The 55094-nt window shown below is 69.5% G+C and carries 60 protein-coding genes, 2 tRNA genes and 3 pseudogenes (2 of these 65 cut by a window edge); 43 read left to right on the top strand and 22 right to left on the bottom strand.

The window, feature by feature from the left end; genetic code table 11:
- The 7 genes and pseudogenes from BCF44_RS28220 to BCF44_RS28195 form a co-directional block, all read left to right on the top strand.
- A protein-coding gene (locus BCF44_RS28220; protein ID WP_116177434.1) for a TetR/AcrR family transcriptional regulator crosses the window boundary here: on the top strand, positions 1-534 show its 3' portion. It extends 75 nt beyond the left edge of the window; only the last 534 of its 609 coding nucleotides appear in the window; its start codon lies beyond the left edge, outside the window; it ends in the stop codon at positions 532-534.
- The gene (locus BCF44_RS28215) at positions 531-881 is read left to right on the top strand and encodes an HIT domain-containing protein (RefSeq protein WP_116177433.1); all 351 of its coding nucleotides are present in this window, start codon (positions 531-533) and stop codon (positions 879-881) included. The genes BCF44_RS28220 and BCF44_RS28215 overlap by 4 nt, the downstream gene beginning before the upstream one ends.
- 106 nt (positions 882-987) lie before the next feature.
- Positions 988-1746: pseudogene (locus BCF44_RS57825) on the top strand (PhoH family protein); the annotation flags it as partial.
- A 1080-nt stretch (positions 1747-2826) separates the two neighbouring features.
- A pseudogene (locus tag BCF44_RS57815) lies at positions 2827-3159 on the top strand (PhoH family protein); the annotation flags it as partial.
- A gap of 5 nt (positions 3160-3164) precedes the next feature.
- Positions 3165-3731, top strand: coding sequence for an rRNA maturation RNase YbeY (gene ybeY / locus BCF44_RS28205; protein ID WP_116177432.1), 567 nt, complete (start codon positions 3165-3167; stop codon positions 3729-3731).
- A complete protein-coding gene (locus BCF44_RS28200) occupies positions 3731-5017 on the top strand; it encodes a hemolysin family protein (RefSeq protein WP_116177431.1) in 1287 nt (428 codons plus the stop codon). The genes ybeY and BCF44_RS28200 overlap by 1 nt, the downstream gene beginning before the upstream one ends.
- Complete coding sequence (locus tag BCF44_RS28195; protein WP_116177430.1) at positions 5010-5336, top strand: cytidine deaminase; 327 nt, start codon at positions 5010-5012, stop codon at positions 5334-5336. The genes BCF44_RS28200 and BCF44_RS28195 overlap by 8 nt, the downstream gene beginning before the upstream one ends.
- Here the strand turns inward: BCF44_RS28195 and BCF44_RS28190 are convergent.
- On the bottom strand, positions 5333-5941 hold the full coding sequence (locus BCF44_RS28190) for a LysE family transporter (RefSeq protein ID WP_116177429.1): 609 nt from the start codon (positions 5939-5941) through the stop codon (positions 5333-5335). The two genes, BCF44_RS28195 and BCF44_RS28190, sit on opposite strands and share 4 nt — an antisense overlap.
- A 57-nt stretch (positions 5942-5998) precedes the next feature.
- On the opposite strand from BCF44_RS28190, the gene era reads away from it, so the two are divergent.
- The 11 genes and pseudogenes from era to BCF44_RS28135 all read left to right on the top strand — a co-directional run bounded on the left by era (position 5999) and on the right by BCF44_RS28135 (position 14606).
- Entirely contained in the window at positions 5999-6913 is a 915-nt protein-coding gene (gene era, locus BCF44_RS28185) for a GTPase Era (protein ID WP_116177428.1), read from the top strand.
- Between the two features lie 134 nt (positions 6914-7047).
- Complete coding sequence (locus tag BCF44_RS28180) at positions 7048-7881, top strand: RDD family protein (protein WP_116177427.1); 834 nt, start codon at positions 7048-7050, stop codon at positions 7879-7881.
- A 66-nt stretch (positions 7882-7947) separates the two neighbouring features.
- Complete coding sequence (gene recO / locus BCF44_RS28175) at positions 7948-8784, top strand: DNA repair protein RecO (RefSeq protein ID WP_116177426.1); 837 nt, start codon at positions 7948-7950, stop codon at positions 8782-8784.
- Complete coding sequence (locus tag BCF44_RS28170) at positions 8759-9373, top strand: GNAT family N-acetyltransferase (RefSeq protein ID WP_170217801.1); 615 nt, start codon at positions 8759-8761, stop codon at positions 9371-9373. The genes recO and BCF44_RS28170 overlap by 26 nt, the downstream gene beginning before the upstream one ends.
- A 12-nt stretch (positions 9374-9385) precedes the next feature.
- On the top strand, positions 9386-10213 hold the full coding sequence (locus BCF44_RS28165) for an isoprenyl transferase (RefSeq protein ID WP_116177424.1): 828 nt from the start codon (positions 9386-9388) through the stop codon (positions 10211-10213).
- Positions 10210-10632, top strand: coding sequence for a hypothetical protein (locus tag BCF44_RS56840; RefSeq protein ID WP_116177423.1), 423 nt, complete (start codon positions 10210-10212; stop codon positions 10630-10632). Before BCF44_RS28165 ends, BCF44_RS56840 begins: the two co-directional genes overlap by 4 nt.
- The gene (locus BCF44_RS28155) at positions 10629-11639 is read left to right on the top strand and encodes a permease (protein ID WP_116177422.1); all 1011 of its coding nucleotides are present in this window, start codon (positions 10629-10631) and stop codon (positions 11637-11639) included. The genes BCF44_RS56840 and BCF44_RS28155 overlap by 4 nt, the downstream gene beginning before the upstream one ends.
- Positions 11636-11848: pseudogene (locus BCF44_RS28150) on the top strand (TIGR03943 family putative permease subunit); the annotation flags it as partial. The gene BCF44_RS28155 and the pseudogene BCF44_RS28150, both read left to right, overlap by 4 nt.
- A gap of 18 nt (positions 11849-11866) precedes the next feature.
- A complete protein-coding gene (locus BCF44_RS58630; RefSeq protein WP_281283154.1) occupies positions 11867-12736 on the top strand; it encodes a TIGR03943 family putative permease subunit in 870 nt (289 codons plus the stop codon).
- Between the two features lie 86 nt (positions 12737-12822).
- Positions 12823-13947 carry an epoxide hydrolase family protein gene (locus BCF44_RS28140; RefSeq protein WP_116177421.1) on the top strand — a complete coding sequence of 375 codons (1125 nt, stop codon included), beginning with the start codon at positions 12823-12825 and terminating at the stop codon, positions 13945-13947.
- 266 nt (positions 13948-14213) lie between these two features.
- Positions 14214-14606, top strand: coding sequence for a YciI family protein (locus tag BCF44_RS28135; protein ID WP_211353264.1), 393 nt, complete (start codon positions 14214-14216; stop codon positions 14604-14606).
- An 8-nt stretch (positions 14607-14614) separates the two neighbouring features.
- On the opposite strand, the gene BCF44_RS28130 is transcribed toward BCF44_RS28135, so the two are convergent.
- From BCF44_RS28130 to BCF44_RS28120, 3 genes are all read right to left on the bottom strand, one after another.
- Complete coding sequence (locus tag BCF44_RS28130) at positions 14615-15031, bottom strand: Fur family transcriptional regulator (RefSeq protein WP_116177420.1); 417 nt, start codon at positions 15029-15031, stop codon at positions 14615-14617.
- Positions 15028-15372, bottom strand: a complete 345-nt coding sequence (locus tag BCF44_RS28125; RefSeq protein ID WP_246015713.1) for an ArsR/SmtB family transcription factor — start codon at positions 15370-15372, stop codon at positions 15028-15030. Before BCF44_RS28125 ends, BCF44_RS28130 begins: the two co-directional genes overlap by 4 nt.
- Before the next feature lie 235 nt (positions 15373-15607).
- Entirely contained in the window at positions 15608-15910 is a 303-nt protein-coding gene (locus BCF44_RS28120; protein ID WP_116177418.1) for a hypothetical protein, read from the bottom strand.
- 120 nt (positions 15911-16030) lie between these two features.
- Here BCF44_RS28120 and BCF44_RS28115 point away from each other — a divergent pair, with 120 nt between their 5' ends.
- From BCF44_RS28115 to BCF44_RS28105, 3 genes are all read left to right on the top strand, one after another.
- Positions 16031-16411: an antibiotic biosynthesis monooxygenase gene (locus BCF44_RS28115; RefSeq protein WP_116177417.1), complete on the top strand. Its 381-nt coding sequence runs from the start codon at positions 16031-16033 to the stop codon at positions 16409-16411.
- 70 nt (positions 16412-16481) lie between these two features.
- Positions 16482-17111, top strand: coding sequence for a class F sortase (locus BCF44_RS28110; RefSeq protein WP_116177416.1), 630 nt, complete (start codon positions 16482-16484; stop codon positions 17109-17111).
- A 161-nt stretch (positions 17112-17272) separates the two neighbouring features.
- On the top strand, positions 17273-18658 hold the full coding sequence (locus BCF44_RS28105; RefSeq protein ID WP_116177415.1) for a glycine--tRNA ligase: 1386 nt from the start codon (positions 17273-17275) through the stop codon (positions 18656-18658).
- On the opposite strand, the gene BCF44_RS28100 is transcribed toward BCF44_RS28105, so the two are convergent.
- Positions 18628-19608 (bottom strand): hypothetical protein, encoded by a 981-nt coding sequence (locus tag BCF44_RS28100; protein WP_116177414.1) that lies wholly within the window; start codon positions 19606-19608, stop codon positions 18628-18630. The genes BCF44_RS28105 and BCF44_RS28100 overlap by 31 nt on opposite strands.
- Positions 19609-19840: 232 nt before the next feature.
- Between BCF44_RS28100 and BCF44_RS28095 the strand changes: the two genes are divergently transcribed.
- Positions 19841-21073: an MFS transporter gene (locus tag BCF44_RS28095; RefSeq protein WP_116177413.1), complete on the top strand. Its 1233-nt coding sequence runs from the start codon at positions 19841-19843 to the stop codon at positions 21071-21073.
- A gap of 1 nt (position 21074) precedes the next feature.
- On the opposite strand, the gene BCF44_RS28090 is transcribed toward BCF44_RS28095, so the two are convergent.
- Positions 21075-21803, bottom strand: a complete 729-nt coding sequence (locus BCF44_RS28090) for a Type 1 glutamine amidotransferase-like domain-containing protein (protein WP_116177412.1) — start codon at positions 21801-21803, stop codon at positions 21075-21077.
- Positions 21804-21883: 80 nt separating this feature from the next.
- Here BCF44_RS28090 and BCF44_RS28085 point away from each other — a divergent pair, with 80 nt between their 5' ends.
- From BCF44_RS28085 to BCF44_RS28050, 8 genes are all read left to right on the top strand, one after another.
- Positions 21884-23023: a histidine kinase gene (locus BCF44_RS28085; protein WP_170217799.1), complete on the top strand. Its 1140-nt coding sequence runs from the start codon at positions 21884-21886 to the stop codon at positions 23021-23023.
- Positions 23020-24105, top strand: coding sequence for a sensor histidine kinase (locus BCF44_RS28080; protein ID WP_116177410.1), 1086 nt, complete (start codon positions 23020-23022; stop codon positions 24103-24105). Before BCF44_RS28085 ends, BCF44_RS28080 begins: the two co-directional genes overlap by 4 nt.
- Positions 24105-25175 (top strand): histidine kinase, encoded by a 1071-nt coding sequence (locus BCF44_RS28075; RefSeq protein WP_116177409.1) that lies wholly within the window; start codon positions 24105-24107, stop codon positions 25173-25175. Before BCF44_RS28080 ends, BCF44_RS28075 begins: the two co-directional genes overlap by 1 nt.
- Positions 25175-25780 (top strand): response regulator transcription factor, encoded by a 606-nt coding sequence (locus tag BCF44_RS28070; RefSeq protein ID WP_116177408.1) that lies wholly within the window; start codon positions 25175-25177, stop codon positions 25778-25780. Before BCF44_RS28075 ends, BCF44_RS28070 begins: the two co-directional genes overlap by 1 nt.
- Positions 25781-25784: 4 nt before the next feature.
- Positions 25785-26429, top strand: a complete 645-nt coding sequence (locus BCF44_RS28065) for a YdcF family protein (RefSeq protein ID WP_116177407.1) — start codon at positions 25785-25787, stop codon at positions 26427-26429.
- Complete coding sequence (locus BCF44_RS28060) at positions 26426-27682, top strand: deoxyguanosinetriphosphate triphosphohydrolase (protein WP_116177406.1); 1257 nt, start codon at positions 26426-26428, stop codon at positions 27680-27682. Before BCF44_RS28065 ends, BCF44_RS28060 begins: the two co-directional genes overlap by 4 nt.
- 314 nt (positions 27683-27996) lie before the next feature.
- Positions 27997-29100, top strand: coding sequence for a serpin family protein (locus tag BCF44_RS28055; RefSeq protein WP_116177405.1), 1104 nt, complete (start codon positions 27997-27999; stop codon positions 29098-29100).
- A gap of 36 nt (positions 29101-29136) precedes the next feature.
- Positions 29137-29703, top strand: a complete 567-nt coding sequence (locus BCF44_RS28050; RefSeq protein WP_116177404.1) for a carboxymuconolactone decarboxylase family protein — start codon at positions 29137-29139, stop codon at positions 29701-29703.
- Here BCF44_RS28050 and BCF44_RS28045 read toward each other — a convergent pair.
- Positions 29666-30571 carry a sigma-70 family RNA polymerase sigma factor gene (locus tag BCF44_RS28045; protein ID WP_246015643.1) on the bottom strand — a complete coding sequence of 302 codons (906 nt, stop codon included), beginning with the start codon at positions 30569-30571 and terminating at the stop codon, positions 29666-29668. The genes BCF44_RS28050 and BCF44_RS28045 overlap by 38 nt on opposite strands.
- 43 nt (positions 30572-30614) lie before the next feature.
- Between BCF44_RS28045 and dnaG the strand changes: the two genes are divergently transcribed.
- From dnaG to BCF44_RS28030, 3 genes are all read left to right on the top strand, one after another.
- Positions 30615-32516, top strand: a complete 1902-nt coding sequence (gene dnaG, locus BCF44_RS28040) for a DNA primase (RefSeq protein WP_116177402.1) — start codon at positions 30615-30617, stop codon at positions 32514-32516.
- Complete coding sequence (locus tag BCF44_RS28035; protein ID WP_116177401.1) at positions 32513-33007, top strand: hypothetical protein; 495 nt, start codon at positions 32513-32515, stop codon at positions 33005-33007. Before dnaG ends, BCF44_RS28035 begins: the two co-directional genes overlap by 4 nt.
- 74 nt (positions 33008-33081) lie before the next feature.
- Complete coding sequence (locus BCF44_RS28030) at positions 33082-33849, top strand: trans-aconitate 2-methyltransferase (RefSeq protein ID WP_116177400.1); 768 nt, start codon at positions 33082-33084, stop codon at positions 33847-33849.
- Here the strand turns inward: BCF44_RS28030 and BCF44_RS55720 are convergent, their stop codons facing one another.
- Positions 33850-34017, bottom strand: coding sequence for a hypothetical protein (locus tag BCF44_RS55720; RefSeq protein WP_170217791.1), 168 nt, complete (start codon positions 34015-34017; stop codon positions 33850-33852).
- A gap of 144 nt (positions 34018-34161) precedes the next feature.
- On the opposite strand from BCF44_RS55720, the gene BCF44_RS28025 reads away from it, so the two are divergent.
- Positions 34162-34237, top strand: a tRNA-Asn gene (locus tag BCF44_RS28025).
- Positions 34238-34278: 41 nt separating this feature from the next.
- Here BCF44_RS28025 and BCF44_RS28020 read toward each other — a convergent pair.
- The 9 genes from BCF44_RS28020 to BCF44_RS27985 all read right to left on the bottom strand — a co-directional run bounded on the left by BCF44_RS28020 (position 34279) and on the right by BCF44_RS27985 (position 43841).
- Entirely contained in the window at positions 34279-35055 is a 777-nt protein-coding gene (locus BCF44_RS28020) for a glycoside hydrolase family 16 protein (protein WP_116177399.1), read from the bottom strand.
- A complete protein-coding gene (locus BCF44_RS58625; RefSeq protein ID WP_116177398.1) occupies positions 35052-35564 on the bottom strand; it encodes an acyltransferase in 513 nt (170 codons plus the stop codon). Before BCF44_RS58625 ends, BCF44_RS28020 begins: the two co-directional genes overlap by 4 nt.
- Entirely contained in the window at positions 35561-36619 is a 1059-nt protein-coding gene (locus tag BCF44_RS28010) for a polysaccharide pyruvyl transferase family protein (protein WP_170217798.1), read from the bottom strand. Before BCF44_RS28010 ends, BCF44_RS58625 begins: the two co-directional genes overlap by 4 nt.
- A complete protein-coding gene (locus tag BCF44_RS55715; RefSeq protein ID WP_170217797.1) occupies positions 36616-38295 on the bottom strand; it encodes a hypothetical protein in 1680 nt (559 codons plus the stop codon). The genes BCF44_RS28010 and BCF44_RS55715 overlap by 4 nt, the downstream gene beginning before the upstream one ends.
- On the bottom strand, positions 38292-39533 hold the full coding sequence (locus BCF44_RS28005) for a hypothetical protein (RefSeq protein WP_147328661.1): 1242 nt from the start codon (positions 39531-39533) through the stop codon (positions 38292-38294). Before BCF44_RS28005 ends, BCF44_RS55715 begins: the two co-directional genes overlap by 4 nt.
- On the bottom strand, positions 39530-39850 hold the full coding sequence (locus BCF44_RS28000) for a hypothetical protein (RefSeq protein ID WP_147328660.1): 321 nt from the start codon (positions 39848-39850) through the stop codon (positions 39530-39532). The genes BCF44_RS28005 and BCF44_RS28000 overlap by 4 nt, the downstream gene beginning before the upstream one ends.
- Positions 39847-41751, bottom strand: coding sequence for a glycosyltransferase family 2 protein (locus BCF44_RS55710; protein WP_170217796.1), 1905 nt, complete (start codon positions 41749-41751; stop codon positions 39847-39849). Before BCF44_RS55710 ends, BCF44_RS28000 begins: the two co-directional genes overlap by 4 nt.
- Positions 41748-42509 (bottom strand): glycosyltransferase family 2 protein, encoded by a 762-nt coding sequence (locus BCF44_RS27990; protein WP_116177394.1) that lies wholly within the window; start codon positions 42507-42509, stop codon positions 41748-41750. The genes BCF44_RS55710 and BCF44_RS27990 overlap by 4 nt, the downstream gene beginning before the upstream one ends.
- 555 nt (positions 42510-43064) lie before the next feature.
- Positions 43065-43841, bottom strand: a complete 777-nt coding sequence (locus BCF44_RS27985) for an IclR family transcriptional regulator (protein ID WP_116177393.1) — start codon at positions 43839-43841, stop codon at positions 43065-43067.
- A 216-nt stretch (positions 43842-44057) separates the two neighbouring features.
- Between BCF44_RS27985 and BCF44_RS27980 the strand changes: the two genes are divergently transcribed.
- The 4 genes from BCF44_RS27980 to BCF44_RS27965 all read left to right on the top strand — a co-directional run bounded on the left by BCF44_RS27980 (position 44058) and on the right by BCF44_RS27965 (position 47037).
- A tRNA-Ile gene (locus tag BCF44_RS27980) sits at positions 44058-44132 on the top strand.
- Positions 44133-44224: 92 nt separating this feature from the next.
- Positions 44225-45520: a tyrosine-type recombinase/integrase gene (locus BCF44_RS27975; protein WP_116177392.1), complete on the top strand. Its 1296-nt coding sequence runs from the start codon at positions 44225-44227 to the stop codon at positions 45518-45520.
- Positions 45521-45567: 47 nt separating this feature from the next.
- On the top strand, positions 45568-46392 hold the full coding sequence (locus BCF44_RS27970; protein ID WP_116177391.1) for a DUF4365 domain-containing protein: 825 nt from the start codon (positions 45568-45570) through the stop codon (positions 46390-46392).
- Positions 46393-46449: 57 nt separating this feature from the next.
- Positions 46450-47037 carry an NUDIX hydrolase gene (locus tag BCF44_RS27965; RefSeq protein ID WP_116177390.1) on the top strand — a complete coding sequence of 196 codons (588 nt, stop codon included), beginning with the start codon at positions 46450-46452 and terminating at the stop codon, positions 47035-47037.
- On the opposite strand, the gene BCF44_RS27960 is transcribed toward BCF44_RS27965, so the two are convergent.
- Both BCF44_RS27960 and BCF44_RS27955 read right to left on the bottom strand, forming a co-directional pair.
- Entirely contained in the window at positions 46984-48117 is a 1134-nt protein-coding gene (locus BCF44_RS27960; protein ID WP_116177389.1) for an NsdA family TPR-like regulatory protein, read from the bottom strand. The two genes, BCF44_RS27965 and BCF44_RS27960, sit on opposite strands and share 54 nt — an antisense overlap.
- 180 nt (positions 48118-48297) lie before the next feature.
- Entirely contained in the window at positions 48298-48684 is a 387-nt protein-coding gene (locus BCF44_RS27955; RefSeq protein ID WP_116177710.1) for a helix-turn-helix domain-containing protein, read from the bottom strand.
- A 171-nt stretch (positions 48685-48855) separates the two neighbouring features.
- On the opposite strand from BCF44_RS27955, the gene BCF44_RS27950 reads away from it, so the two are divergent.
- From BCF44_RS27950 to BCF44_RS27930, 5 genes are read left to right on the top strand one after another with little or no spacing between them, the layout of a single operon-like run.
- Positions 48856-49134, top strand: coding sequence for a helix-turn-helix domain-containing protein (locus BCF44_RS27950; protein WP_116177388.1), 279 nt, complete (start codon positions 48856-48858; stop codon positions 49132-49134).
- Positions 49131-49484, top strand: a complete 354-nt coding sequence (locus tag BCF44_RS27945) for a WhiB family transcriptional regulator (RefSeq protein ID WP_246015639.1) — start codon at positions 49131-49133, stop codon at positions 49482-49484. Before BCF44_RS27950 ends, BCF44_RS27945 begins: the two co-directional genes overlap by 4 nt.
- Positions 49481-49813, top strand: a complete 333-nt coding sequence (locus tag BCF44_RS27940; RefSeq protein WP_116177387.1) for a hypothetical protein — start codon at positions 49481-49483, stop codon at positions 49811-49813. Before BCF44_RS27945 ends, BCF44_RS27940 begins: the two co-directional genes overlap by 4 nt.
- Positions 49810-50679 carry a hypothetical protein gene (locus BCF44_RS27935; protein ID WP_246015637.1) on the top strand — a complete coding sequence of 290 codons (870 nt, stop codon included), beginning with the start codon at positions 49810-49812 and terminating at the stop codon, positions 50677-50679. The genes BCF44_RS27940 and BCF44_RS27935 overlap by 4 nt, the downstream gene beginning before the upstream one ends.
- Positions 50676-52808, top strand: a complete 2133-nt coding sequence (locus tag BCF44_RS27930) for a cell division protein FtsK (protein WP_116177386.1) — start codon at positions 50676-50678, stop codon at positions 52806-52808. Before BCF44_RS27935 ends, BCF44_RS27930 begins: the two co-directional genes overlap by 4 nt.
- Before the next feature lie 155 nt (positions 52809-52963).
- On the opposite strand, the gene BCF44_RS54835 is transcribed toward BCF44_RS27930, so the two are convergent.
- The 3 genes in view from BCF44_RS54835 to BCF44_RS59310 are tightly spaced (at most 47 nt apart) and all read right to left on the bottom strand, a layout consistent with a single transcriptional unit that may run on beyond the window.
- Positions 52964-54034, bottom strand: coding sequence for a hypothetical protein (locus tag BCF44_RS54835; protein WP_147328659.1), 1071 nt, complete (start codon positions 54032-54034; stop codon positions 52964-52966).
- A 27-nt stretch (positions 54035-54061) separates the two neighbouring features.
- Positions 54062-54907, bottom strand: a complete 846-nt coding sequence (locus BCF44_RS27925; RefSeq protein WP_246015635.1) for an SAM-dependent methyltransferase — start codon at positions 54905-54907, stop codon at positions 54062-54064.
- Positions 54908-54954: 47 nt separating this feature from the next.
- Positions 54955-55094: the end of an HC3 family zinc finger protein gene (locus tag BCF44_RS59310; RefSeq protein ID WP_116177385.1), read on the bottom strand. Its footprint extends 157 nt past the window's final position; only the last 140 of its 297 coding nucleotides appear in the window; the start codon falls outside the window, past its right edge; it ends in the stop codon at positions 54955-54957.

Genomic DNA, 55094 nt, shown 5'->3' with positions numbered 1-55094 from the left:
GGCGTGCACCACGCCTCGGTGCGCGCCGTCGCCGCCGAGTCCGGCTGGTCCACCGGCTCGCTGCGGCACTACTTCCCGACCCAGGACTCGCTGCTGGCCTTCGCCATGGAGCTGTTGGCCGACAAGGCCCGGGCGCGGCTCCAGGCCATCGACGACCAGGACACCCGCACCGTGCTGCGGCGGGTCGCCGAGGCGCTGCTGCCGGTCACCTCGGAGCACCGCGTCGAGGTCGAGGTGTGGCTCGCCCTGCTGGCCCGGGCCCAGGTCGACCCCGGCCTGCAACGGGCCGAGCGGGACAACCGCGACGCGCTGCTGGCGGTGCTGTCCGGGATGCTGTGGCGGGCCACCGCGCAGGGCGAGCTGTCCAGGGACCGCAACCCCGACCTGGAGGCCGTCCGCCTGCTGGCGGTGATCGACGGCATGACCCTGGCCTGCGTGTTCTCGCCGGAGCGGATCGGCTCCGACGACGCCGTCAGGGTGATCGACCGGCATCTGGACGACCTGCTGGGGCCGGCGTCTACCCTGCCGGCATGACCGCGGACTGCCTGTTCTGCAAGATCGTCGCCGGCGACATCCCGGCCACCGTCGTCCACGACGGGGCGCGCACCTTCGCGTTCCGCGACATCAACCCGCAGGCCAGGACGCACGTGCTGGTCGTGCCCAAGGAGCACCACGAGGGCGCCGCCGCGCTGGCCGCCGCCGACCCGCAGCTGCTGGCCGACGTGATCACCGCCGGCGCCGAGGTGGCCAAGGCCGAGGGCATCGCCGACAGCGGCTACCGGCTCGTGTTCAACACCGGCGACGACGCCGGCCGCACCGTGTTCCACGCGCACCTGCACGTGCTGGGCGGAGAACAATTGGGTCACTTCGGGAAGCTCTAAGGGGTCAACTCGAATGCGCGCTGTCGGTGCCCGCGACTAGCATCGGAAGGGCCAGCAGCAGTCCACCGACCGCGCACGACCGCGCAGGAAGCAGGCCCGAGGCCAGGTGCCGTCAAGCGCACAGGGCGGAGCTGCCCGTTCCGGGGAGAACGCCACCACACCCAAGAACGGTTCGTCGCCGGCGGGTTCGATCGCCGAGGCGGACGCCCAGTCCCGGTTCACCGTTCCCGACGAGGCGGTGCTGGCCCTGCTGGGCTCCCGCGACGAAAGCCTCCGGGCCGCCGAGGAGCTGCTGGACGCCGACGTGCACGTCCGCGGCAACGAGGTGACGCTGACCGGCCGGCCCGCCGACGTCGCCTTCGCCGAGCGGGTGTTCACCGAGCTGGTCACCCTGGCCCGCGGCGGCCAGCAGGTCGGCCCGGACGCGGTCCGGCGCACCGTCGCGATGCTGGAGGGCGGCGACGCCGAGTCGCCGGCCGAGGTGCTCAGCCTGGACATCCTGTCCCGGCGCGGCAAGGTGATCCGGCCCAAGACGCTCAACCAGAAGCGGTACGTGGACGCGATCGACGCCAACACGATCGTGTTCGGCATCGGCCCCGCCGGCACCGGCAAGACCTACCTGGCGATGGCGAAGGCCGTGCAGGCGTTGCAGGCCAAGCAGGTCAGCCGGATCATCCTGACCCGGCCGGCGGTCGAGGCGGGCGAGCGGCTGGGCTTCCTGCCCGGCACCCTGTTCGACAAGATCGACCCCTACCTGCGGCCGCTCTACGACGCGCTGCACGACATGGTCGAGCCGGAGTCGATCCCGCGGCTGATGCAGGCCGGCACCATCGAAGTGGCGCCGCTGGCTTATATGCGTGGTCGGGCCCAACCGATCTTCACGCCGGTCCTGACGCCGGACGGCTTCCGACCCATCGGCTCCCTGCAGGTCGGCGACCTGGTCATCGGCTCGAACGGCGAACCCACGCCGGTGCTCGGTGTGTACCCGCAGGGCGAGAAGGACATCTATCGGGTGACGGCCGGCGACGGCGCGTCCACCCTGTGCTGCGGCGACCACCTCTGGGCGGTCAAGACGGCCTCGGACAAGCGCCGCGGCAAGCCGTGGCGGGTGCTCGAGACCAAGGAGATGATCGGCAACCTCCGGGCCGCACACGCTCGTCGCTACGAGCTGCCGGTGCTGGCCGCGCCGACCTGCCACCCCGAGCAGGCTGTTCCCATGGACCCGTACGCCCTGGGCCTGCTCCTCGGCGACGGCTGCCTGACCGGTTCGACCACCCCCGCCTTCGCGACCGACGACGTGGAACTCGCGCTTGCCCTGGAGGCGTCGCTGCCGGGCATGCGCGTACGGCATCGGGGCGGGGTCGACTACGCCCTCAACCGGGTGCGGCTGCCCGGCGAAGTGATCACCATCGAGAACCCGGTCACCGGCGCGCTCCGCGAGCTCGGGCTGCTGGGCACGCGGTCCGAGTCGAAGTTCATCCCGGACGTCTACCTGCAGAACTCCGCGGACGTTCGGCTCGCGCTGCTGCAGGGTCTGCTGGACTCCGACGGCGGCCCGGTCACGCAGTTCGGCCGAACCTGCCGCATCCAGTACGTCACGACGTCGTCGAGGCTGAAGGACGACGTGATCGGCCTGGTGCGGTCGTTCGGCGGCGTGGCCTACACGCGCTGCCGGCCCGCCCTCGGCCGGAAGCCCGGCTTCGCCAACGGTCGTCCGGTGCCCTACCGGCACGACGCGCACGTGATCGACATCCGGCTTCCCGCGGGAGTCGAGCCGTTCCGTCTCGCCCGCAAGCAGCGGAAGTACGTCGAAGCCGGCGGTGGCGGCCGTCCGATGCGGTTCATCGACAGCATCGAACCGGCCGGGCGGGCCGAGGCGGTCTGCATCCAGGTGGCGGCGGCCGACTCGCTCTACGTCACCGAGGACTACCTGGTCACGCACAACACGCTGAACGAGGCCTTCATCATTCTGGACGAGGCGCAGAACACCACGCCCGAGCAGATGAAGATGTTCCTCACCCGCCTGGGCTTCGGCTCCAAGATCGTGGTGACCGGCGACATCACCCAGGTCGACCTGCCCGGCGGCCAGCGCAGCGGCCTGCGCGTGGTGCAGGAGATCCTGGCCGGCGTGCCGGACATCCACTTCTCGGTGCTGACCAGCCAGGACGTGGTGCGCCACCGGCTGGTCGGGGACATCGTGGACGCCTACGACAAGTGGCAGAACGCCCAGGACGCCGGACCCGGTGTCAGGGCCGAAAAGGGTGGCCGGGGACGATAGGGCCCGTGAGTATCGAGATCGCCAACGAGGCCGGTGTCGGCGTCGACGAGGCCAGCATCGTCGCCGTCGCCCGCTTCGCGCTGGACCGGATGGGCGTCAGCCCGCTCGCGGAGCTCTCCGTGCTGCTGGTCGACCTGGACGTGATGGCCGACCTGCACGAGCGCTGGATGGACCTGCCCGGTCCGACGGACGTGATGGCGTTCCCGATGGACGAGCTGGACTCGGCCCGCCGCCCGGACGCCGCCGGCGTCGGCCCGGCGCTGCTCGGCGACATCGTGCTGTGCCCGGCGTTCGCCAAGGACCAGGCCCGCAAGGCCGGCCACGGCCTGCTCGACGAGCTGCACCTGCTGACCGTGCACGGCGTGCTGCACCTGCTGGGTTACGACCACGCCGAGCCGGCCGAGGAGCGGGAGATGTTCACGCTCCAGAACCGCATCCTCGCCGACTACCGCGAGGCCAAGGAGTCGGCCACCCGCGCCGCCCAGCAGCGCAGCAACGACGACCGCGTGCTGGGCGCCGTCGGCCTGGCCGAGGAGGACGACAAGCCCGCGCCGGACACCGACGCCGGCTGATGGGCGCGACAGCCGTGCCGATGCTGCTGTGCGCGGTCGTGCTCGTGCTCGCGGCCGGCGCGTTCGCCTGCGCGGACGCCGCGCTCGGCACCGTGTCCCGGGCCCGCGTGGAGGAGCTGCTGCGGCAGCGCCGCACCGGGGCCCGGCAGCTCCAGCTGCTGATCGAGGACCGGCCGCGGCACATCAACCTGCTCCTGCTGCTCCGGCTGGGCTGCGAGCTGGCCGCGACCGTGCTGATCACCGCGTTCTGCCTGCAAGCGGTGTCCACGGTCTGGCTGGCGCTGTTGATCGCCGGCGTGGCCATGGTCATCGTCTCGTACGTGTTGATCGGCGTCGGGCCGCGCACGGTCGGCCGCCAGCATCCGTACGGCGTGATGCTGCTGGCGGCGGGGCCGGTGCGGGTGCTGGGCCGGGTGCTGGGGCCGCTGAGCCGGCTGCTGATCCTGGTCGGCAACGCGATCACCCCGGGCCGGGGCTTCCGCGAGGGTCCGTTCTCCACCGAAGTCGAGCTGCGCGAGCTGGTGGACCTGGCCGGCGAGCGCGGCGTGGTGGACGAGGACGAGCGGGAGATGATCCACTCCGTCTTCGAGCTGGGCGACACCATCGCCCGCGAGGTCATGGTGCCGCGCACCGAGATCATCTGGATCGAGCAGGCCAAGTCCGTGCGGCAGGCGCTGGCGCTGTCGCTGCGCACCGGCTACAGCCGGCTGCCGGTGATCGGCGAGAGCGTCGACGACGTGGTCGGCGTGGTCAACATCAAGGACCTGGCGCGGGTGTCGGTCGAGGGCGGAGCGCAAACCGTCAAGGACGTGATGCGGCCGGCGGTGTTCGTGCCCGACACCAAGCGCCTCGACGACCTGCTGCGGCAGATGCAGGTCACGCACAATCACCTGGCCATCGCCGTCGACGAGTACGGCGGCACGGCCGGGCTGCTGACCATCGAGGACATCCTGGAGGAGATCGTCGGCGAGATCACCGACGAGTACGACCAGGACGAGCGGCCGCCGGTGGAGCAGCTCGACGAGGACAGCTACCGGGTCAGCGCCCGGCTGGCGGTGGAGGACCTGGCCGAGCTGTTCGACGTGGAGCTGGACGACTCCGACGTGGAGACCGTCGGCGGGCTGCTGGCGCAGCGGCTGGGCCGGGTGCCGCTGCCCGGCGCCGAGGCCGAGATCGCCGGCCTGCGGCTGCGCGCCGAGGGCGGCAAGGACAACAGGGGCCGCGTGCGCATCACGACCGTGGTGGTGCGGCGCGACGAGCAGGAGAGGAACGGCGAGCGTGGCTGATCTGGACCCCGAGGACGCCAAGATCGTGACCCTGGCCCGGTCGGCCCGGGCCCGCACCGGCGCGGCCGAGGGCGCCGCGGTCCGTGACACCGACGGCCGCACCTACGCCGCCTGCACGGTGTCGCTGCCGTCGTTGAAGCTGACCGCCTTGCAGGCCGCCGTCGCCGCCGCGGTGGCCAGCGGCGCGCCCGGCCTGGAGGCGGCGGCCGTCGTCACCGAGTCCGGCAAGGTCGACGACGAGTCCCGCGCCGCCGTCCGCGAGCTGACAGAGTCGGCGTACGTGCTGGTCGCCGACCCCAGCGGCGCGGTCGTCGGCTAGGCCCGGACCAGCAGGAATCCGGCCAGGCCGAGGAACAGCCCCGCCGACGCGGCGGACAGCCCGGCCTGGCCGCGGTGCCCGAGGCCGCGGCCCGATCGCGACACCGCGAAGGCGATCACCGCCTCCAGCCCGGACGCCGTCGCGAACCACACGATCGTGAACACCAGCAGCCCGAGCACGCCGCCCGCCTGCTGCGCGGCCAGCATCGTCGGCGTGCCGGTGGCCAGCCAGAACGTCCAGCTCAGCGGGTTGAGCAGGTTCGAGAGCAGGCCCTTCCAGAACGCCCAGCCGCCGGCCAGCTCCGGCACGTGCCCGCGCCACAGCCGCAGCGCGTCGCGCAGGGCGAACGCCGCCAGGCCGGTCATGAACACCGCGCCGGCCACCGCCACCCACGTCGCCGCGCCGGCCACCGTCGCGATCACCTGCGACAACAACAGCGCCGGGATCAGCAGCACCAGGTCGGCGGTCGCGGAGCCCAGGATCACCCGCATCCCGGCGGCGAAGCCGCGCGTGGCCGACTCGTGCAGGATCGTCACGAAGATCGGACCGACCGACACCGCGGCGCCCGCGCCCAGCACCAGGCCGAGCCACAGCACATCGATCACGGCCCGACACTACTGCCCCCACACAGCGCGTTCGGGGCAACCAGCGAGAATGAGACGATGACCAGCGACATCACCCCTGCCGGGCACCGCTCCGGGTTCGCCTGCTTCGTCGGCCGGCCCAACGCGGGCAAGTCGACGCTGACCAACGCGCTGGTCGGCGCCAAGGTGGCCATCACGTCCAGCAAGCCGCAGACCACCCGGCACACCATCCGCGGCGTGGTGCACCGCCCGGACGCGCAGCTGATCATCGTGGACACCCCCGGGCTGCACCGCCCGCGCACGCTGCTCGGCCAGCGGCTCAACGATCTGGTGATGGAGACCTGGTCCGAGGTCGACGTGATCGGCCTGTGCGTGCCGGCCGACCAGAAGGTGGGCCCCGGCGACAAGTTCATCGCGTCCGAGCTGGCCAAGCTGGCCCGGCGCACGCCGGTGATCGGCATCGTCACCAAGACCGACCTGGTGCCCCAGCAGCAGGTCGCCGAGCAGCTGCTGGCGTTGCAGAAGGTGATGGACTTCGCCGACCTGATCCCGGTCTCGGCGCAGGACGGCTTCCAGCTCGACACGCTGGCCGACCTGCTGGTGGGCCGCCTGCCCGAGGGCCCGCGGCTGTACCCGGACGGCGAGCTGACCGACGAGCCGGAGGCCACGCTGGTCGCCGAGCTGATCCGGGAGGCCGCGCTGGAGGGCGTGCGCGACGAGCTGCCGCACTCCATCGCCGTGGTGGTGGAGGAGATGCGCCCGCGCGAGGGCCGCGACGACCTGATCGACGTGCACGCCAACCTGTTCGTGGAGCGCACCAGCCAGAAGGCGATCATCCTCGGGCACAAGGGGGAGCGGCTGAAGCAGGTGGGCACGACCGCGCGCCGGCAGATCGAGCGGCTGCTGGGCTCGCGGATCTTCCTCGACCTGCACGTGAAGATCGCAAAGGACTGGCAGCGGGATCCCAAACAGCTCCGCCGTCTGGGCTTCTAGGCTGCACCAAGGGCCGGATCGACACCGGTCGGTAAAGAACTGGCGGCGAGTTGCGCGAAATGCCGGGGGCGGACCCGTAACGCGCCCTATAGTTCACGCGCTTTGCCAGGTAAACCCCAGTCCAGGAGCACCCAGTGACCACACCGCCCCCCGGCTTCGACCCGCAGGGACAGCAGCCGCCGTACGGACAGCAGCCGCCCTACGGGCAGCAGCCGCAGACGCCGCCGCCGGGCTTCAGCCAGCCGGGGTACGGCGCGCCGCAACAGCCGCAGCAGCCCTACGACCCCAACCAGCAGCAATATGGCCAGGCCTCGCCGCCCTACGGCATGCCGCAGCAGCCCTATGGACAGCAGCAGTACGCCGGTGCTCCCGGTGGCTACACCGCGCCGCAGGGTGCCTACGGGCTGGACACGATCCAGTTGCCCGGTGTCGGCACGATCCGGGTGGCCTCGATGGGCCAGCGGTTCCTCGCTCGCCTGGTGGATTCGCTGATCATCGGCATTCCCGCTGCCATTCTGATCCCCATCCTCACTGGGTTGATCTTCGCTGGTGCGGCGAGCAGCGCCAGTTCGTTGCAGAACTGCGACCCGTCCGTCACCGACTGCTCCGCCCAGGTCGCGGCGGCGGCGAGTGCCGTCGGTGCCGGCTTCCTGGTCACGTTCCTTGTGACGCCGCTGATCTTCCTGCTCGTGTTCGCCGTCTACGAAGTCATCATGATCGCTGTCAGAGGCGCGACACTGGGCAAGCAGATCGCCGGCGTCAAGGTCATCCGGATTCATGACGGCCAACTACCCGGCTTTGGTCCGGCGGCGGGACGTTGGGCCACGATGTTCGCTCCGGGTGTCATTCCGGTGCTCGGCTATCTCTACGTGCTGGTGTGCTACCTGTCGCCGTTCTTCGACAACCTGGGGCGTCGCCAGGGCTGGCATGACAAGACCGCCAAGACGATCGTGATCTCCGTGAAGTGACGACCAGGTGGTGGCTCCGGTAGTCGCCCGCCATCGGAGTCACCATCGGCGTGTCACCATGTACTTGTGAGCCTGTACCGAGACACCTGCGTCGTGCTGCGGGTGCAGAAGCTCGGCGAGGCCGACCGGATCATCACGGTGCTGTCCCAGCGGCACGGCAAGATCCGCGCCGTCGCCAAGGGCGTGCGCCGCACGTCCTCCCGCTTCGGCGCCCGGCTGGAGCCGTTCGGGCACGTCGACGTGCAGTTCTACACCGGGCGCACGCTGGACGTGATCACCCAGGTGGAGACCGTCGACGCCTTCGGCGTCGGCCTGGTCGACGACTACGCCCGGTACACGGCGGCCTGCGCGGTGCTGGAGACCGCCGACCGGCTCACCGCCGAAGAGGGCGAACCGGTGCTGCGGCTGTACATGTTGGTGGTCGGCGCGCTGCGGGCGCTGGCCGACCGGCAGCGCGAAGCCGGCCTCGTGCTCGACGCCTTTCTGTTGCGCGCCATGGGTTTCGCCGGCTGGGCGCCGGCCGTCACCGAGTGCGCGCGGTGCGGCACTCCCGGCCCGCACGCCGCGTTCAGCGTGCCCGCCGGCGGTTCGGTGTGCGGCACCTGCCGGCCGGCCGGCTCGGCCAGCCCGGCCGGCGAGACGCTGAGCCTGCTCGACGCGCTCACCCACGGAGACTGGGCGCTGGTGGACCGGACCCAGCCGTCGAGCAAGCGCGAGGCCAGCGGCCTGGTCGCCGCGCATCTTCAGTGGCACCTCGAACGGCAGCTGCACTCGCTGCCGCTGGTGGAGCGCCGCGCGTCGGCGACCGCCATCGACCGCCTCGCCGCCCAGATCCGCACGGTGGTGGCTGATCGACAGACGACAGTGGGGGAGAACCTTGATCCTGCGGCCCGCCCGAGCTGACGACCTCAAGGCCGTGCACGACATCTGCGTCGACACGGCCACCCAGACCGAGCTCGACGACCTGGACCTGATCGGTTACGTCTTCGTCGACCCGTACCTGACCCTCGTGCCGGAGCTCTGCTTCGTCATCGCCGACGACGAGGGCGTTGCCGGCTACACCGTGGGCGCGGTGGACACAGTGGACTTCTACCGGCGCTGGCGTGCGGAGTGGACACCGCGTTTCGCCGATAGGTACCCGAAGCCGGCGCAGGAGACCAACCGGTACGAGTCGCTCGTGCTGTCGATGCACAACCCGGAGCGCTTCCTGCCGGCCACGCTCGGCGGCTACCCGTCGCACCTGCACATCAACCTGGACGCCCGTGCGCGGCGGCAGGGCTGGGGCACGAAACTGCTGGACGCGCTGTTCGACCAGCTGCGGGCGGGCGGGTCCACCGGCGTGCACCTGACCACGTCCGCCACCAACACCCGGGCCATCGCCTTCTATCACACTTTGGGCTTCGAGGTCCTGGAGCAGCCCGGCACAGCCACCGTGATGGGACTCCGCTTCGACGGTTCGGGCAGGATGGAGGCATCCCCATCCCGATCGTGAGGAGCTGGCCTGATGCTGCGTAGGCAGCTGCGCGGACGCAACGACCCCACCGTGAGGCCGCCCGACCCGCACCCCAGCGGCGCCCGCGCGCCGCAGATCCCGCTGGAGTTCGTGCCGCAGCACGTGGCCCTGGTGATGGACGGCAACGGCCGCTGGGCCAACATGCGCGGCCTGCCCCGCATCGAGGGCCACAAGCGCGGCGAGGCGGTGGTGCTCGACGTGGCCAAGGGCGCCATCGAGCTCGGCGTGAAGTGGATCTCGCTGTACGCGTTCTCCACCGAGAACTGGAAGCGCAGCCCGGACGAGGTCCGCTTCCTGATGAACTTCAACCGGGACGTGATCCACCGGCGCACCGACGAGCTGGACGAGATGGGCGTGCGGATCCGCTGGGCCGGACGCAAGCCGAGGCTGTGGCCGAGCGTGGTCAACGAGCTCCAGAAGGCCGAGGAGCGCACCCGGAACAACGACGTGCTCAACCTGACCATGTGCGTGAACTACGGCGGCCGGGCCGAGATCGGCGACGCCGCCCGCGAGGTGGCCCGGCTGGTGGCGGCCGGCAAGATCAACCCGGACAAGGTGGACGAGCGCACCCTGGCCAAGCACCTGTACCACGCCGACATGCCGGACGTGGACCTGTTCATCCGGCCGTCCGGCGAGCAGCGGATCTCCAACTTCATGCTGTGGCAGTCCGCGTACGCGGAGCTGGTGTTCCAGGACATCCTGTGGCCGGACTTCGACCGTCGTGACCTGTGGGCGGCGTGCGAGGCGTATGCCCGGAGGGACCGCCGCTTCGGCGGCGCGGAAGACAAGTCCGATGAGATGCAGGAGGCGGCCAGGTGACCGACGACGAGGCACAGACCACCGCGCGGCTGCTGACCGCCGCCCGCGAGGCGTTGGAGCTGTTCCACGAGGTGCACGTCGACGACGACGGGGCGCTGAGCTTCCGGCACGGCGACGTGCCGTGTGCCGTGCAGGCCATGCAGTTCGCCGAGGGCCTGACGATGCTCAGTCTCACGTGCGTGGTCGCCTGGGATCTGCCCGACGAGCCCGCGCTGGCCGTGTCCGCCGCCGAACGCGCCGGTCAGGGCCTGTTCGGCACGCTCGGCGTCGTGCACACCGAGCGGGGCATGGACGTCACGCTGCGGTACGCGTTCCCGGCCGACAACCTGGAGCCGTCGCCGCTGTCGACGATCCTGATGCTGGTCGTGTCCACCGCGTCTCAGTTGCGGGCCGACCTGCTGGCCAGCGTCGAGAAGTGACCGCCACCGAGGAAAGGCCGGCGGTCCGGCCGCAGCAGCGCCGCCGCGTCACGTCGCTGGAAGTGCTGTGTGTCGTGCTGGTGCTGGCGCTGCTGCTCCAGAACCAGCTCGTCGACGCCCTGGACATCCCCGCGCTGCGGACCGGGGCCACCGTGTTCGTGGCCGTCTGCGTGCAGGCGATGCCGTTCCTCGTGCTCGGCACCCTGATCAGCGGGGCGATCGCCGCCTTCCTCCCGGCCGAGGTGCTGCGGCGGGCGCTGCCGCAGCGGACCGTGCTGGCCGTGCCTGTCGCCGGGCTGGCGGGCGTCGCCTTGCCCGGCTGCGAGTGCGCCTCCGTGCCGGTCGCGCGGCGGCTCATGCAGCAGGGTGTCGCGCCGTCGGTGGCGCTGGCGTTCCTGCTGGCCGCGCCCGCCGTCAATCCCGTGGTGCTGGTGGCCACCGCCGTCGCCTTCCCCGGCAAACCCGAGATGGTGCTCGCGCGGTTCGCCGGGTCCATGCTCACCGCCGTCGTCACCGGCTGGCTGTGGTCCCGCTTCGGCAAGGCCTCGTGGATCGCCTCGCGTGCGCTCCAGCGGCTTCCCGCCGGCGGCTCGTCGCGGTGGGCTGTCTTCGCGGAGACCGCCCGTCACGACCTGGTGGAGGCCGGCGGGTTCCTCGTCATCGGCGGCATCACCGCCGCCGCGTTGAACGTGCTCGTGCCGTCCACGCTGTTGGAGTCCCTGTCCGGGCAGTGGGTGCTCGGCATCGTCGTGATGGCGCTGCTCGCCGTCGTGCTGGCCATTTGCAGTGAGGCCGACGCCTTCGTCGCCGCCTCCCTGTCCGCCCTGCCGCTGCTGCCCCGCCTGGTGTTCCTCGTCGTCGGGCCCGCCGTCGACGTCAAGCTCATCGCCCTCCAGGTCGGCACCTTCGGCAAGGCCTTCGCCCTGCGGTTCGCGCCGCTGGTGTTCACCGTCGCCGTCGTGTCCGGCACCGTCGCCGGGCTCGTGCTGCTGGGAGGGACCTCGTGAGGCGGGAGACCCAGAACATCCTGCTCGTGCTGCTCGGCGGCGCGCTGCTCAAGATCGCCCTCAACGGCACGTTCCTGAACTACGTCAAGCCGTCGCTGCAGCCCTGGCTGGTGCTGTCCGGTGCCGTGATGGTCGTGCTGGCCGGCGTCGCCATCGTCACCGACGTCGTCAAGGCCCGCCGCGCTCAGACCGCCGACACGACCGCTGGCCACTCCGCCGACACGGCTATCGGCCACGCCGCTGGCACGGTCACCGACCAGCCTGCCGACACGCCTATCGGCCACTCCGCCGCCGCGGCCACCGACCTGCTCGCTGACACAGCCACCGACCACGCCGCCGCCTCAACTGCCTTCGCCTCATCCGCCGTCGCTTCGTCGACCGCCGCACCCGGCGATCGTGCCGTCGTCTCAGCCGCTTCCGTCTCATCCGCCGTCGCTTCGTCGACCGCATCTCCCGCCGACCGGCGCGCCGCTGCCTCCACCACGGTCACCGTCGCCGAGCACGGCTCCGACCATGACCACCCCCGCGGCGACCTGGTCCTCGCCGGTGCCGCCTCCCACGCCCACGACGACGGCCACGGTCACTCTCATGGGTCCGCGCGCAGCGCGTGGATGCTGCTGATGCCGGTGCTGGCAATCTTCCTGATCGCCCCGCCCGCGCTCGGCGCCGACTCGGTCAACCGCGCCGGCGGCCGGACCGTGGCCAGCGAGCAGCGTCAGGACCAGGTGATCAAGACCAAGTTCCCGCCGCTGCCGGCCGGGTCGGTGGTGCCGCTGCGGATGGCGGACGTGGCGACCCGCGCCGCCTGGGACTCGACCAACTCCCTCGACGGCCGGACGCTCGAGCTGACCGGCTTCGTCGTGCACGACGCCGCCGGCGTGTACGTGGCGCGGCTGGTGATCACCTGCTGCGCCGCCGACGCCATGCCGGTCAAGGCCCGCCTCGTCGGCTCCGAGGGCCTGGCCGACGACCAGTGGATCACCGTCACCGGCAAGGTGCGGCCGAACTCCGCCATGCAGGCCGACAACTACGTGCCGGTGTTCGACGTGGAGTCGGTGAAGAAGATCGCCGTGCCGGGCGATCCGTACGAATACTGACGCCGGATGTAGAGATCGCGGCGGCGGCTCCGACCAGGTCGTGACACGGCCCCGGCGGCGGGGCCCGCGATGCCGAGGAGCCGGCCATGGAGACGTTTCGCATCGAGGTTCCGGACGCCGAACTGGCCGATCTGCGGGAGCGGCTGGCGCGGGTCCGGTGGGCGCCCGAGCCGCCCGCCGGCGGCTACGGCGTGTCCGGGGCCGAGGTGCGCAAACTCGTCGAGCACTGGCGTGACGGCTACGACTGGCGGGCAGTCGAGGCCCGCCTGAACGCCCATCCGCAGTTCACCACCACGATCGACAGCGCCAACGTGCACTTCCTGCACGTCCGCTCGCCCGAGCCGGACGCGCTGCCGGTCGTCCTCACTCACGGCTGGCCCGGTTCCGTCACCGAGTACCTCGACGTCATCGGCCCGCTCACCAACCCCCGTGCCCACGGACTCGACCCGTCCGTCGCCTTCCATCTGGTGATTCCGTCGCTGCCTGGCTTCGGTTGGTCCGGCCCCGTCACCGAGCCCGGTTGGGGACCGCGCCGCATCGCCGCCGCCTGGGCCGAGCTGATGGCCCGCCTCGGCTACCGCCGCTACGGTGCCGCCGGCAACGACTGGGGTTCCGTCATCTCACCCGAGGTCGGCCGCACCGCCCCCGACGCCGTCGTCGGCGTGCACGTCACCCAGATGTTCGCCGGCCCCGAAGGCGACGTGTCGTTCTATCCGCCCACCGTCGAGCCCGCCAGCGTCGCCACCCTGCCGCCCGACGAGCGTGCTCTGGTCGAGGGCTTGCGGCACTTCCAGCGCACCATGGCCTCGTACCACCATGTGCACGCCGAGCAGCCCCAGACCCTCGCCTACGCCCTCAGCGACTCCCCGGTCGGCCTGCTCGCGTGGAACAGCCAGGTAATGGGCGGCCTCGACCCCGACGCGCTGCTCACCCACGTGTCCATCCACTGGCTCACCGGCACCGCCGGCACAGCGCCGCGCATCTACCTGGAGGACTACCGCAACCCTGTGCCCACCGAGCCCACGACCGTGCCCATCGGCCTGGCCCAGTTCCCCAACGACGCCCAGGGCATCCGGACCTACGCCGACCGCGACCACGCCAACATCGTGTCCTGGAACGTCTACGACCGCGGCGGCCACTACGCCTCCCAGCAGGCCCCCGACCTCTACATCAACGACATCCGCCAGTTCTTCGCCCAACTCCGCCGCTGACCGGTGCGGTTCACACAGCGCTCCCGCTGACCCGCATCGAAGACACCCAGTGGTTGATTCAGTCCCACCGTTGACCTGCATTGGAGACGCCCGGCGGCTCTGCCCTACCGCTGGCTGGTACTCGACGACATCCGGCGGTCCTCCGCCGATGACCTGCGCGTTATTGACGCCACTGGTTCGCTCAGCCCGCCGCACACTCGCACATCGAGCACAATCGCCGGTTGTTCGCCCAGCACCGTTCCTGATCCTTCCTAGGAGAATCTCCCGTGAAGTACCTGGTGATGATCTACAGCAACCCCACCAGCTGGGCCCACCCAACGTTCGAGAACACGGACTACTACCGCGCCGCGTCCCCGGCTGAACGCGCCGAGATGGATGCCCAGTTCGAGGCTCTGCTCCGCGAGACGTCGGCCTCTGGAGAGCTGGTGTCGGGGACCCCGCTCGCCGCGCCGTCGACGAACCGGGTCGTGCAGGTGCGGGACGGCGACACGGTCACCACCGACGGCCCCTTCGCCGAGTCCAAGGAGCAGATGGCCGGCTTCTTCGTCTTTGACTGCGTCGACATCGACCGCGCCACCGAGCTGGCCGCTCGTTTCCCGGACGCCCGCTTCGGCCGGGTGGAGGTCCGGCCGATCATGGACATCCAGCCGCCGGCCTGACGCCGGGGTCAGGCGGTGCAGCCGGCGCAGGTGCCGAAGATCTCGACGGTGTGGCTGACCTCGCTGAAGCCGTTCTCGGCGGCGATGCGGTCGGCCCACTTCTCCACGGCCGGCCCCTCCACCTCGACGGTCCGCCCGCAGACCCGGCACACCAGGTGATGGTGGTGGTGGCTGGAGCAACGTCGGTAGATGGCCTCGCCGCTGTCGGTGCGCAGCACGTCCACCTCGCCGGCCTCGGCCAGCGACTGGAGCGTGCGGTACACCGTGGTGAGCCCGATGCCCTCGCCGCGCCGGCGCAGCTCCTCGTGCAGGTCCTGTGCGGAGCGGAAGTCGTCGAGCTGGTCGAGCAGCTTGGACACGGCCGCCCGCTGCTTGGTAGCCCGCAGCCCGGGCACGGTGGCCGACGGGCGCTCGCTGGTGGTCACGCTTCCTCCCGGTGCTCGCCCCGGACGGCCGCGCCGCCCTCCTCGACGTGCGTGACGGCATCCACCACGATGTGCGCCAGGTGCTCGTCGACCAGCCGGTACATGACTTCCCGGCCGTGCCGCTCGCCGTGCACGACGCCGGCCGACTTGAGCACCCGCAGGTGCTGGCTGATCAGCGGCTGGGCCACGGACAGGGCGTCCACCAGCTCGTGCACGCACCGCTCGCCCTCACGCAGCTGGAGCACGATGGCGATCCGCACCGGCGCCGCCAACGCCCGGAGCAGGTCTCCGGCCGCGGTCAGGGTGCCGGCGGTGCGTCGCGGGGCCGTGGTCGACCCCAGCTCACGCGGCGCGTGCTCGTGGGCGTCCGCCAGCGCTGTGCCGGACCCGGCACGGCCGTCCGAACGCTCCGGGACGGGGGTCGCGGCGTCCGGGCTCACTGGGGCATCGTCCTCTCCGACACGGCAGGCAACAGGGCGGAAGATCGGTCGGTCGTAACCACCATGGTAGGCGAACGAGGTGCCCCGCTGCCGGCCCTGCTGACAATGGTTATCGACGTAGATGCTATCCGACCTGCTAGCGGAGCACGGAAATCGCCACCGCGACCAGGATCACCAGCACCACGATCCGCAGCACCCGGTCCGCCGGCGCGAGCACCCGCCAGGTCGCCCCGAGCAGGCCCAGCACCACCAGCACCAGCGCGCCGAGCAGCCCGGCGCCGACCGCGCCGCGCACGACCACACCCACCACGAACAGCACCAGCACCAGACCGAACACGGCGGCCGCCGGCACCCGGGACAGCGGCCCGCTGCCCGGCAGCAGCGGCGCCCTCAGGTCCCGCCGGCCACGCCCTCGACGCGGTTGCTGTCCTCCGGCCATGTCACCACTCGATCCGCCGACGTCCACGCCTCGGCCGCAACCCCGGCGGCGGGCGGGTCCCCGCTGGTGCGAGGATGCGCCACCATAACCGACCGCCCAGACCACCCGAGGAGTCCGACCGTGCTGCTGGTCTGCCGGTTCGAGGTGCCCGCGGCCGAGGCGACCGAGTTCGCCGCGACCGCCCGCCACGCCCTGGAGCTGCTCACCGCGCAGCCCGGCTGCCGCACCGGCCGGCTGGGCCGGGCGACCGACGAGGCGGACCGCTGGGTCCTGGTGGTCGAGTTCGACTCGGTCGTCGCCTACCGACGCGCCCTGTCGCCGTTCCCGGTGCGCGAGGTCGTCGTCCCACTGCTGTCCCGCGCCCTCGCCGACGAGCCCGCAGCCTTCGAGCTGGCCGTCTCGGCCGCCGACGGTGTCGCCGACGAGCACGTCAGCCTGCTGGCCGACGACGCCGGCACGGTTCGGCTGGGCGAAGCCGCCGGTCCTGCCAAGCCCCGCTGAGCGAGGAGCTGGTCCGGCCGCAACCTGCCGCGCGACAATGGGTGCCAAGCCGGCACGAAGGGAACGGGCCATGCCGCGACGACGCGTCGTCCTGCTCGCCTCGGCTGCCGCTGCCGTTGTTGTTGTCCTGGTAGGCCTCCTGTTCCTCATCCCGTCGGGCGACACGTCCCACACCACGGCCGGCCACGCGACCACGCCTTCCGCACCACGGGCGGCGGACACCACGACCACCACTGTGCTGCCCACCGGTGTGCCGACCACCGGCTCCGTGCACCTGCCGGCCGGCGGGACCGCCCGGCTGATCCCCGCCCAGGTGAGCAAGGACGGCACGATGTCGGTGCCGGACCAGCTCGATCAGGCGACCTGGTGGGGCGCAACGCTGGGTGCCCCGACGGGGACCACCCTGCTGGCCGGCCACGTGAACTGGCAGGGCCACACCGGCCCGTTCGCAGAGCTGTGGCAGGACAAGGTCGGCCAGCGGATCACCGTCGTGGACGACAAGGGCCGCGACTGGGTGTACCAGATCACCCAGTTGGTGACCGTCGCCAAGGCCGAGCTGCCCGACCGGGCCAAGCAGCTCTACGGACTCGACGGCGACCACCGACTGGTCCTGGCCACCTGCGGCGGCGAGTTCGTCGGCGGAGCCGAGGGCTACGACGACAACCGGTTCGCCGTGGCCACCCTCGTCACCCGCCCGTAGCGCTTGCCGGCGACGGTTGCCGGCACCGGTGGTTTTTCGCCCCATGGGTGATCACCGAGCCGTTGCGGCCCTGCCTCGCCCGGCCGCCGGGCCGAGCGACTATTCTTCTCCCTTCCCAGGAGCTTCCTGTCAGTTCGAGTCTCGGCCGGATGGAGTTAGGCGTGCCCGCGGACCGCATCGACGCCGTCGTCAGCCTCTGCAAGCGCAGGGGTTTCGTGTACCCGTGCGGAGAGATCTACGGGGGCACAAGGTCGGCGTGGGACTACGGGCCCCTGGGCGTGGAGCTCAAGGACAACATCAAGCGCGCCTGGTGGCGCTCGATGGTGCAGGGTCGCGACGACGTGGTGGGCCTGGACTCCTCGGTGATCCTGCCGCGCGAGGTGTGGGCCGCGTCCGGCCACATCGACGCGTTCGTGGACCCGCTGGTGGAGTGCAACTCCTGCCACCGCCGGTTCCGCGCGGACCACCTGGCCGAGGAGTACGCGGAGCGCACCGGGAAGCCGGTCGAGGAGAACAACCTCACCGACGTGCCGTGCCCCAACTGCGGCACCCGCGGCCAGTACACCGAGCCGAAGATGTTCAACGGCCTGCTCAAGACCCACCTGGGCCCGGTCGAGTCCGCGGAGGGCCTGTACTACCTGCGGCCCGAGACCGCGCAGGGCATCTTCGTCAACTTCCTCAACGTCGTCACCACCTCCCGCAAGAAGCCGCCGTTCGGCATCGGCCAGATCGGCAAGTCGTTCCGCAACGAGATCACCCCCGGCAACTTCATCTTCCGCACCCGCGAGTTCGAGCAGATGGAGATGGAGTTCTTCGTCGAGCCGGGCAGCGACGAGGAATGGCACCAGTACTGGATCGACGAGCGGCTGCGCTGGTACACCGACCTCGGCATCGCCCGCGACAACCTGCGGCTCTACGAGCACCCGCAGGAGAAGCTGTCGCACTACTCCAAGCGGACCGTGGACATCGAGTACCGGTTCTTCTTCGCCGGCCAGGAGTGGGGCGAGCTGGAGGGCATCGCCAACCGCACCGACTTCGACCTGAACACGCACGCCAACCACTCGGGCGTCGACCTGTCCTACTTCGACCAGGCCACCAACTCCCGCTACCGGCCGTTCGTGATCGAGCCGGCGGCCGGCGTCGGCCGCCCCATGATGGCGTTCCTGCTGGACGCCTACACCGAGGACGAGGCGCCCAACGCCAAGGGCGGCGTGGACAAGCGGCTGGTGCTGCGGCTGGACCGCCGGCTGGCCCCGGTCAAGGTGGCGGTGCTGCCGCTGTCCCGTAACGCCGAGCTGTCGCCGAAGGCCCGGGACCTCGCGACGGCGCTGCGGCGCAACTGGAACGTCGACTTCGACGACGCGGGCGCCATCGGCCGCCGCTACCGCCGGCAGGACGAGATCGGCACGCCGTTCTGTGTGACGGTGGACTTCGACTCCCTGACCGACCACGCGGTGACGGTGCGGGAACGCGACTCCATGAGCCAGGAGCGGGTGTCGATGGACCGCCTGGAGGCCTACCTGGCACCGCACCTCCTCGGGTGCTGAGCGGTCGCGGTCACCGGTGGGCGGTCACGCTTGGCCGCCCACTCGTGGGCCCGTCTGAGCTCCCGGACGAGCTCGCCGGGTGAATCCCGCAGCTGTTGCGGTGAGGTGTTCACGAGGACGACGCCGGCCGTGGTGAGCTCGGTGTACCGCTTCAGGGTGTGGTCGAAGGGCTGTTCCCCCATGTCGATGTCCAGGGCCACCGCCACGTCGTCCCACCAGGCGCTGACCGGCCCCAGGTAGGCGTTCTCGGCGTCGTCCACCTGCATGTTCCACTTCGGTCGGGGCAGCCGGGCGGCGCCGATGAGCGTCGCGGCGAGCGACTCGACCTCGGTGCGGATGCCGCCCATGACCTCGGCCAGCACCCGTCGGGGCAGGGCGGTGCCCCGGCCGCTGCCGGCGTCGAGTTCGGCGTTGATCAGCTTGGGCGCCAGGCCGCGGTGCCAGATCGCCTCGGTGAGCACCGGGCGGATCTGCTCGGCCAGGCGGAAGCCGCGGACCGTGTCCAGCACGGCCCGTTCCAACGGTGCGACATGGAAGCCCTTGTACACCATCGGTTTCGGCATCCGGCTGGTGCGTTCGATCTTCACCTCGGGCGAGCCCTGAAGTGACCGTCCTTTCTGGACGAGCACGTGCACGGGACTGTTCGGCAACGGCGGCGCGGACCGCATGCCGTGCAGCACCAGCGCGTGCCTTCCGGTGAGCACGGCGCCCGGCTCGGCGTAGCGCAGCGCCGCCTGCACCAGCTGTGTCGGTGTCGGCGGCGAGGCGCCGAGCACCAGCACCCCGGGTAGGACGCGTTGCCAGGGGCCACCGGGCTGGCATCTCCGGTACACCGAGCTGCCGCAGAGTCCCAGCTCGATCAGCTCCTCAGCACGGGCGACGTGGTGCGGGAACAGGTTGCTGAGCTTGTCGAGCTGGATGTGCGTTCCGCTCGGGCTGCATGTGCGCATGCGGCAAGACTGCGCCCCCAGCCTCCTCGGCTGTGGCCTGTTCGGCGTCATCTGTGGACAACTCGGGCCCTGTGGACAACTTGGCCCGCGGAGATCCACATCGGACGGTCCGTGGTCGGCGGCGCGCTATGGTGGTGGGTTGCCCGATCGCTGTTGACGACGGCTCACATTCCCGAGATGGTGAGCTGTCAAGGCGCGTCTTCCTGCGTGGCGCGCCACCAAGGGGGCTTTCGTGTCAGTGCACCGAAGCCGCGGCGGCACCATCCTGCTGTCCGCGCTGGTCCTCGACTCGGTCGGCACCGGCATGTTCATGCCGCTCTCGCTCCTGTACTTCCCGAAGCTGACGTCGGTGCCGCTGGAGCTGGTCGGCGTGCTGGCCAGCGTCGCCACCGCGTTGACGCTGCCCATTCCGGCGCTGGCGGGCTGGCTGGCCGACCGTGTGGGCCCGGTGCCGCTGGTCGTCGTCGCGCAGCTGGCCCAGGGAATCGGCTTCTTCGCCTTCGGCCGGGTGCACGGGCCGGTCGGCATATTCCTGGCATCGGCGCTGGTCACGACCGGTGTCCGGATCTTCTGGTCGTGCGTGTTCACCGCTATCGCGGACTACGCCGACAGCAGCACCTCCACGATGTCCAAGGACAGCTGGTACGCCTGGGCCAACATGACCCGAACGGGTGGTCTTGGCATCGGCGGTCTGATCGCGACGCTGGTCATGGTGGGCGGAGTCGCCTACTACCGAGTGCTCACCGACAGCTCCGCCGCCTGTTACGTGGTGGCCGCGGCGGCGATCGGGATCTTCGTCCGGGCGCCGCGCGGTGCACACGAGGCGGACGCGGTCATCGGCTTCCGGACTATGCTGCGAGACCGCCCCTTCGTTGCGTTTGCCGCAATAAATACGGTTTTCGCCATGTCGACCGGCATGCTAGCGCTCGGACTGAGCGTGTTTGTGGCGGACGGGCTGCACGGACCTTCGTGGTTGGCCGGGTCCGTGCTGGCCGGCAGCACGATTCTGCTGGCCGTGCTGGGCGCACCGGTGATCAAGAGGGCCCAGCCCTACCGGCGGACCCGGGTGCTCATCGTGGCCGCCGGCCTGTGGGCGGCGTGGTGCCTGGCGTTTTCAGGGCTCGTCCCCGATCAACTCACCTGGGTGGTTCCGGCGCTGATCGTCGCCACCCTGCTGTTCACGGCGGCCGACGTGATGCACGCGCCGGTGTCGATGGGCCTGGCGACGGCCTTGTCACCGGTCGCCGCCCGCGGCCGCTACCTGGCCGTCTTCCAGTACTCGTTCGTGGTCGCCAGCACTGTCTCGCCGGCCTTCTTCACCAGTCTGTTCACGCTGCACCGGTCGCTGCCGTGGCTCGTCCTGGGTCTGCTCAACCTGGCCGCGCTGGTCGGGATGCGGATGCTGGAGCGGATCGTGCCGGCCCCGGCGCAGCGGGTCGCCGAGCCGGAGCCGGTGCAGGTCTGAGTCAGAGCCGGCGGGTGTCCAGGGGCGTCTCGACGGCCTGGCCGGTCGCGTCGTCGCGCCGCACCAGGTAAGCGCCGCCACGCTTGCGTTCCGACACGGCCTCGACCAGCGAGGCGCCGCGGTAGATGAGGCCGGCGCCGTCGTCGGTGCAGTGGGTCTCGGGGAGCTTGCCGGCCGCCACCGCCTCGTGAACCGTCGGACGGCGCTGAGCCTCCGAGTCCAAGTGCACGCCGCTGGCGTAGGGCAGCAGGCCCAGACCGTTGGTTACGACCCGAAGGTTCGGGCCGAACGAGTCGGTGACGCCGCCGGTGTACCAGCAGATCGAGCCGGCCGACACGCCGCCGAGCACGACGCCGGCCTCCCAGGCCGTCCGCATGATCTCGCCGAGCCCGTGCACCTGCCAGACCGCGAGCAGGTTGGCCACCGAGCCGCCGTTCACCCAGATCACGTCGTGGTCGAGCACGAAGCCGGCCAGGTCGGCGGTGGGCGGCATCGGGAACAGGTTCAGGTGCGAGACCTCGATGCCGGCGACCCGACCGGCCTCGCTGGCCATCGCGTTCATGTGCCGGTCGTCCCCGTTGGCCGTGCCGACGTGGCACAGCTTCGGCCGGCCGGTCGCGCCGGACAGGTCGAGCGAGAGCCGGACGAGGGGCCCGAACTCCAGTTCGGTCCAGCTGCCCCGGACCCAGCCGCCGGAGGTGGCCACGATGGTCGGTTGATCTGCTGCCATCTCCGGATCCTGTCAGCCGCCGTCGCATCCATGCCAGTTGTCATGGGGGACTGTCAGTGCCCTGCCCTACCGTGATGGCCATGGCGAACGCATGCAGCTCGGCCCGGGCGGACGGTGAGCAGACCGACCGCCGCCGACGTCTGGGCGCGACCGCGTTCTCCTGCGTGTTCCTGGTCTGGGCGGTCTCCGGCGTCCAGGAGCTGGCGTCCGCGAACACCCCGGTCGGGCTGAAGACGGCGCAGTTGGCGGTGACGATCGCCTATCTGCTCAGCTACCCGGTCGGCACCTGGTTGTCGTCGTTCGAGCGGCCGCGGCTGAAGGTGTGGTATGTCGCCCTGGCCACGGTGCTCGGCCTGGCCACGCTGGCGCTGGACGGACTCGACAGCAGCGCTTTGTTGATCTACCTCGTCGCGCTGAGTGCCATGATGTTGACCGGACGCGCCGCCTTCGTCTTCGCGGGTTGTGTGACCGCGGTGGCGTTCACCGCATCCGCGTTCGTGCCGGGCGGCCCGGACTGGGGAACCCTGGTGCTGATGGTGGTGCTGACCATCGGCGTCACCAGCTTCGCGAAGGTCGGCGGCGACCTGAAGGTGGCCAACCAGGAAGTGGCCCGGCTCGCGGTCGCCGAGGAGCGGGCCCGGGTCGCCCGGGACGTGCACGACGTGCTCGGGCACAGCCTGACCACGGTGACTCTCAAGTTGGGGCTGGTGCGCAGGCTGCTGGAGACCAAACCGGAGGAGGTGGAGCGGTTGATCGTCGAGGTGGGGGAGGCGGAGCAGTTGTCGCGGCAGGCCTTGTCGGAGGTGCGTGCGACGCTGTCGGGGTACCGGAGCGCTTCGCTGAGCGCCGAGGTCGCGGGGGCGCGGGCGGCGCTGGCCTCCGCGGGGATCACCGCCGACCTGCCTCGGGCGGTCGACAACGTGTTGCCCGCGTACCAGGAGTCGTTCGCCTATGTGCTGCGAGAGGGGGTCACCAACGTGTTGCGGCACAGCGGTGCGACCAGCTGCGAGGTGCGGTTGGGGGAGTCCTGGCTGGAGGTCCGGGACAACGGCAGGGCGACCGTGGCGGACGCGGGGGCGTCGCGCGCGGACGGCGGCGGGGCAGGGCTGACCGGGCTGGCCGACCGGCTGGCCGCGATCGGCGGCCGGATCGACGCGGGTCCGGTGCCGGGCGGCGGTTTCCTGCTGCGGGCCAGCGTGCCGGAGCAGGTGCCGGTATGAGCGATCAGATCATCCGGGAGAGCCAGCGGGCCTGGGGCTTCTCGGCCGGCTTCTTCACATTGTTCATGCTGCCGGAGTTCCTGGCCCAGTTCCGTGCCGACCGTCCGATGTGGGTGACGGTGCTCGCCGTTGCCGGGATGGTGGGGTACGCCGTCGGATACGTGCTGCTGCCGCCATTGGTTTGGCGCAGGTCCGCGATGCTGCAGATCGCTTGCGGCGTCGCGTACATGGGGCTTGCGGCTGCCCTGTCGCCCGTCGCCACGCCGTACATCTTCATCTGGGCCTTCGCGCTGTGTGCCGTTGTTGTCCCGGGTTGGTGGTTGGTCGCGGTCGACGGTGTGGCCTTCGTGGCGCTGGTGATCGTGCTGACGGGCGACTACTCGGGGCTGATGATCATCTTGGCGTCGGTCACCGTGCTGTGCCGGTCGGTCGCGCACATGGTGCACGTCAACCGCGACCTTCGGCTGGCCCGGGACCGAGTCGCCGCTCTCGCCGTCGCGGACGAGCGTGGTCGTGTCGCCCGCGATCTGCACGATGTGTTGGGGCACAGCCTGACCACGGTCACCGTCAAGGCCGGGCTGACGCGCCGGATGCTCGAATCCGGCGTGTCGATCGACCGGGCCCTGGCCGAGATGCGGGACGTGGAACGGTTGTCCCAGCAGGCTTTGGCCGACATCACGGCGACGGTGTCCGGGGATCGGGCGGCCTCGCTCGCGGCGGAGTTGGTCGGCGCCAAGGAAGCGCTGCGCTCAGCCGGCATCGACGCCGACTTCCCGCTCGCGGTGGACGACGTCGAACCGGCGTACCAGGAGGCCTTCGCCTTCGCGCTGCGGGAGGGCGTGACGAACGTGTTGCGGCACAGCGCCGGCGCCACCCGGTGCGAGGTCCGGCTCGGCGACAGCTGGCTGGAGGTGCGCGACGACGGCGACCCCGGACCGGCCGCGGCGAACCCGTCCCGAGCCTCGGGCGGTGGCACCGGACTGACCGGACTTTCCGAGCGGTTGGGCGGAATCGGCGCGCGGCTGGAGGCAGGGCCGTTGCCCAGCCAGGGTTTCCGGCTGCGGGTGGAGGTGTCCGCCTGATGGCGTCTCGGTTCGATCCCAAGCTGGGCTGGCCCGTCTCCTGCTTCTTCCTGTTGTTCGCGGTGCCGAGCCTGCTGGGGCTGATGTCCAGCGGCATGCCGACGTGGCAGATCTCGATCGGGCTGGTGGGTTTCGCCGGCTACGCCGCCCTGTACGTGGTGGCGTCGACGCGAATGTGGTTCATGGGCCTGCGGGCGAAGCTGGCGATGACCGTGGCGCTGCTCGTGCTGCCGACGGCGCTGGTGAGCCTGCTCGGGCTCGGTTCCTCGTGGATGTTCGTCTACGGCCTGTCGGTCATCGCGATCATGCTGCCGACCGCGTTGGCCTTCGCGATAGGCATCCCGACGCTGGCGGCGATCGCCGTGGTCATCATCGCCCAGATGGGCTTGTCGCTGCTGCTCAGCGACTGGGTGGTGCTCGCCTCGGTGTTCGCGGCGACCTGGTTCATGGGCCGCCTGATGCGGGCCAACTACGCGCTGGAATCGGCGCAGGAGGAGATAGCACGGCTGGCCGCCGCCGAAGAGCGGGCGCGGCTGGCCGAGGAGTTACGCGACGATCTCGGTCGCAGCCTGGCCGCGATCACCGCGCGGGCCGGCGCGGTGTGCGCCGAACTGGAGCGGGGCGGCACGTCGGTGGCGCATGTGCGTGAGGTCGAGGACCTTGCCCGTGAAGCGGTGACGCAGGTGCGGGCGACCGTGTCGGGGTACCGGACGGCGTCGCTGGCGGCCGAGGTCGTCGGTGCTCGGGCCGCCTTGGAGGCGGCCGGTATCGCGGCCGACCTGCCCACGGCGGTGGACCGGGTGGCGCCCGCATACCGGGAGGCCTTCGCGTACGCGCTGCGGGACGGTGTGACGGCGGTACTGCGGCGCTCGAGTGGCGCGACACGGTGCGAGGTGCGGCTGGGCGAGTCCTGGCTGGAGGTCCGTGACAACGGCACCGCTAGCGTGTCCGGGGTGGACTGTGGCGGGCCGGACAGCGGCCTCGCCGAGCGCGTGGCGGGCATCGGTGGTCGCATCGACACCGGGCCCTGCGCGGAAGGGGGTTTCCGGTTGAGGGTGGCGGTGCCGTAGTGATCAGGGTTCTGCTCGCCGACGACCAGGCGCTGGTGCGCGGCGCGTTGGCCGCGATGCTCAGCATCGAGTCGGACATCGAGGTGGTCGCCGAGGTCGGCTCGGGTGACGAGGTGGTGCCGGCCGCGCAGCGGACCAGTCCGGACGTGGCGCTGCTGGACGTGCAGATGCCCGGGAAGGACGGGCTGACAGCGGCCGCCGAGTTGCGCAAGGCGATGCCCGGCTGCCGGGTGGTGGTGTGCACCACCTTCGGTCGACCCGGCTACCTGGCGCGGGCCATGGCCGCCGGTGCGGCCGGGTTCGTCGTCAAGGACGCGCCGCCGGAGCAGTTGGTCGAGGCGGTCCGGCGGGTGCACGCCGGGCTGCGCGTGGTGGATCCCGCGCTCGCCGCGGAGTCGCTGGCCAGCGGGGCGAGCCCGCTGACCGAACGGGAGAGGGAGGTGTTGCTCGCCGCCAGTGACGGCGGCACGGTGTCGGACGTGGCCAGGACGCTGCATCTGTCGGAGGGCACGGTGCGCAACCATCTGTCGTCGGCCATCGGCAAGACCGGGGCCAGGACCCGCGCCGAGGCGGCCCGTCTCGCGGAGGACCGCGGCTGGCTGTGACACGATGGGGCTCGTGACTGGGTCGACCGTGCGCCGGATGTGTCTGCGGGTCGTGCTGGGCGCGATCCTGGTGGCCGGTCTGGTGATCGGCGGCACAGCCGTGCGGGTCTGGCAGGTGGCCCGGTTGGACGACCGGTCCCCGGTGGACGTCGCGATCGTGCTCGGCGCGGCGCAGTACGACGGCAGGCCGTCGGACGCGCTCGAGGCCCGGCTCCAGCACGCGAAGACGCTGTACGACGACGGCGTGGTGAAGTACGTGCTCACCGTCGGCGGCCGGCAGCCCGGCGACCACTACACCGAAGCCGAGTCAGGCCAGATGTGGTTGGCGGACAACGGGGTTCCGCAGGACCGGATCGTCTCCGTGGGCACCGGCAGCGACACGCTGGAGAGCCTGCGGGCGGTAGCCCCCGTGTACCGCGATCACGGGTGGAACTCGGCGGTGCTGGTGAGCGATCCCTGGCACTCGTTCCGAGCCCAGATCATGGCGCGGGACTCGGGCATCGACGCCGGGGTGTCGCCCACGCACACCGGTCCGATGGTGCGCACCCGGGAGACCCAGTTCAGCCAGATCGTCCGGGAGACCGGCGCGCTGCTGTTCTACCGGTTGTCCAAGGCGCCCGCCGACGAGTTCGGTGCGAGCGTCAGTTGACCGGCGGCTACACCGAGCACGACAGCGCGCGTCTGCTGGCGGATGCGCCGAAGCGGGCGGCCCTGCCCGGGTCGCTGGCCGAGGACCGCAGCGCCTTCTCCCGGGACCGGGCGCGGGTGCTGCACTCGGCGGCGCTGCGGCGGCTGGCCGGCAAGACGCAGGTGGTCGGGCCGGGCGAGGGCGACGTGCCGCGGACGCGGCTGACGCACTCGCTGGAGGTCGCGCAGATCGGCCGGGGCATCGGCGCCGAACTGGGCTGCGATCCGGACGTAGTGGACACGGCCGGGTTGGCGCACGACATCGGGCACCCGCCGTTCGGGCACAACGGGGAACGGGCGCTGCACGTGATCGCGGAGCCGTGCGGCGGCTTCGAGGGCAACGCGCAGACGCTGCGCATCCTCACCCGGCTCGAGCCGAAGGTGCTGGCCGACGGGCGCGGCTACGGGCTGAACCTGACGAGGGCGTCGCTGGACGCGGCCACCAAGTACCCGTGGCCGCGGACCGCAGGCGTGGTCAAGTTCGGCGTGTACGAGGACGACCTGGCCGTCTTCGAGTGGGTGCGGGAAGGTGCGTCGGAGCGTCGGCGCTGCCTGGAGGCGCAGGTCATGGACTGGGCCGACGACGTCGCCTACTCGGTTCACGACGTCGAGGACGGCGTGCTGTCCGGGCGTATCTCGCTGAGCGAACTGGCCAGCCCGGTGGAGCGGGCCGCGGTGGCCGAGTTGGCCGCCAAGCACTTCTCCGACGAGCCGGTCGGCGCGTTGGAGGATGCCGCGACCGAGCTGCTGCGGCTGCCGGCCGTCGCCGAGTTGGCCGTGCACGACTACGACGGTTCGCTGGGGGCCCAGGTGGCGTTGAAGGTGCTGACCAGCGAACTGGTCGGCCGTTTCGCCGCGGCCGCCATCACGGAGACGCGGCGGCTGCACGGCCACGGTCCGCTCAACCGGTACGCCGCCGATCTCGCGGTGCCGCCGCTGGTGGCGGCCGAGGTGGCACTGCTCAAGGCCGTCGCGCTGCACTACGTGATGAGTGATCCGCACCGGCTCGCTTTACAGCGGGTGCAGCGGCAGCAGCTCATGGAGCTCGCCGAGGTGCTGTCCGCGGGTGCGCCCGATGCGCTCGATCCGGCGTTCCGGCCGGCGTGGCTGGTGGCCGGCGACGACGCCGCTCGGCTGCGGGTGGTCGTCGACCAGTTGGCCTCGCTCACCGATGCTCAGGCCGTCGCCTGGTACGACCGGTTCTGCCTGCGGTGAACCGGGTGCCCGACCGGCAGCGCCGGTGGGACCCTCGGTCTCATGGGTATAGCGCGGGCGGTGCGACGAGGACTGCGGCGGCTGTTCCGCCGCCGGGTGCTGGCGGGTGTCACCCGAAAGGGTGGCGGCGCCGCGGGCGGGGACGGCAGCGGCCTGGCCGGCGTCCGTGAGCCGCGGGTTCCGCGTCCGAACGGGCCGCGCGGCGCCGGCGCGCGTCCACTTCCGGAGGAATCTGCGAACCTCAAATTGCGCGACCCACGGCGTTAGCGGCGGGCGGATGGCAGACTCGGGGCACCCCCACTCCAGGAGGTGTCGTGGACCTGGCGTTCACCCTCGCCCTGCACCGTGCGGTCGACCCCGACCCGGACAACGACCTGTGCTGGTCGCCGTTCTCGGTGCTGTCCGCGCTCGGGCTGACCGCGGAGGGCGCCGAGGGCGCGAGTCGCGACGAACTCGTCGGCGCGCTGCTCGGCGATCCCGCGGGCAACCTGGGTGCGCAGGCGGCGTTGCTGGCCGCGGCGGCCGAGTTGGCCGACAGCGGCCATGGCGAGCCGCCGGTGCTGGCCGTGTCGAACACGCTGTGGGCGCTGGAGGATCTGCCGATCCGGCGGGAGTTCGCCGACGAGCTCGCGCGCTGGCCCGCCGGGTCGATCAAGGGCGCGCCGTTCGCCGACGCCCCTGAGGACGCCAGGAAGCTGATCAACACCGACGTCGCGGAGACCACCCGCGACCTGATCCCGGAGCTGATCCCGCCGGGCAGCATCACCCGGCAGACGGTCGCCACCCTGGTCAATGCCCTGTACCTGAAGGTCGCCTGGCAGCACCGCTTCGCCGAAGGGGCCACCGCGCGGCGGCCGTTCCACGCCCCGACCGGCAGCTACGAGCCGCCGACCATGCGGCAGACCGAGCGCCTCGGTTACGCCCACCGTGACGGCTGGCAGGTCGTCACGCTGGCGGCGGCCGGCGGCGTGGACGCCGTCGTGCTGCTGCCGGACGAGCCGCTGACCGTCGCCGAGCCCGCGCTCGACGCCGCCAAGCTGGGCGACCTGCTGGGCTCGACGTCCTCGCAGCGCGTGCAGCTGACCATGCCGAAGATCAATGTCAGCACACGGGCGAGCATCAAGCATCCGCTGCTGGACCTGGGCGTGCGTCTGCTGTTCCGCGCCGGTCAGGCCGGGCTCACCCGGCTCTGCCCCGATCCGCGGGTATTCGTGGACGACGTGCTGCACGAGTCGGTGCTCAAGTTCGACGAAGAGGGTCTGGAGGGCGCCGCCGCGACCGCGGTGGTCGTGCGGGCGATGTCGATGGTGCGGCCGACGGAACCGGTTGTGGTGGACGTCGACCGGCCGTTCCTGGTGGTCGTGCGGCACCGGGAGACCGGTGTGCCGTACTTCATCGCCCGGGTCGTGCACCCGTAGCTGTCACACTCGCCGCGGGCTCCTCGTCCCATGGGTATGACGAGGATTCCTGTGGTGCGCAAGGACAACGCCGGCCCGCTGGTGCGCGGCATGTACTGGTACGCCAAGCGCCGCTACGGCGCGGTGCCCGAGCCTTACGCGGTTTTCGCCCAACACGGCGGCCTGCTGAAGGCTGCTGGCGTGCACGAGCTGTGGATCGAAAAGGCCGCGACCAGGCTGCCGGCCAGCCTGCGGCAGCTGGTGCAGTACCGGGTCGCGGTGGTGCTGGGCTGCTCGTGGTGCGTGGACTTCGGCGCCATGGTGCAGCGGCTGGGCGGGCTGGACATCGACCGGCTGCGCGAGATCGATGACTACCGGACGTCGGACAAGTTCACCGACATCGAGTGCAAGGCCCTGGCCTACGCCGACGCGATGACCACGACGCCGACCACCGTCACCGACGAGCAGGTCGAGGAGTTGGACGCGGAGCTGGGGCATGACGGCGCCCTCGAGCTGACGTACCTGATCGCGTTGGAGAACCAGCGCAGCCGGATCAACCAGGCGCTGGGCATCGTCGAGCAGGGCTTCACGTCCGGGGAGGCGTGCCGAATTCCACGTGTGTGAGCTTGTCCGGGTTGGCCACGTCGTAGCAGGCGGTCAGCCGGCCGTCGCGGACCACGAACGTGCTCACACGGGCGTCCGGTCCGTGACCGGCCGGCAGCACCAGGCCCAGATCGCCGTTGACCAGCGCGAACCGGAAGCTCGCAAGCGTTTGCGGCCCGTACATCGAGCGGAGCCCGAGGAAGAACCGGGCGACCTTGTCCCGGCCGGTGATGACGTTGATGGCGGTCTTGGCGCGGCCGCCGCCGTCGCCGACCATGACGACGTCCGGGTGCAGCACCCGCAGCACCTGCTCGATGTCGCCGCCGGCGACCGCGGCCAGGAACTCCGTCAGCACCGCGTGCTGGGTGTCCAGGTCGGCTCGGGGCGGCACGTCGGCGTCCTCGACGATGCGGCGGGCCCGGGACGCGTGCTGGCGGGCCGTCGCCGGCGCGCAGCCCAACGTCTCGGCGATTTCCGGGAAGGGCACGCCGAAGGCGTCGTGCAGCACGAAGGCCACCCGCTGCTCCGGCGTCAGTGTGTGCAACACCACCAGCGCCGCCATCCGCACGCCGTCGTCCTGCACGACGATGTCGAGGGGGTCGCCGCCCTCGACCGGCGTCACCAGCGGCTCCGGCAGCCAGGAGCCGACGTAGCGCTCATGGCGCGCCGCCGCCGACTTGAGCTGGTCCAGGCAGATCCGGCCGACCACGGTCGTCAGCCATGCGCGCAGGTCGCGGATGCCCTCGGGATGCGCCGCCAGCCGCAGCCACGCCTCCTGCACGGCGTCCTCCGCCTCACCGAAGCGTCCGGTGATGCGGTAGGCGACGCCGAGCAGGTGCGTGCGGTGCGTGTCGAAGGCGGCGGCCAGATCGTCGGGTGCGACGGACATGCCCCGATCCTGCCGCATGGGCGGCCGCCTACACTCGACTGTTGTGGCAGGACGCATCCGGGACAGTGACATCGCCGAGGTGCGCGACCGCAACCGGATCGACGAGGTGGTCGGCGAGTACGTCGCCCTGCGCAGGGCCGGCGGCGGCGCGTTGAAGGGGCTGTGCCCGTTCCACGACGAGAAGACGCCCTCGTTCAACGTCCGGTCGACGCACGGCACCTTCCACTGCTTCGGCTGTGGCGAGGGCGGCGACGTGATCGCCTTCGTGATGAAGATCGATCACCTCAGCTTCGTGGAGTCGGTGGAGCGGCTCGCGGAGCGGGTCGGCATCCAGCTGACCTACGAGGGCGGCGGCGCGAGCGTGCAGCGCGACCGCGGCACCCGCAGCCGGATGCTGGAGGCGCACCGGGCGGCCTCCGAGTTCTACATGGAGCAGCTGCGCACGCCCGATGCCCTCAAGGCGCGGGCGTACCTCGCCGAGCGGGACTTCGACGAGGCGACCGCCAGCCTGTTCGGCTGCGGCTTCGCGCCCGCCGGCTGGGACTCGCTGACCAAGCACCTGCTGGGGCGCGGCTTCGAGCTGGACGAGCTGTACAAGGCCGGGTTGTCGCGCGAGGGGCAGCGCGGGCCGATGGACCGGTTCCACCGCCGGCTGCTGTGGCCGCTGAAGGACCTCGGCGGCGACGTCGTCGGCTTCGGCGCGCGCCGGCTGTTCGACGACGACCGGATCGAGGCCAAGTACGTCAACACGGCGGAGACGCCGATCTTCAAGAAGTCCCAGGTGCTGTTCGGCATCGACCTGGCCAAGCGGGAGATCGCGCGGCGGCACCAGGTCGTGGTGGTCGAGGGCTACACCGACGTGATGGCGATGCACGCCGCCGGCGTGCCGACCGCCGTCGCCGCGTGCGGGACCGCCTTCGGTAGCGACCACATTTCGGTGCTGCGGCGGCTGTTGATGGACGATGACGCGTTCCGGGGCGAGGTCATCTTCACCTTCGACGGCGACGCCGCCGGGCAGAAGGCGGCGCTGAAGGCGTTCGAGGACGAGCAGAAGTTCGCCGCGCAGACGTTCATCTGCGTCGCCCCGGACGGCATGGACCCCTGCGAGCTACGGCAGGCCAAGGGCGAGACGGCTGTGCGCGACCTGGTTGCACGCCGCCAGCCGCTGTTCACGTTCGCCATCAAGGCATTGCTCGCTGAGCACGACCTCGACACCGCAGAGGGGCGCGTGGACGCGTTGCGCCGCGCGGTACCGATGGTCGCGCAGATCAAGGACGTGTCGCTGCGGGACGAGTACGCGCGGCAGCTGGCTGGCTGGGTCGGCTGGGAGGACACCAACACCGTCGTGCGGCGCGTGCGGGAGTCCGCCGGCGGCAGTGAGCCAGCACGGCGCGGCCGCCGCGTGCAGGTGGCCGATCCGAGCCAGGGCGCGCTGGGGCTCGACGTTGCCGGGCCCGCGCGGCCGCGTCGGGACGACCCGGCGCTGTGGACGCAGCGTGAGGCGCTCAAGGTCGCCCTCCAGGCGCCGGCGCTGGCCGGGCCGTACTACGACTCGCTGCCCGAGGACTCGTTCAGCGACCCGGCGTACCTGGAGCTGCACCGCGGGATCATCGCCGCCGGCGGGGCGTCGTGCGGCATCTCCGGGCCCGCCTTCGTCGACGCCGTCGGACAGCAGCTGCAGCACCAGAGCCTGCGGTCGCTGCTGACCGAGCTGGCCGTCGAGCCGTTGCAGGTGAAGTCCGAAGTGGACATCCGCTACGTCGAGGTGATCGTCGCGCGGCTCCAGGAGACGTTGGTGGCCAAGCAGGTCGCAGACCTCAAGTCGCGGTTGCAACGGCTGTCGCCCATCGAGAACGTGGACGAGTACCGCGAGCTGTTCGGCGACCTGGTGGCGCTGGAGCAGTACCGGAAGGCGTTGCGCGAGCAGGGGATCGGTGGGTTTTGAGCTGGCTGCGCCGACGGCTGACCGGGCTCCCTGAGGGGTTCGCCGGTCAGCTGGCCGCGAACGAGAGCGTGGCGGCGAGCTGCACGTCCGGCGGCGAGCCGGTGGTGGCGACGTCGCTGGGGCTGTGGCTGCCGGGTGAGGAGCGCCTGGGCTGGCATCTGGTCAGCAAGGCGACGTGGGACGGCAACGCGCTGACGGTCGTCGCCGCCGCGACGAGCGGGACCGCCGGCACCGCGGTGCTGCTCACCGACCAGCCTCCGCGCCGGTACCCGCTGGAGAACCCCGGGAAGCTGCCGGAGGCGGTGCAGCGGCGCGTCACCGGGTCGATCGTGGACCGGCACCGCCACGAGCTGCCCGGCGGCGGCGTGTGGTTCATCAAGCGGCGGGTGCCCGGCCAGGACGGCACGATCCTCCAGGTCAGGGCCGATGCCGGCGTCGATCCGGCGGCCGTGGCCAAGCTCGCCGCGCAGGTGTCCGCTCGGTTGCACTGACGGGCGGTGGGTCTGGTCGGGGAGCCGTAGGTGCGCTATAAAAGACGTACGTACGGTTTGCAAGGAGGCCTGTGATGTGGGATCCCGCCCAGTACCTCGCGTTCGGCGACCATCGCGCGCGCCCGTTCCATGACCTCGTCGCCCGCATCGGCGCCGAATCACCCCGTCGAGTGGTCGATCTCGGCTGCGGGCCCGGCAACCTCACCGTCACGCTCGGGCAGCGCTGGCCCGGCGCGGCGCTGGAGGCCTCCGACTCGTCGCCCGAGATGGTCGCCGCCGCGCGGGAACGCGGAATCGACGCCGAGGTCGTCGACGTCAACGACTGGAAGCCGCAGGCCGACACCGACGTCATCGTCACCAACGCCGTGTTGCAGTGGGTGCCCGGCCATGCCGCCCTGCTCAGCCGCTGGGCGCGGGAGCTGCCCAACGGCGCCTGGCTGGCGATGCAGGTGCCCGGCAACTTCTCCTCGCCGTCGCACACCACCATTCGCGAAGTCGCCGGCCGGCCGCGCTGGCGGCGCGAGTTGGAGGAGTTGGCTCTGCGCGAGCCGCTGGCCGTGCTCGACCCCGCCGGCTACGCCGACGTGCTCATCGAGGCCGGCTGCGAGGTGGACGCGTGGGAGACGATCTATCTCCAGCGGCTGTCCGGACCCGATCCCGTCCTCGAATGGGTGACCGGCACGGCATTGCGTCCGATCAAGTCCGCTCTCGACGAGGATGTGTGGCCGGAGTTCCGCGCCGAACTCGCCGTCGAGCTGCGCAAGGTTTATCCGCCGCGGGCCGACGGCACCACCTGGTTCCCGTTCCGGCGGGTGTTCGCCGTGGCCCGCGTGCGACGTTGATCACGCCTCGCCGGCCCCCAGCTTCGCTCTGACCACGCCCGCCATCCCCTGCACGGCGGGGTGGTCCTTGAGCCTGCGGTAGGCCTGAACCAGCTGGTCGTACCGCTCCCGACCTGCACGAGCGCCCAACACGTAGCCGATCGCCACACCCAGTAGGAAGGTCTTCATCGTCAGTCCTCCGCCTCGCCGCCGCGCCGTCGTGACTCCCTACCCGTACCCGCTGGAGGGGGGTGTGTGAAACCCCCTCGCCCGCATGCGCTACAGTTGTCACCAGTTGAGCGGGAGACCGCGAGGCGATGAACAACAGAACATTCCTCCATAGCTCAATTGGCAGAGCATGCGACTGTTAATCGCAGGGTTGCTGGTTCGAGTCCAGCTGGAGGAGCCAAAACCCCAGGCCGTACGACCTGGGGTTTTTGTTTGTGGCGGTCAGTCGTAGACGCGCACCCAGTCGACGTGCACGACCACGTGGTCGGGCGTGGACTGGTCCGGCGGCGGCAGCCAGACCTTCGGTGCGTACGGGCCGGGTTCCTGTTGCATCACCATGTGCATCGGCTTGCTGGGGATCACCGGCTTCTTCGTGCTGCGGGTGGTGTCGTAGACGAGCGTGCGGTCGACGTAGATCTTGATGTAGGTGGGCCGCCAATCCACCCAGTACACGTGCCAGCCGCTGAAGTCGCCGTAGACCTTGCCGCTCTCTCGGTCGCCACTGGGCGGCAGGCCCCAGTGCACGGAGGCGAGGTCCCATGCCCGCTGCGGGTGCACGGTCTCGATGATGTCGGTCTCGCCGTCCTGCGGCCACACGTTGGACTGCGGCCACAGCAGGAAGGCCGGCGCATAACCCTTGCCGGGGTCGAGCTTGGCGCGGATGCCCCACAGCCCGTACGTGCGGTTGCCGTCGCCCTTGCACCAGCACACCGCACCGGACTTGTTGCCGGCCCCGGTCGGATCTTTGCCCTGGCCGATGATCTGTAGCTCCCCGCCGGCGACCCGCAGCTGCGACGCGGAGAACGTGGAGATCCCGTTGGTGGACTTGCTGTTGTACGGGGTCCAGCGGCTCAGATCCAGCGACGAGCCGTCGAACTCCTCGTCGGCGACCAGGCGATGCCCGGCCAGCGCCGCGGGCGTGGCGGCGACGGATCCGCTGCACGCCCCGATCACCGCGCCGATGGTGACGAGCAGCGCGGTCAACCTCGATGCGGTCATGCCGCCTCCTTGATCAGCCGGGCGGGCACGCCGGCATATGTGCCGGGCCCGACACAGTCGGTGGCGACGACGGCACCGGCTGCGATGACGACGTCGTCGCCGATGGTCACGCCGGGCAGGACGGTCGCCCTGGCCCCGAGCCACACCCGATTGCCGATCACCACCGGGCGGCCGGTCGGGACACGGTCCACGGTGGACTCATGGTGTGAAGTCACGATCATCACCTGCATGCCGAGCTGACAGTCCCGGCCGATGCGCACCGGTGCCACGAGCTCGATGAAGCAGCCGACGTTGAGGAAGGTGCCCCGGCCCACCGTCAGATTCGACGGCGGACCGCCGAGTTGCAGGCCCGGGAACACGTTCATGGTGTCGATCCGGGAGCCGCAGAGCCGGTACACGGCCCAGCGGAGCGGCCGCGGCGCCAGCGTGCTGCCGGCGAACGCGTTGACCAGTGCTCGTTTCGTCACGAAGCCGATCTCCAGGCGGAGTTGTGCCAGCAGCCGGCTCATGGCGCGCTCCCGACGACCTCGTTGGCGCACAGGCGGTTGCGGATCCAGGCGACCTCCTCCAGTAACAACTCCCGCAGCGCCCCGACATGCGTTGCCAGCAGGGCGGACTCGGTGTCGCGGTGATCGGCAAGCGACCGCACGTGGTCGATCAGCGCGCCGGCGGTCACGGTGTCGGTGCGCAGCGATCGCTCGCCGCAGCCCACCGAGGCAAGGAAGTCGGCGCACTTCGGCTGGTACTCGAGACCCACCAACGGCACCCCGGCGGCGGCTCCGAGTACCAGGGCGTGCAGTCGTTCCGCCACGAGCACGGTGCAGTCCGCGACGGCGGCGAGGTAGTCGGGGACGGTAGTGGCGATGTGGATCGGGACATTGACGCCGGCGCGCTCGACGCACGCGGTGGCGGACGGCAGGTCCTTCAGGTTCACCACGATCAGCCGCGACGACCACCCCGCGCCGGCCAATTCACGCACCAGCGCAGCGGTTTCCGCGACGACACGGTCGTGATCGTGCCCCCACAGGTCGTCACCGAAGCCCAGGTTCACGCCGAGCAACCGTTCTCGCGGCTCGACCGGTGCGCTCGGTCCGTGCAACAGCGCGGGATCGCCGACGATCTCGGAGTTCACGCCGACCGAGGCGAGCAGCTCCTGCGATCGCGGGCCGCGCACGGTGATCCGCTCGAACCAGCCGCAGACATCCACCCAGCGCCGCAGTTCGTCACGGTCGGAGAAGGAATTGCGGCCCTGGAACGCCGGATCCTCGACGCCGACGCCGATCAGGTGCCACGGCCGGCGGCGCGCCAGCAGGGTGCCGGTCGCGGCGAGCAGCAGCCGCCAGTTCCGGCGGCCGACGACAGTTCCGCCGCCCAGCAGCACGGTCCGTCGGCGCGCACCGACGCCAGCACCGGCCAAAAGTCGCGCGGCGAAGGCCGTGGGATCGGTCGGCACGTGCCACGGCGCCACGCCGGGAATGTGCTGCAGCAGCGCGTCGGCGATGGCGTCGTCGCCGAGGTTGCCGCGTCCCGTCCAGCCGACGTAGACGGCAGTCGGGGTGGTCATCGAGTGCCTCCCAGTTCGAGCAGGACGGTGTCGCCGATGCGGAGCTTTTCCCGGTATCCGTGGGATTCCAGGCCGGCGACCGCGGCGCGGCTCCAGCCGGGCGGCAGGCCGAGCAGCATGTGGCCGTAGGCGTCCTGCGCGGGATTGACGATCACGAACTCGGGGCCGAGGTGGCGGACACACGGCGCTTCGTCGGGGCCGGGCGGGCATTTCAGTTCCAGCGACAGCTGCCGCACCTCACCGACGCGTGCCCACTGCATCGGCAGATATCCGGCGAGGGCGGTGATGTGCTGGCCCGGCAAGGCCTCGCGATAGGCCTCTTGGACCACTTTGACGTCGTCGGAGCGGAAGGCGACATAGGCGTCGTTACCGCCCCGGGCCGTGACCAGACCGATGGCTGCCAGCCCCAAACCGGCGGCGGTTAGGAGTGCGGTCGGCAGGCGGTCGAGCATGGTGACGAGGGCCGCGCCGCCAAGCGTGCACAGCAGCGGCAACGCGTAGAGGTAGCTGCGTAGCAGCATCTCACCGCCGTACGACTGCAAGCCGACCAACCCGAATGGCAGCAAGGCAAGCACGGCGAGCACGATGGGGCGGTCCTTGCGAAGTCGCCACCATCCCGCAGCGGCTAGGACGAGCAGGGCTATCGACAGTCCGCAGCGGACGGTCAGGACCGCGATTCGGCCGAGATCGCCGGAGAAACGCTGGCCCACGTTCTGCTGCACAGATCCGGACAGGTCGCCGACGCCGCCGAACAGATCGTCCAGGTGGCCGATCCAGTATTCCTTGGCCCCCAAGGCGAGCCAGGCCAGGGGAATCAGCACTGCGACAACTGCCAGCCAGGGCGTTCGCAGCATCCGGGTGACCGCGAGCACCACCATCAGACCGGCCAACGCGAACGGCGTCACCTGGTGCTCGGGGGCCATGGCGCAGAGCAGGACGATGAACGCGGCCGCCGCCAACCTTGTTCGGTTGGAGCCGAGAACGCTCGCAGCTGTGAGACCTTCGCGGCACAGCCAACGCAGCACGATCGTCAAGGCCGCCAGGTACATCAGGTAGGCGAGACCCTGCGGCGAGAAGTAGTCCTGTTCCACCCAGTTGACGATCAGGAACAGCCAGACCGCCAACCACGCGCCGCGTCCCCGGCCGAGGACCGTCGAGGCCAGGGTGTGCACGCCGATCGCCGCCAGCCCGGTGAACACCGGCGGTGCCCAGGCCAGGAACACCGTCGCGTCGGGGGCGCCGGACGCCTTGGTCAGCCAGGCGACGAAGGCGAAGAAGGCCGGCCAGCTGAACCTTGCGTCGAAGTTGTGCAGGATCTGGCCATGCTGGGCGATGTAGCCGCTCCAGCCGGCGTGCAGCCAGGCGACCGGCAGTCGCGCTGACGGTTCGACCAGCGGCTGTAGTCCGTACGCGCAGATGACCGCTAGCATGCAGGCGCCGGCGAGAACCCAGGTGCGCGGGCTGGCGGAGCGCAGTTCGAGCACGAATCCAACCGAAAGCATGGCGACGCCGATCAACACTGCCGGCGAGATCGACGCCGCCAGGCCGAGGGATCCCAGCGTGCCGGGGTCGACCGGCCGCACGGCGAGCGCCCACACCGCCGCGGCGAGTACGCACACCGCTGGCGCGAGCCACTCTTGTTGGCGCGTCTTCTCCTGTGACAACAACGCAGTCATGACGTCACCACCATGCGGAACAGGCCGGGGCCGACCGCCGCGGCCACCACGACCTGCGCCGCCAGGAACCCGACCGCCGGCCCGACGAGGCCGGTCGAGCCCGGTGCCAGCAGCACGGCGGACAGCACCAGGACTGTGCTCGACGCCTGGACGATTGCCGCCGCGAGGCCGCGACCCGCCGCCAGCCGGACGCCGACTGCGAGCGCGACAACTGTGCGGATCACCATGCCCAGCAACAAGAAGCGCAGCGCCCCGGTACCCTGCGCCGCGTAGGCGTGACCGAACAACCCTAGGAGGAAAGGTGCCAGCAGCGCCCCCGCGACCGCGCCGGCCGTTACCACCGGCAGCAGTTTGACCGCGACTACCCGCAACACCGCAGGCAGTTCGGCCGGGCTGCGGGATCCCCTGAGCACCAACGAGTTCACGAAGCCGTTGATTGCGTAGTCGACGGCGTTCACGGCTGTCCAGACCACGAAGAACGTGGCGCCGACCGCCGTGCCGTGAATGCTGACCACCATCAGCGGCACCGAGTTGTAGAGCAGCGTCGTGCCCAGCGCGGCGAGATATGTTGGCCCCAGGTAGGAAAGAACCTCCGGCGGCTGCGGCAATATCGCCGGCTCGGCCGGACCCCGGCGCAGTACGAGGTGTGTGATCGCCGCGATCGCGACCAGCATCATCGCCGCTGTCGGTGCGATCCACGACACCAGGACGCCTAACGCCCCCAGCGCGATGCCGAGCGCCGGCAGCGCCGCGACCCGTACCGCGCCGAACGCGCCGTTGAACATCGGCACCCACCACGCCTTGCCCAGCGCCGCCAACATGTAGTCCTGCAACTGGAACAGTGCCCAACACACCGACGCCAGCACGAACAGTGCCGGCCCGCCCACGTGCAGCACGAATTTTCCGGCCGGTAGCAACAGGAACACCACCGAACCGATGGCGGCGACGCCTGCGACCAGTAGGTACGCGCGTAGCACGATCTTGCCGGTCAACCGGCCGGCCTGCGGCAGCCATCGCAGCGCGCCCAGGCCGACATTCAGCTGCGATACGCCCGCTACCAGCATGAATCCGGACACGAAGGCCGAGGACGCCCCGACGGCTGCCTGCGGCAACGTCGCCGCGGCTATCAGCCAGCACACCAGGCCCACCGCGCCGGTGATCACCGCGCTTGTCGACAGCGCAGCGCCGTCCGTCAGCGCCCCGCGCCCCGGCCGTGAATCGGTTGCCACGTCAGTCATACCGGCCTCACCAGATGCACGGTCAGCAGCCCGGCACTGACCGTCAGCAGCGCGCCGAATGCCCATACCGGGTGCCAACCGAGCAGGAGCATTGCCTGCGCCACCAGCACATCGGCGGCGACGCTGATGCCGATCGCGATGGACCAGGTCACCGACGTCCACGCCGGCCGGGCCAGCGCGACGGCCGCTGATCCAGGCACCAGGAGGAAGAACAGGATGGTGGAGACCATTCGCGCTTTGCTGTCCACATTGGATGCAGCGAGTGCGGCAACGGTCAGGGTGACGACCAGGAGCGCCGCCGCATGGAATCGGGTCATGAACGCCGCCTCCGGATCATCTCGACGGCGAGCCGCCACGGTGCGAGGGCCATTCCGAACAGCTCGTCGAACACGAGCCGGAGCGGGAAGTCCTTTCCCCGTCCGGAATTTCGTTTCGAGTCGGATGCCAGCAGCAGTCGCAGGCCCAGGCCTAGTCGGGAGGCGATCTGCCGCGCGCCGCCGGGACGCAGGGCGTGCAACAGGAACGTCGCCGCCAGGCCGGTTCCGTAGCCGCGCAGCTGCTTGCGCAGCGCCGGCAGGGTCGCGCGATGTTCGTGCCACACCAGGGCGTTCGGCGTGTAGTCGATGCGGCCGCCGCTTGTGATCAGCCGCAGGTACAGGTCCAGGTCCTCGCCGGCGCGGGTGGGCCGGCCGGGGCCGAGCCGTTCGTCGAAGCCGTGGAGGTGTTGGAAGGAACCACGCCGCCACACCATGTTGTTGCCGGAGCCGAAGGTACCGGGGGAGAGCGGGTAGAGGGGATCCGGCACCGGCTGGTCGGGACCGAATCGGCGTCGTTCGAAGCCCTTGCCGAAGCCGCCGAACGCCTCGAACCACTGCCGGGCCTTGGTGTCCAGACTCATCGGCAGCACCAGTCCGGTGACGCAGTCCGCGCCGCCGGCCTCGATCTCCGCAACCGCCTCGGCCAGCCAGCACTCGTCCACCACGGCGTCGTCGTCGGTGAACGCCAGCACCTCGCCGTCGGCTGCGGCCGCGCCGGCGTTGCGGGCGCGGCTTGCCCCGGGCTCCGGTTCTCGCAGGTACCGGACGCGGCCGTCGATCTCCGCCAACCGGGCGAGGTCCGCGTTGGCAGCCTTGGCGTGGTTGTCGACGAGGATGATCTCCAGGTCCGGATACCTTGTGGCGAGGACACTTCGCACACATCGCTCGGCATCCTCGACTCGTCCGGCCGTCGCGATGATCACGCTCGCCGACGGCCACCTCGCCGGCTCCGGCGGAGCGTCGCTCGTGCGGTCAGGCTTTGTCGGGGCAGCGAGCGGCACCTCACGCGTCGGCGTGGACATTTTGCCGGCGACGTATCCCGCGGCCGCCGCGAACGGTGCGAGTACCAGCGCGGCCATGGCCGGTCGGCCGAACTCCCTCAGCAGAGCAAGGGGGATCGTCCGGCGCACGTAGGACTGCTCGGTCGACAGCGCGTCCCGAGATCCGACCAGCCGCGAGATCGCAGCCTTCGACAGGCCTTCCGCCCAGCTCCGCCGGGCCAGGTAGCGCCACGTCGTGCGGTCCTCGGTCACGCGGTGCCGAACCGTGGCGTCCGGCTCGAGAAAGACCTTCGACGCCGGGAACCGTTGCCTGAGGCGTATGCACAGCTCCGTCTCCTCGCACCCCAGCGGGGTGGAACCGATCCGGCCGATCCACTCCGCGAATCCGCCGAGCTCGCGGATTGTGTTGCGGCGGAAGGACATCGCGCATCCCATCAGGTTGCGCACCTCGGCTCGTTCCGTCGGCTGGCCCATGAACGAGCAGCCGACGACCCAGCCAAGTTCCGGCGGCAGCATCCGCGGCCGCCGGCCGCTCGGCCACAGTGGGTGCGCCTTACCGCCGACCGCGGCGACGTTCGGGTCCGCGTAGGGCTCCAGCATTCGTTGCAGCCATTGCGGGTCTGCTCTGGCGTCGTCGTCCAGGAACGCCACGATGTCCCCAGTGGCGTTGTCGACACCGGTGTTGCGCGCCCCGGACAAGCCACGACTTCGTTTGTTGGCAAGCACTGTGACGGCATCGAACGCCGTCACCGCGCGGCGTAACAGGTTCTCGTTGTGGTCGACGACCAGCAGGACTTCGGTCGGCACCACCGTCTGCTCGGTCAGCGACTTCACCGCATCGACGATGTCGTCCCAGCGGCGCTCGGTGTAGCAGCAGATCACCACGGATGCCGTTGTCATTCGACCACCGGGTCCAGCTCGGCCGGCACGGTCGGGCACGCCGGGAATCGACGGCTTCGGCGGTGTTCGGCGAGGATCGTTCGCAGCACCCGGAATCCGTCCCTGAAGGTGTCCAGATTGGACACTCCGTGGATCCGGTTGCGTTCGAAGCTCGGCACCTCGGCGATGCGCAGGCCGGCCGCCGCGATCCGGCAGTTGATCAGCGTCTCGACCTCGAAGCCGTCGCCCCATTGGCGGTCCGGCGCGTCCACCGGTGGCAGGTCGAGGACGCCCAGGACGCGGGTCCAGAAGGCGTTGTAGCCGTAGCAGAGGTCGGTGAAGCGGGTGCGCATCAGGCGGTTGGTCACCAGGTTCAGGGCGGCGTTGCCGACGCGGCGTAGGGCGGTGATGTCCTCGCTGCCGCCGCCCGGCCGGAACCGGCTGCCCTTGGCGAAGTCCGCGCCGTCGGTCAGGGCCGTGACGTAGCGGGGGATCTCGGCCGGGTCGGCCGAGCCGTCGGCGTCGAACATGATCGTGACGTCGCCGGTGACGCGGGCGAACCCGCAGGCCAGGGCGTTGCCCTTGCCGGTGCGGGTCTGGGCGACGGTCTCGATGCCGGGCAGGCAGCGGCGGGCCACGTCGACCGAGCCGTCGACGGAGTCGCCGTCCACGAGCACCACCTGGTGCACGTCGGGAAGTCGGGGGAGCACCAGCTCCAGATTGCGCGCCTCGTTGCGCACCGGAATGACGATGGAAATGCGGGGATGGGACACAGGCATGGGGAACCCTCAGCTGTGGTCAGGGCGGTGCCCGGCGGCGCACCGGATCTGCGAGTGGCACGGGGCGGCGGAGGCGGGTCGGTCTTCGACGGAGAACGCCGGCCAACGGTGAATTCCTTTCCGTGATATGACAGGGAGATATCACGTGCAAGGACGAATACCGGCCGGGACCGCGTGGCGGTCTCGGCTGGTGTGAAGGCGGTCGCGCCGCGCGTCAGGGTGGCGGCGTCATGCCTGGTGAAAGGCCATCCGCTCGGGCGAGCGGACCCCTCCTCATCTTCTCCGCGGGGGTGTCCGCACGGCGGCGCCGGCCGAGCCGGACTCGGAGCTGGCGCCGGGGGAGTGGGGGAGACAGAACAAGAGGAAGGGGCCTTGGTGCATCAGCAGTCCGTGTATGTGTCGAATTCGTGAAGGCGATTGCGCTGACCAGGCCATCGTCACGCAGGTATCGGAACTTGTCAACGCGATGTCGGAATCGGTTTTGTTTCAACGCGATCCCGATATCAGATTCCGTCGAAACGGAACACCCCCGTTGGTAGGGTCCCGGAACCGGTTTCAGGCCAACAGGCGGGACAGTTCCTCGCCGCCGCGCCGGATCAGCGTCTCCAACTGCCGGCGCCGCTTCGCGAAGTCGGTCACCGGCACCGACAGCGCCACCGCCGCCGTCGTGCGGCCCTCCGCGTCGCGTACCGGCGTCGCCAGGCAGGCCAGGCCCGGCTGGAACTCCTCGATCTCCGCCGCGATGCCCGTCCGTCGCACCGTCGCCAGCTCGCGGTCCAGGTCTTCCAGCCGGGTGATGGTCCGGTTCGTCAGCCTCGCCAGGCCCGCCCCGGCCAGATAATGGCGGCGTGCCGCCGGTGACATCGCCGCGAGCAGCACCTTGCCGAACGACGTCGCGTGCGCCGACTGGTCGAAGCCCAGATCCAGCGGCTCCGCCTTGCGGTGCTCCGGCGAGTCCGCCACCTCCGCCACCACCAGTTCGTCGTCGCGGACCACCGCGTAGTACATCGCCGCCTCGGCTCTGAGGTGCAGGTCTCGCAGCGTGTAGGCGATGTTCGGCGTCACCGACAGCTGGCTCTTCAGGCTGTCGTGCAGCTCCGGCAGCTTGTACCCGAGGCCGAACCCTCGCGCGTTCGCCAGCCGTACCAGATAACCCTCGTGCACCAGCGTGTTCAGCAGGTGGTAGGTGGTCGAGAGCTTGAAGCCCGTGCGCCGGGCCACCGCCTTCGCCGTGATCCCGTCGCCGCCGTCCGACACCGTCTCCAACACCCGCAGCGCTCGCTGCACCGAACCGATCAGCCCACTCGGCGGTTTCGGCTGGGCGTCGGGCATTGGTCCTCCGGGTGCAAGGGTGTCCCGCCCGCCGGCAGAGCCAGCGGCGGCCTGGTGTCGAGCTACCGCTGACGCCGATGATCATTGAAGCCGCAACCAGATCGGTCAAGACGGAACTTTTCACATGCCGGCAAGAGCCTCGACCAGGGGACCGCCCGCCGCCCCACGCCGCCCCGCCGGTAGTCTCCCCACCACGCGCCGCTCCGCCGGCGTGCTGGGGCGGTAGCTCAGCTGGTCAGAGCAGCAGACTCATAATCTGTCAGGTCGTGGGTTCGAGCCCCACCCGCCCTACCCCTCTCACCTGCAAGGATCGGCCTTCCAAGATCATACCGGATGATCTTCGGCCATGCTTCTGTCCTTGAACAGGCTCGTAACCTGGCCTTATGGCCGACTCAGCAGAGCAGCGACGAAGGCGCGGCAGCGTCCGTCAGCGGGGCAACTCGCTACAGGTCCGAGTGTTTTCGGGCGTCGATCCGGTGACCGGCAAGGACGTCTACCTCACCGAGACCGTCAAGGGCACCGACAAGGCGGCTCAGAAGGCCGCTGACAAGGTAATGACGCGCCTGCTGAGCCAGGTCGACCAGCAGCGCTCTGCGACGTCCTCTGTGTCGTTCGGCTACGCCATTGATGAGTGGTTGCGGACGGCTGAGCTGGAGGAGAGCACGCGGGACATGTACCGGGGCTACGTGGACCGGAACATCCGTCCTGTGCTCGGTGACGAGCCCGTGCGCAAGGTGTCCACACGGATGCTCGAAAGCCTCTACGCCGAGCTGCGTCGCTGCCGCGCGCGCTGCAACAGCAAGCCGTTCGTCGAACACCGCGCCGAAGGCGAGCACGAGTGCAAGAAGGAGAAGTGCCGCCCACACGCCTGCAAGCCGCTCGCGGCCTCAACCGTCCGTCAAATCCACTCGATCATGAGCGGTGCCCTGAGCGCCGCCCTGCGCTGGGAGTGGATTACCTCAAATCCTGCCCGTATCGCGCAGCGCCCGAAGCAGCCTCAGCCACAGCCCACTCCGCCATCCCCCTCCGAGGCTGCGCGGCTCGTAGATGCTGCCTTTGAGATGGATGGCAAAAACAATGACGACTGGGGAACGCTCGTCTGGCTCGTTATGACGACCGGCATCCGGCGCGGCGAGGTCTGCGCTTTGAAGTGGTCTCGGGTCGACCTTGAGCAGGGGATCATCGAGGTTCGGAGCAGCTACGTCCTCCGCAAGGGCGTCGGCCGCGTAAAGGACACCAAGACCCACCAGATGCGCCGAATCGCGCTCGACACCGAGACGACCGTGCTGCTCCGCGAGCACAAGGAGCGGTGCCGTCGGCGGCTCACCGAGCTGAGTATCGAGCTGACCGACGACATGTACGTGTTCTCGGGAGTCCGGAAGTTCGATCCGACGCAGCCTTACTCGCCACATGCAGTGTCGAGCCGTTACAAGGATATGGCTGAACGACTCGGCATCGATACACACCTTCACGCGCTGCGCCACTATTCTGCCACTGAGCTGCTGACTGCTGGAGTCGACCTTCGTACCGTTGCGGGGCGTCTCGGCCACGGTGGCGGAGGCGCTACCACTTTGCGGGTCTATGCGGCGTGGGTAGCTGCGTCCGACCGTAAGGCGGCAGAAATTCTCGGCTCTCGGATGCCTAAACGTAGGTTGAAAGGCCTCACTGAAGGGTTGTGAGTTACTGACCCTGGCGTGTTCTGGGTATACTTTGATATTGTACGCGGATGCCAAGTCGACCCAAGCAACATGTAATTGCCGATCAGGCGGTATCGGCAGTGCGAGCCATCTGGGCGGACCAGGGTGCGGCGGTTGAAGAGGTTAGGAGGGACTATGGAGAGGATCTCCTAGTTCAGACTCGTTTGAATGGTCGCATGGATTCATCGCGTATCTGGGTTCAGGTAAAAGGTTCAGCTTCGGTCCGGTTGAATTCGAGCGGCCCTCTCTCTGTTCCTGTTAGTTCGAGTCTGTTGTTGCGGTGGGAGCGCACTGTAGACTTGGTAGTAGTGGTGTTATGGGACGTTGTGAACCGTGTTGGCTGGTATGCAACGCCGCAGGAGAAGTTCTCGCAACGAGACCTTCTTGCGAATCTAAACGGTGATATGAAGCTTGAAATATCGCGCGATAAGCCATTTGATCTGGCCGCCGCAGAGCATCTGGCGTGGGAAGCGAGAATAAAGTTGGCGAATATTGAGCTTCAATGTGCATTGCAAAGCTGGCAGGATTCGGAAGGCCTTAATCATGGCGACGCCGAATATTTTAAAGAAAAAGCAAATGCTACACTGCAGAACTTCCTTTTCGATATCGGCATAAGAAGCTCAAGTGGCACGATTGCTGAGTCATTTATGTCGGAGTTGAAGGCGGAAGCACACCGAATGCCTGACGGGGATGTTAGGCGCGATGTTCAGGCGTTTGCGCAAGAGTTGACGTTGCTTGCGGTTATGCGTACTATTCATGAAAATTCGGCCGGAAATGGTGTTCCGACTACGCTGCTTGCGTGTTCCGTGGAGTCAATATACGACGGCGTGTTCCAAGGTCTGTCCGACGATTAGCGTAGACTTCCGTAGAGCGTTGTAGCTCTGTGTTGAAGTCGTACGTAGGATTCCCATGTGACGGAGGAGCGCGGAGCGTGGAAGACCTACGGTGAGCGACTGGTCTATGACAACAGGTGGGTGAAGGTTGGTCTAACGGACGTCGAGGCACCGAACGGCGAGCGGTGGGAGTACCACGTTGTCCACCTTGGACGGATCGCGATTGCACTGATCGTCGATGACCGGGACCAGGCACTCATGCTGTGGCGCTACCGGTTCCCCACCGACCAGTGGGGCTATGAGCTGCTCGGCGGCCTGGTCGACGAGGGCGAGGAGTCTGCTGGCACGGCCGCCCGTGAAGCGGCTGAGGAGAGTGGTTGGGAACCTGTCGGCGAGCCGGAGCACCTGATCAGCTTTGAGCCGCTTCCGGGCCAGACGACTGCGCCTATGGACGTCTACCTCTGGCGCAACGCCAAGCACATCGGCGAGCCGACTGACACAGAGGAACAAGGGCGTGTCGAGTGGGTGCCGTTGAGTCGAGTGCAGGAGCTGGCGCAGCGTAAGGAACTTCTCGGCGCTGGCACTCTCGTGGCGCTGCTCTACTACCTCGCCTCACGCAACGCCGAGGATGCCCCCAGGCAGGATGAGGCCACCGAGTCGCCGTAGCTGTCGGTCGGACTTGATCTGCGAACCGAGACGCCGCGCCTGGCGAGAGTGCTCAAGCGCGGCGTCGCGGTCGCCGAGGGCCGCGTATGCGAACGCGAGATCAACCAGCATTCCTGTCTTCGCACGGATGAACGTCGCTGGCAGACGTGGTAGTGCCTCGCTGAGTTGGTCGATCGCGTCCGGCTCGCCGAGACGGGCAAGCGCATGTCCGCGCCACCTGTCGAGGTGTGCACCGCCGAGGAACAGGAACGGTAGGGCAGGGTCGACGGGATCGGACGGCAGCAGTTCGCCGGCAGCGTCGAAGGCACGCAGCGCTTCGGCCCGATGCCCTGCAGCGGCGAGCCCTTCACCATGTGCGGCCGCAAGCCAGGCCCGGAGCAGCGGCGGTGCCCTGTGCTCGGCGAGCGTACGAGCATCGGCGAACTGCTCGACCGCTTGCGCGGCCTCGCCGAGGTCGATCAGTACGAACGCCTGCTCTGCGGTGGCGTGTGCGAGCAGAGCCGGCGCACCTGCCTCCCGCGCACCTGCCTTCGCCCGTTCGTAGTGCGCCCATGACTGTCCGACCGCGTTCCGGTCGAGCGCTTCCCAACCGGCCAAGGTGGACGCCTCCGTGAGCACGCCGGCGAGCGGCTCGCGCAGGCCCCTCGCTGCGCCGTACATGAGAAGGTCCTCGACCTGCCTGATGCTGCCGCGCAGTTGGTCGAGCAGCGTGACGGCCCCGAAACGACGGTCAACGTGCCGGGCGTCGTCGACCTGCCGGCGGAACAACTCGACCATGTCGGCATCCACGGTCCGGGCCACGGCCAGCCGTGACCGCAGCTCGGCGGCTTCGCTGTCTTCCTGCTCGGGTGGGAACCCAAGTTCCTCGTTCGTACGGCCGTAGATGTCCCGAAACAGCCGCCAGTAGAGGTCGCTGACCGACTCGTGGCCGTTCTCCCACACGGACAGCTTCGTTTTCAGGCTTGCCGCCGACATGATGGCGAGCCCGAGCGCCGACGCGCGTTGCTGAAGCAACCGGATCACTTCGGCGGAGGAGTACCCAAGTTGGTCCCGTACCGCCCGGAGCCTGGTCTTCGCCATCACCCATCCTTGCCCGGATAACCGCCCTGACCTGCGAAGTTAATTGGGGTTAATGGGATTCGGGTTAACCGGTGCCAACTGTAGAACGGCGCCGGACTGCCGTTCTCTGTAGGCATGGACGCAACACGGAACTCTCCGGCGACCGAGCCGAAGCGCCGGTCACCGGAATCGGCGAAGCCGCTACCGACTGCCGTCGTCGGTATCACCGAATGCCGCCGTGAAGCTGGCGTTCAGGTCGTCAAGCCGCTGCGTGATCTCGGCCAACCGGTACTCGATGACAGCAAGGCGGGCGGGCACGTCGTCGTCCGACCTGACAGCAGGTTCTCCCAGGCCGGGCGGCCTGCGGCCGGCAAGGACGGCGGCCAGGTGGCCCGGATGCCAGTCCAGTGCGAGCGAGAGCGCTTCGAGGGTCCGTGCGCTACGTCGGCGCTGCACCGTGTTGTTCTGAATCTCGCTGACGATGGCCTTCGAGACGTGCGAGCGCTTGATGAGTTCTCGCTGACTCAGACCCAGTTCAGTCGAGCGTTGATTGATCGCTCGCGCGACTGCTGCCCAGTCTTCCGTCACGTATCCCTCCGCGCTCCGCCGCTGCACCGAGCGTAGCGCGAGGGCAATTCCGCGGACCGGCTTCCGGGTTGGTTCCCGCGGTTTGCACCCCGTTCGCGACTGGTCGGGATGAAATCATCCCGGATATGGGAATGAAATCAGACTTCCTCTCGAACTTAGGGACAAACCGCAATGGACAACGACAGCGAGAACGCCCGACCGGCGTTCTACACCGTGCGGGAGGCGGCGCGAATCCTTCGTGTCGATCCTGCGACCCTCTACCGGGCGATCAGGGAAGACGCGTTCCCAGCCGTCCGAGTTCGTACCCGCTACGTCGTGCCGGCAATTGCGCTGGACAAGCTGATCGCCGAAGCCGCCGAGTCCGGTGGATGCGTTGACGTCGCCCGGATCGCGACCGAGCGCCGAACGGCGCGCGAAGTCGCACGGCTGACCGGCGGTGCGTCGTGGTGAACCGTGACGAGTTTCGTGACAACTACTACGAGGTGGTGGCGGCCGACCTCGACCGGTACGCCACCGTGCCCGACGATGTGCTGCTGGAGATCGTCACCACGAACGGCGCGTGTATGTGGCTGGTCGCCAACGACGACGAGCCAGAGTGGGCCGGCGAGGAGTTGAGCGACCGCGAGTTGGCCGCGCGGCTGTGCGCGGGCTGCCCGGTTCAGCGGGAGTGCCTGGAACACGAACTGCGCACCGCTGGAGAGTCGACCGTCGGTGTGTGGGGAGCGCTGTCCGAAGAGGACCGGCGCGAGGTCTACCGCGTGTGGCTGGCTCGCCGGCAGGGCGGAGGGCAGCAGCCATGACGGTCAACCTGCCGATGTTGCCATTGCTTGCTGGTCTGGGCGTGCTGATTGGTCTCGTCCTGGTATGGCGTGCCGGACGGCGCAGTGCGAAGGCCGCCGCCGAGGCGGCACGCACGGGCACTCGGCTGGTCTCCCTCGCCGGCCGCGTCCTGCTCGGCGGCGCGATGCTCCTCGGCATTCAGTGGCTCGTGATCACGTACGACGGCGACACGACGCTGCGGCTCGTGGTGCTTGGGCTACCGGACCTGTTCGCGGCCTACGTGCTCACCCGCGCGCTGACCGTCAGCACTGCTGACACACCGATCCGGCGAAAGGGCGGTCAGCGATGACCAACTCCGTCGGGTCCAATCGGAAGGAGAAGGGAGCGGTGGCCGCCCACGGGCGGCCACCCGGCCCCTCCACCAATCAAGCAGAGAAGCTCGTGCGGGAGGCTGCCGAGGCCGCCCAACGGCGGGCGTACCAGACCCATCCGGACGTCGTGGCCTTGCGGGTCGAGCAGGTGCGGACCCAGGTCGACCGACTGTGTTGGGCGGGCATCACGCTCGGACTGGGTTTCACCATGACCAACGTACAGGCGTTCGCTGCGGCCGGCGCAGCGGTGTGGTCCCTTCCATGGCTGGCAGCGTGGCTGCTGGACCCAACGGTGTCGCTCGTGCTGCTGGCGATCCTGCGGGCCGAGCAGGTGACGGCTCGCTACCAGGTCCAGACCGGACCGTGGGTGCGTCGCGCGAAGTGGCTCACGATTGCGGCCACGTACGTGATGAACACATGGGCGTCCTACGCGGCAGGGTCGCTGTCGGGGATCGTGCTCCATTCGGTTCCACCGCTGGTGGTGTTCGTGGCCGCCGAGGCGGTCACCGATCTCCGCGACAAGCTGACCGAGGCAGTGACCGCCGCGTTCATGAACGCCTCGGCGCTGAACGCTCCGAAGGCAGTTCATCAGCAGAAGGCCGAGGCGGCGAAGCGCACGAGCCGCCGTCGCCGGAAGCTGTTCGGCGACTACCTCGCGGAGGCACGCGCCGCGTGGTCGCCCGATGTCGAGATCACGCCGGCATGGGTTCGGTCGGCAACTGACTGCGCGCGGGGACTGTCTCCTCGTTTGGCCGCCGCGCTCAAGTCCGAAGTGGAGCGATCTCCTGCCAGCGATGCGACCGATGACAGTAATGCGACGCCGGAAAGTGAGGTGCAGCAATGACTTCCCGTGAGTACGAAGTTGTTCGTGCCGATCCGGTGTACGACGCCGAGTTGGTCGACGAGAGCGCGGCGCGCGCCGCACGGCCGTCCGTGCGGCAGGTGTTCGCCTCATGGTGGCAGCGTTCACCAAGGGTTCCCCGAGCGCTCAAGAGCCGCCAGGCAGTCAAGCTGGCCGCCAAGGATCTCGTGGTGCAGGTGCTGCGTTCACCGTTCCGGGTCGTCGGCGCGGTAGCCCGAGGCTTGGTGGCGGCCGCGCGATGCTGGCGGAAGTGGGTCACCGTTCACGACTACCGCGACGCCGCCGAGCAGTCAGAGAAGTTGGCCGACAAGTTCACCGAGATCCGAGCTCTGACACTGTTCCGGTGGAAGGTCACTGCTGCCGTAACGGTGGCGAGTGTCATCGTCGTGCTGGTGGCTCAGTTGGTGTACGGCCAGACGGCTCTGTGGATCGCGGGCACAGCTACGTGTGTCGCGCTGGCTGTCCTCGGCCGGCGTAAAGAGGGGAGTCCCGGGCGCAAGCCCGTGCTGTCCGGTCCGCGTTCTCTTGCATGGACCATGGACCCGCAGGTGTTGGTGGATGCTTTCCGAGACGCCAAATTGATCGGCAAGGACGAGACGCTGCGGCTCGTGGAACGCGCCACAAGGCAGGGTGACGGGTGGGCTATCACGGTCGACCTACCAGCAACCCGCAAGGCTGCGGACGTCGTGAAGAACCGCGAGGCGCTCGCCTCGGCGCTGGCGGTGGACGAGGTGCAGCTGATCGTGGAGCGCGTCCGGGGCAACGGTGGTCATGCCGGGCGTGTCTCGATGTGGGTTGCCGACGAAGATCCGTATGCAGCGCCGCCTCTGCGGACGCCCCTGTTGAACGTCGAACACTGGGACGCGTGGCGCCCGGTCCCATTTGGACACGACGCGCGTGCGCGCAAGGTGAACCTTCCGTTGGTATGGACGTCGCTACTGATTGGCGCAATTCCAAGGCAGGGCAAGACATTCGCCGAGCGGCTCGCAGCCGCGGGGCTGATCTTGGACCCCTACACACGGCTGTATGTGGCGGACTTCAAAGGCGGCAAGGACTGGGACGCGTGCGAGCCGTGCGCGCACCGGTTCTTCTCCGGCGACGACGACATGCACCTACTTGCGTTCAAGGCCTGGCTTGAGGAGTTGGTGTCGGAGACGCAAGGTCGGTACGGGCGGATGCGGGAGTTGGACGACGAGACGTGCCCCGAGTCGAAGATCACCCCGGCTATCTCGCGGGACAAGGCACTGAATATGCCGATCACTGCTGTCGTCGTCGACGAGGCGCACATCCCGTTGGAGTCCCGCATCCCGATCGAGGTTGAGGGCAAGAAGATCCCGCTCGGCAAGTACCTCGGCGAGCTGCTCACGTGGCTGGCAAAGAAGGGACCGGCGGCCGGCATCGTCGTCATCCTGGCCACGCAGCGTCCGGACGGCAGCTCGTTACCGACGGCGCTACGGGCGGTGCTCGGCTCGCGGTTCGCGCTGCGGGTGATGGACTGGCGGGACTCGAACATCATCCTTGGCGAGCAGATGAACACCCGTGGCTACGACTCGTCCAAGCTGCTGGCATCCCACAAGGGGGTGGGCATCCTGCGGCCGGACGGAGAGACCGAGGCAGGCGCGGACGTGCTGGCAATGACGGTCCGCACGTACTACATGCCCAACCCCGATTGGAGGACCATCTGTCAGCGCGGCCGCGTTTTGCGAGAGGCTGCCGGAACGCTGAGCGGGCACGCGATCGGCGCGGACCCGACGCCGATGCTCGACAGGGCTGCGGTCGCCAAGGCGATCGGCGGCCGGACGGCTCCGGGCGACGACGCCGAAGTTGTCGACCTGCCAGAACCCTTGGCGTCCGTTGTGGACTATCTCGGCGCGGATCTCGATGAGCAGGACGGGCGCGAGTTCGTGCCTTCGGCGGAACTGGTCGAGGCGCTCGGCGTCGAGCCGACGACGTTCGGAACCCAGATGAACGACCTGGGCTGCCGGTCGAAGCGTGACCGGATCCCAACGGCGGACGGCAACGTGCGGCAAGTGCGCGGTTACCTCACTGCCGACATTCGGGCCGCCGTCAAGGCTGCCGGCAGCGCCGAGGCGGCCGACGAAGAGTGCTGACGCCCGTCACAGCGGGCGTCATGGAGCCGCCACCCCGTCACAGCCGCCGTGACGGGGTGATATGGCCTTCTACGTGCGCAAACAGCAGCTGTGACGGGTGGGACGGGGTACCGAGCACCCCGTCCCACCCGTCACTCACGCCGTGTAAGCCATCCTCAACGCGCGACTGCCGCGAGTCTGGGTGAAAACGGGTGCGGCAGCGTCAGCACGTGGTTGAACTCCGCCCACGCGGCTGTAGCGTCAACCTGCCTGAACGGTGGCGGCGCGGCCAAGGGTGCCTGACGAAGAACCACTGTGGCCGTGGGTTTACTGGACGTCCCCCATTCAGTAACCGTGACACTGCCCGCCGGGCCGCACGTCGCGGTGAACCGTTCGCCAGGAAGACCGGCCAACGGGTGTACCAGGGCGGCGGCAACCTGAACTGCGGTGCGGCCTCCGGCCCAGTCCACGCGGATGCTGGCGGGTCCGTCCAGGTTGACCGTCAGCCATACGGTTGTGCCCAGTACACGGAGGCGGCGGAACAATGCGCTGCCCAAGGACACCAGACCTGGGGTGCGGCCTGCGGCGATCGCGGCGCGTTCCTGCTCAGCGAGCGGAGTGTCAAAGTTCGTCGGCCACTCGTGACCGATCAGTTCATGGGCGAAGGCGAGTATCGCCGACCACTGGCGAAAGCTCGTGTTCGCCAACGCGACGGACATCGACGGCGCACCGTCGATGAGATACAGCCGCACATGTCGGCGATACAACCGCGTACGCAGCCCTGCTAGTCCCCGCACGTTCCCGCCGGCAGCATGCGGTAGCAGGGTTGCAACGATCGGCGCGGCTGTGACTGCCGGCAGGTGCAACACAGCCTCCCCCTCGGCGACGCCGGGCCGGACGATCGGGGACTGCACACTGCGGCCCGGCGTAACCGACTCTGGCGGGCTGTAGGGCGCGATTTGCCCCAGTGCGAAGAACAGTGCTGCTTCCAACTGCTGCTGCGCCGTGTCGGTGGTGTCCGGCAGTACGGCGCGGCGGATCCGGTCAGTCAGCGGTGGGCCGGGGTTCTCGCCTAGTAGTCGGTTCTCGAAGCCGCATTCGAGCGTGTCGTAGATCGTGGCACGGTCCACTGTGGTGAGTGCGCTCAGGCCGGTGGCGACGGTGCGCCATAGCGTGGCGTCGTACTCCCCGGTGTAGGTCCGGCGCAGTTGGCCAACTCGGCGGAGCAGTGAGAGTCGATGGGGCATGAAGTGAGTACTCCGGGCGAATGAGGGTTACGGGAGGTACGCGAGAGCAGCGAAGGCCAACGACTCAGCGGGGTCACCGACATCCGCCCAGTGCTCCGGTCGCCACTGCGGCGTGTAGACGACGCCGGGGAACACCAGGTGTTCGAACGGGGCGAGCATCGCTGTGATCTCCGACCGCGACCGCAGATGCGCGGTGTTCTGCGTCTGCTGGTAGATCCCGATCACGTCGGCGAGCCGATCCGGGTAGTCGCTGGCGGTGGCGTGCGAGAGCGCCAGGTAGCTCCCCGACGCAAGCGCATCGGAGTACGCACGCACGATGTCGGCGGGACGGCGTTCGTCAGGCACGAAGTGCAGCACCGCGCACATCAGCACCATGAGTGGCTGCGAGAAGTCGATCAGCCGCTTCGTTTCCGGGTGGTGCAAGACGCTGTTAGGTCGTGAGACATCTTCTTGAATGCAGGTGGCGTAGGGGTTGTTCCTCAGCAGGTCGAGGCTGTGACTGACGGCGACAGGTTCGTTGTCGACGTAGACCACGTGGGCATCCGGCACGGCACGTTGGGCGATCTCGTGCACGTTGCCGGCTGTGGGTAGACCCGAGCCAAGGTCGAGGAACTGACGGACGCCGTGGCTGACGGCGTACTCGACGCTCCTGCGCAGAAAGTGACGGTTCTGCCGGGCGAACGTTCGAGCCTCAGGCAGCACGCCCAGCACCTCCGCAGCCTTAACACGGTCGATCTCGAAGTTGCACGAACCGCCGAGGTAGTAGTCGTACATGCGGGCGGCACTGGCACGCTCGGTGTCTACATCGGACGGTCGCCAATCGGCGTTGCGGGTCCATTCGGTCGGGTTGTGGCCGTCGGCCATGCCACCCATGGCGTGCTCCCTGTCGCGGTGGAACGGTTGCTCGGATTGCGATGTGGTCATGCCGGCTTGCGCTTGTTCGGATGCGGTGCGGTCGGCTGCGTTTCGGTGGCCACGCTTCGAGTGATTCCAAGCCCCGCAAGAGAAATGTGCGTGCACTTCTTGGCCTCGTCCCAGCAGCCAACACATGTCGGCCATG

It is taken from the genome of Kutzneria buriramensis (assembly GCF_003387475.1).
GTDB classification, from domain to species: Bacteria; Actinomycetota; Actinomycetes; order Mycobacteriales; family Pseudonocardiaceae; genus Kutzneria; species Kutzneria buriramensis.
The sequence above is the reverse complement of the archived record's forward strand: the minus strand, read 5'-3'. Positions and strand labels throughout refer to the sequence as shown.

What these genes read in the sequence shown, in the direction of transcription:
- BCF44_RS28215 (WP_116177433.1), top strand. Translation starts at nt 531, where the DNA reads ATGACCGCGGACTGCCTGTTCTGCAAGATCGTCGCCGGCGACATCCCG.
- BCF44_RS28200 (WP_116177431.1), top strand. Translation starts at nt 3,731, where the DNA reads ATGGGCGCGACAGCCGTGCCGATGCTGCTGTGCGCGGTCGTGCTCGTG.
- era (WP_116177428.1), top strand. Translation starts at nt 5,999, where the DNA reads ATGACCAGCGACATCACCCCTGCCGGGCACCGCTCCGGGTTCGCCTGC.
- BCF44_RS28165 (WP_116177424.1), top strand. Translation starts at nt 9,386, where the DNA reads ATGCTGCGTAGGCAGCTGCGCGGACGCAACGACCCCACCGTGAGGCCG.
- BCF44_RS28140 (WP_116177421.1), top strand. Translation starts at nt 12,823, where the DNA reads ATGGAGACGTTTCGCATCGAGGTTCCGGACGCCGAACTGGCCGATCTG.
- BCF44_RS28120 (WP_116177418.1), bottom strand. Translation starts at nt 15,910, where the DNA reads ATGGCCGGAGGACAGCAACCGCGTCGAGGGCGTGGCCGGCGGGACCTG.
- BCF44_RS28110 (WP_116177416.1), top strand. Translation starts at nt 16,482, where the DNA reads ATGCCGCGACGACGCGTCGTCCTGCTCGCCTCGGCTGCCGCTGCCGTT.
- BCF44_RS28100 (WP_116177414.1), bottom strand. Translation starts at nt 19,608, where the DNA reads ATGCGCACATGCAGCCCGAGCGGAACGCACATCCAGCTCGACAAGCTC.
- BCF44_RS28090 (WP_116177412.1), bottom strand. Translation starts at nt 21,803, where the DNA reads ATGGCAGCAGATCAACCGACCATCGTGGCCACCTCCGGCGGCTGGGTC.
- BCF44_RS28085 (WP_170217799.1), top strand. Translation starts at nt 21,884, where the DNA reads ATGGCGAACGCATGCAGCTCGGCCCGGGCGGACGGTGAGCAGACCGAC.
- BCF44_RS28080 (WP_116177410.1), top strand. Translation starts at nt 23,020, where the DNA reads ATGAGCGATCAGATCATCCGGGAGAGCCAGCGGGCCTGGGGCTTCTCG.
- BCF44_RS28075 (WP_116177409.1), top strand. Translation starts at nt 24,105, where the DNA reads ATGGCGTCTCGGTTCGATCCCAAGCTGGGCTGGCCCGTCTCCTGCTTC.
- BCF44_RS28065 (WP_116177407.1), top strand. Translation starts at nt 25,785, where the DNA reads ATGGGGCTCGTGACTGGGTCGACCGTGCGCCGGATGTGTCTGCGGGTC.
- BCF44_RS28050 (WP_116177404.1), top strand. Translation starts at nt 29,137, where the DNA reads ATGACGAGGATTCCTGTGGTGCGCAAGGACAACGCCGGCCCGCTGGTG.
- BCF44_RS28045 (WP_246015643.1), bottom strand. Translation starts at nt 30,571, where the DNA reads ATGTCCGTCGCACCCGACGATCTGGCCGCCGCCTTCGACACGCACCGC.
- BCF44_RS28030 (WP_116177400.1), top strand. Translation starts at nt 33,082, where the DNA reads ATGTGGGATCCCGCCCAGTACCTCGCGTTCGGCGACCATCGCGCGCGC.
- BCF44_RS55720 (WP_170217791.1), bottom strand. Translation starts at nt 34,017, where the DNA reads ATGAAGACCTTCCTACTGGGTGTGGCGATCGGCTACGTGTTGGGCGCT.
- BCF44_RS28020 (WP_116177399.1), bottom strand. Translation starts at nt 35,055, where the DNA reads ATGACCGCATCGAGGTTGACCGCGCTGCTCGTCACCATCGGCGCGGTG.
- BCF44_RS58625 (WP_116177398.1), bottom strand. Translation starts at nt 35,564, where the DNA reads ATGAGCCGGCTGCTGGCACAACTCCGCCTGGAGATCGGCTTCGTGACG.
- BCF44_RS28010 (WP_170217798.1), bottom strand. Translation starts at nt 36,619, where the DNA reads ATGACCACCCCGACTGCCGTCTACGTCGGCTGGACGGGACGCGGCAAC.
- BCF44_RS55715 (WP_170217797.1), bottom strand. Translation starts at nt 38,295, where the DNA reads ATGACTGCGTTGTTGTCACAGGAGAAGACGCGCCAACAAGAGTGGCTC.
- BCF44_RS28005 (WP_147328661.1), bottom strand. Translation starts at nt 39,533, where the DNA reads ATGACTGACGTGGCAACCGATTCACGGCCGGGGCGCGGGGCGCTGACG.
- BCF44_RS28000 (WP_147328660.1), bottom strand. Translation starts at nt 39,850, where the DNA reads ATGACCCGATTCCATGCGGCGGCGCTCCTGGTCGTCACCCTGACCGTT.
- BCF44_RS55710 (WP_170217796.1), bottom strand. Translation starts at nt 41,751, where the DNA reads ATGACAACGGCATCCGTGGTGATCTGCTGCTACACCGAGCGCCGCTGG.
- BCF44_RS27990 (WP_116177394.1), bottom strand. Translation starts at nt 42,509, where the DNA reads ATGCCTGTGTCCCATCCCCGCATTTCCATCGTCATTCCGGTGCGCAAC.
- BCF44_RS27985 (WP_116177393.1), bottom strand. Translation starts at nt 43,841, where the DNA reads ATGCCCGACGCCCAGCCGAAACCGCCGAGTGGGCTGATCGGTTCGGTG.
- BCF44_RS27975 (WP_116177392.1), top strand. Translation starts at nt 44,225, where the DNA reads ATGGCCGACTCAGCAGAGCAGCGACGAAGGCGCGGCAGCGTCCGTCAG.
- BCF44_RS27970 (WP_116177391.1), top strand. Translation starts at nt 45,568, where the DNA reads ATGCCAAGTCGACCCAAGCAACATGTAATTGCCGATCAGGCGGTATCG.
- BCF44_RS27960 (WP_116177389.1), bottom strand. Translation starts at nt 48,117, where the DNA reads ATGGCGAAGACCAGGCTCCGGGCGGTACGGGACCAACTTGGGTACTCC.
- BCF44_RS27950 (WP_116177388.1), top strand. Translation starts at nt 48,856, where the DNA reads ATGGACAACGACAGCGAGAACGCCCGACCGGCGTTCTACACCGTGCGG.
- BCF44_RS27940 (WP_116177387.1), top strand. Translation starts at nt 49,481, where the DNA reads ATGACGGTCAACCTGCCGATGTTGCCATTGCTTGCTGGTCTGGGCGTG.
- BCF44_RS27935 (WP_246015637.1), top strand. Translation starts at nt 49,810, where the DNA reads ATGACCAACTCCGTCGGGTCCAATCGGAAGGAGAAGGGAGCGGTGGCC.
- BCF44_RS27930 (WP_116177386.1), top strand. Translation starts at nt 50,676, where the DNA reads ATGACTTCCCGTGAGTACGAAGTTGTTCGTGCCGATCCGGTGTACGAC.
- BCF44_RS54835 (WP_147328659.1), bottom strand. Translation starts at nt 54,034, where the DNA reads ATGCCCCATCGACTCTCACTGCTCCGCCGAGTTGGCCAACTGCGCCGG.
- BCF44_RS27925 (WP_246015635.1), bottom strand. Translation starts at nt 54,907, where the DNA reads ATGGGTGGCATGGCCGACGGCCACAACCCGACCGAATGGACCCGCAAC.